This is a genomic window from Kitasatospora sp. NPDC041917 (genome assembly GCF_055589745.1).
The window spans coordinates 114,331-170,269 of record NZ_JBVJBI010000002.1; the positions used below are offsets into that span (position 1 = coordinate 114,331).

At 72.5% G+C, this 55,939-nt stretch carries 53 protein-coding genes and 2 pseudogenes (2 of these 55 running past the window's edge); 25 read left to right on the forward strand and 30 right to left on the reverse strand.

The annotated features are described in order from the left end of the window. Nucleotides 1-740, forward strand: partial view of a maleylpyruvate isomerase family mycothiol-dependent enzyme gene (locus tag ACZ6EM_RS02625; protein WP_465771440.1) — the 3' portion only. Its footprint begins 22 nt before the window's first position; 740 of the gene's 762 nt are visible here — the last part of the coding sequence; the start codon falls outside the window, past its left edge; its stop codon occupies nt 738-740. A 440-nt stretch (nt 741-1,180) separates the two neighbouring features. On the opposite strand, the gene ACZ6EM_RS02630 is transcribed toward ACZ6EM_RS02625, so the two are convergent. The 10 genes from ACZ6EM_RS02630 to ACZ6EM_RS02675 form a co-directional block, all read right to left on the reverse strand. Continuing rightward, nucleotides 1,181-1,876, reverse strand: a complete 696-nt coding sequence (locus ACZ6EM_RS02630) for a FadR/GntR family transcriptional regulator (protein WP_401047244.1) — start codon at nt 1,874-1,876, stop codon at nt 1,181-1,183. 147 nt (nt 1,877-2,023) lie between these two features. Then, nucleotides 2,024-2,923: an amidohydrolase family protein gene (locus tag ACZ6EM_RS02635; protein WP_401047246.1), complete on the reverse strand. Its 900-nt coding sequence runs from the start codon at nt 2,921-2,923 to the stop codon at nt 2,024-2,026. Further along, entirely contained in the window at nt 2,920-3,225 is a 306-nt protein-coding gene (locus ACZ6EM_RS02640; RefSeq protein ID WP_401047248.1) for an L-rhamnose mutarotase, read from the reverse strand. The genes ACZ6EM_RS02635 and ACZ6EM_RS02640 overlap by 4 nt, the downstream gene beginning before the upstream one ends. Further along, nucleotides 3,222-3,872 carry a LutC/YkgG family protein gene (locus ACZ6EM_RS02645; RefSeq protein ID WP_401047250.1) on the reverse strand — a complete coding sequence of 217 codons (651 nt, stop codon included), beginning with the start codon at nt 3,870-3,872 and terminating at the stop codon, nt 3,222-3,224. Before ACZ6EM_RS02645 ends, ACZ6EM_RS02640 begins: the two co-directional genes overlap by 4 nt. After that, nucleotides 3,869-5,320 (reverse strand): LutB/LldF family L-lactate oxidation iron-sulfur protein, encoded by a 1,452-nt coding sequence (locus tag ACZ6EM_RS02650; protein WP_401047252.1) that lies wholly within the window; start codon nt 5,318-5,320, stop codon nt 3,869-3,871. The genes ACZ6EM_RS02645 and ACZ6EM_RS02650 overlap by 4 nt, the downstream gene beginning before the upstream one ends. Further along, nucleotides 5,317-6,057, reverse strand: coding sequence for a (Fe-S)-binding protein (locus ACZ6EM_RS02655; protein ID WP_401047255.1), 741 nt, complete (start codon nt 6,055-6,057; stop codon nt 5,317-5,319). The genes ACZ6EM_RS02650 and ACZ6EM_RS02655 overlap by 4 nt, the downstream gene beginning before the upstream one ends. Beyond that, complete coding sequence (locus ACZ6EM_RS02660) at nt 6,057-7,055, reverse strand: aldo/keto reductase (RefSeq protein ID WP_465771441.1); 999 nt, start codon at nt 7,053-7,055, stop codon at nt 6,057-6,059. Before ACZ6EM_RS02660 ends, ACZ6EM_RS02655 begins: the two co-directional genes overlap by 1 nt. Continuing rightward, nucleotides 7,052-7,816, reverse strand: a complete 765-nt coding sequence (locus tag ACZ6EM_RS02665; protein WP_465771442.1) for an SDR family NAD(P)-dependent oxidoreductase — start codon at nt 7,814-7,816, stop codon at nt 7,052-7,054. Before ACZ6EM_RS02665 ends, ACZ6EM_RS02660 begins: the two co-directional genes overlap by 4 nt. Further along, on the reverse strand, nt 7,813-9,156 hold the full coding sequence (locus ACZ6EM_RS02670; RefSeq protein WP_465771443.1) for an L-fuconate dehydratase: 1,344 nt from the start codon (nt 9,154-9,156) through the stop codon (nt 7,813-7,815). The genes ACZ6EM_RS02665 and ACZ6EM_RS02670 overlap by 4 nt, the downstream gene beginning before the upstream one ends. A gap of 11 nt (nt 9,157-9,167) precedes the next feature. After that, complete coding sequence (locus ACZ6EM_RS02675) at nt 9,168-10,019, reverse strand: fumarylacetoacetate hydrolase family protein (RefSeq protein ID WP_465771444.1); 852 nt, start codon at nt 10,017-10,019, stop codon at nt 9,168-9,170. A gap of 504 nt (nt 10,020-10,523) precedes the next feature. On the opposite strand from ACZ6EM_RS02675, the gene ACZ6EM_RS02680 reads away from it, so the two are divergent. The 6 genes from ACZ6EM_RS02680 (at nt 10,524) to ACZ6EM_RS02705 (ending at nt 19,093) form a co-directional block, all read left to right on the forward strand. After that, the gene (locus ACZ6EM_RS02680) at nt 10,524-11,570 is read left to right on the forward strand and encodes a sugar ABC transporter substrate-binding protein (protein WP_465771445.1); all 1,047 of its coding nucleotides are present in this window, start codon (nt 10,524-10,526) and stop codon (nt 11,568-11,570) included. A gap of 84 nt (nt 11,571-11,654) precedes the next feature. Further along, entirely contained in the window at nt 11,655-13,211 is a 1,557-nt protein-coding gene (locus ACZ6EM_RS02685; protein WP_401051542.1) for a sugar ABC transporter ATP-binding protein, read from the forward strand. Next, on the forward strand, nt 13,195-14,226 hold the full coding sequence (locus tag ACZ6EM_RS02690; protein ID WP_452177510.1) for an ABC transporter permease: 1,032 nt from the start codon (nt 13,195-13,197) through the stop codon (nt 14,224-14,226). Before ACZ6EM_RS02685 ends, ACZ6EM_RS02690 begins: the two co-directional genes overlap by 17 nt. A gap of 135 nt (nt 14,227-14,361) precedes the next feature. Continuing rightward, nucleotides 14,362-15,057, forward strand: a complete 696-nt coding sequence (locus ACZ6EM_RS02695; RefSeq protein WP_401051537.1) for a FadR/GntR family transcriptional regulator — start codon at nt 14,362-14,364, stop codon at nt 15,055-15,057. A gap of 74 nt (nt 15,058-15,131) precedes the next feature. Next, nucleotides 15,132-16,169, forward strand: coding sequence for a sugar ABC transporter substrate-binding protein (locus ACZ6EM_RS02700; RefSeq protein ID WP_465771446.1), 1,038 nt, complete (start codon nt 15,132-15,134; stop codon nt 16,167-16,169). Nucleotides 16,170-16,279: 110 nt separating this feature from the next. Next, nucleotides 16,280-19,093, forward strand: a complete 2,814-nt coding sequence (locus ACZ6EM_RS02705) for a ricin-type beta-trefoil lectin domain protein (RefSeq protein WP_465771447.1) — start codon at nt 16,280-16,282, stop codon at nt 19,091-19,093. 113 nt (nt 19,094-19,206) lie between these two features. Here the strand turns inward: ACZ6EM_RS02705 and ACZ6EM_RS02710 are convergent, their stop codons facing one another. Both ACZ6EM_RS02710 and ACZ6EM_RS02715 read right to left on the reverse strand, forming a co-directional pair. Continuing rightward, a complete protein-coding gene (locus tag ACZ6EM_RS02710; RefSeq protein ID WP_465771448.1) occupies nt 19,207-19,617 on the reverse strand; it encodes a hypothetical protein in 411 nt (136 codons plus the stop codon). 247 nt (nt 19,618-19,864) lie between these two features. After that, nucleotides 19,865-20,353 carry a SitI3 family protein gene (locus tag ACZ6EM_RS02715; protein WP_401055313.1) on the reverse strand — a complete coding sequence of 163 codons (489 nt, stop codon included), beginning with the start codon at nt 20,351-20,353 and terminating at the stop codon, nt 19,865-19,867. A 103-nt stretch (nt 20,354-20,456) separates the two neighbouring features. On the opposite strand from ACZ6EM_RS02715, the gene ACZ6EM_RS02720 reads away from it, so the two are divergent. Continuing rightward, nucleotides 20,457-20,864, forward strand: a complete 408-nt coding sequence (locus ACZ6EM_RS02720; RefSeq protein ID WP_465771449.1) for a hypothetical protein — start codon at nt 20,457-20,459, stop codon at nt 20,862-20,864. A 97-nt stretch (nt 20,865-20,961) separates the two neighbouring features. Here the strand turns inward: ACZ6EM_RS02720 and lspA are convergent, their stop codons facing one another. The 7 genes from lspA to ACZ6EM_RS02755 all read right to left on the reverse strand — a co-directional run bounded on the left by lspA (nt 20,962) and on the right by ACZ6EM_RS02755 (nt 28,209). Continuing rightward, complete coding sequence (gene lspA / locus ACZ6EM_RS02725; RefSeq protein ID WP_465771450.1) at nt 20,962-21,477, reverse strand: signal peptidase II; 516 nt, start codon at nt 21,475-21,477, stop codon at nt 20,962-20,964. 243 nt (nt 21,478-21,720) lie between these two features. Beyond that, the gene (locus ACZ6EM_RS02730) at nt 21,721-23,409 is read right to left on the reverse strand and encodes an ABC transporter ATP-binding protein (protein ID WP_452177552.1); all 1,689 of its coding nucleotides are present in this window, start codon (nt 23,407-23,409) and stop codon (nt 21,721-21,723) included. Nucleotides 23,410-23,495: 86 nt separating this feature from the next. Continuing rightward, on the reverse strand, nt 23,496-24,485 hold the full coding sequence (locus ACZ6EM_RS02735; RefSeq protein ID WP_401050579.1) for an ABC transporter permease: 990 nt from the start codon (nt 24,483-24,485) through the stop codon (nt 23,496-23,498). Beyond that, entirely contained in the window at nt 24,482-25,534 is a 1,053-nt protein-coding gene (locus ACZ6EM_RS02740; protein ID WP_401050581.1) for an ABC transporter permease, read from the reverse strand. Before ACZ6EM_RS02740 ends, ACZ6EM_RS02735 begins: the two co-directional genes overlap by 4 nt. Before the next feature lie 32 nt (nt 25,535-25,566). Then, nucleotides 25,567-27,285 carry an ABC transporter substrate-binding protein gene (locus ACZ6EM_RS02745; protein ID WP_465771451.1) on the reverse strand — a complete coding sequence of 573 codons (1,719 nt, stop codon included), beginning with the start codon at nt 27,283-27,285 and terminating at the stop codon, nt 25,567-25,569. Nucleotides 27,286-27,431: 146 nt separating this feature from the next. Beyond that, nucleotides 27,432-27,524, reverse strand: a complete 93-nt coding sequence (locus tag ACZ6EM_RS02750; RefSeq protein WP_317620150.1) for an Ms4533A family Cys-rich leader peptide — start codon at nt 27,522-27,524, stop codon at nt 27,432-27,434. Nucleotides 27,525-27,663: 139 nt separating this feature from the next. Further along, a complete protein-coding gene (locus ACZ6EM_RS02755) occupies nt 27,664-28,209 on the reverse strand; it encodes a GNAT family N-acetyltransferase (RefSeq protein WP_401050584.1) in 546 nt (181 codons plus the stop codon). A 194-nt stretch (nt 28,210-28,403) separates the two neighbouring features. Here ACZ6EM_RS02755 and ACZ6EM_RS02760 point away from each other — a divergent pair, with 194 nt between their 5' ends. Next, nucleotides 28,404-29,081 (forward strand): SMI1/KNR4 family protein, encoded by a 678-nt coding sequence (locus ACZ6EM_RS02760; RefSeq protein ID WP_465771452.1) that lies wholly within the window; start codon nt 28,404-28,406, stop codon nt 29,079-29,081. Nucleotides 29,082-29,217: 136 nt separating this feature from the next. On the opposite strand, the gene ACZ6EM_RS02765 is transcribed toward ACZ6EM_RS02760, so the two are convergent. After that, nucleotides 29,218-32,046 carry a hypothetical protein gene (locus tag ACZ6EM_RS02765; protein WP_401054167.1) on the reverse strand — a complete coding sequence of 943 codons (2,829 nt, stop codon included), beginning with the start codon at nt 32,044-32,046 and terminating at the stop codon, nt 29,218-29,220. Nucleotides 32,047-32,230: 184 nt separating this feature from the next. Next, the gene (locus tag ACZ6EM_RS02770) at nt 32,231-33,580 is read right to left on the reverse strand and encodes a hypothetical protein (protein ID WP_401050567.1); all 1,350 of its coding nucleotides are present in this window, start codon (nt 33,578-33,580) and stop codon (nt 32,231-32,233) included. 818 nt (nt 33,581-34,398) lie between these two features. On the opposite strand from ACZ6EM_RS02770, the gene ACZ6EM_RS02775 reads away from it, so the two are divergent. Together ACZ6EM_RS02775 and ACZ6EM_RS02780 are read left to right on the forward strand one after the other, a co-directional pair. Next, nucleotides 34,399-34,587 (forward strand): thiazolylpeptide-type bacteriocin, encoded by a 189-nt coding sequence (locus tag ACZ6EM_RS02775; protein ID WP_401050565.1) that lies wholly within the window; start codon nt 34,399-34,401, stop codon nt 34,585-34,587. A gap of 276 nt (nt 34,588-34,863) precedes the next feature. Next, nucleotides 34,864-36,063, forward strand: a complete 1,200-nt coding sequence (locus tag ACZ6EM_RS02780; RefSeq protein WP_465771453.1) for a lantibiotic dehydratase C-terminal domain-containing protein — start codon at nt 34,864-34,866, stop codon at nt 36,061-36,063. 71 nt (nt 36,064-36,134) lie between these two features. On the opposite strand, the gene ACZ6EM_RS02785 is transcribed toward ACZ6EM_RS02780, so the two are convergent. Together ACZ6EM_RS02785 and ACZ6EM_RS02790 are read right to left on the reverse strand one after the other, a co-directional pair. Next, nucleotides 36,135-36,380 carry a hypothetical protein gene (locus ACZ6EM_RS02785; RefSeq protein WP_380542447.1) on the reverse strand — a complete coding sequence of 82 codons (246 nt, stop codon included), beginning with the start codon at nt 36,378-36,380 and terminating at the stop codon, nt 36,135-36,137. Next, complete coding sequence (locus ACZ6EM_RS02790; RefSeq protein ID WP_452177519.1) at nt 36,377-37,543, reverse strand: inorganic phosphate transporter; 1,167 nt, start codon at nt 37,541-37,543, stop codon at nt 36,377-36,379. The genes ACZ6EM_RS02785 and ACZ6EM_RS02790 overlap by 4 nt, the downstream gene beginning before the upstream one ends. 190 nt (nt 37,544-37,733) lie before the next feature. Between ACZ6EM_RS02790 and ACZ6EM_RS02795 the strand changes: the two genes are divergently transcribed. Then, the gene (locus ACZ6EM_RS02795; RefSeq protein ID WP_401050556.1) at nt 37,734-38,465 is read left to right on the forward strand and encodes a DUF7873 family protein; all 732 of its coding nucleotides are present in this window, start codon (nt 37,734-37,736) and stop codon (nt 38,463-38,465) included. 468 nt (nt 38,466-38,933) lie between these two features. On the opposite strand, the gene ACZ6EM_RS02800 is transcribed toward ACZ6EM_RS02795, so the two are convergent. Next, on the reverse strand, nt 38,934-39,161 hold the full coding sequence (locus ACZ6EM_RS02800; RefSeq protein ID WP_465771454.1) for a hypothetical protein: 228 nt from the start codon (nt 39,159-39,161) through the stop codon (nt 38,934-38,936). A 117-nt stretch (nt 39,162-39,278) separates the two neighbouring features. Here ACZ6EM_RS02800 and ACZ6EM_RS02805 point away from each other — a divergent pair, with 117 nt between their 5' ends. Beyond that, on the forward strand, nt 39,279-40,370 hold the full coding sequence (locus tag ACZ6EM_RS02805; protein WP_452177521.1) for a DUF5937 family protein: 1,092 nt from the start codon (nt 39,279-39,281) through the stop codon (nt 40,368-40,370). Between the two features lie 85 nt (nt 40,371-40,455). On the opposite strand, the gene ACZ6EM_RS02810 is transcribed toward ACZ6EM_RS02805, so the two are convergent. Further along, nucleotides 40,456-41,127, reverse strand: a complete 672-nt coding sequence (locus ACZ6EM_RS02810; RefSeq protein WP_401055094.1) for a hypothetical protein — start codon at nt 41,125-41,127, stop codon at nt 40,456-40,458. A 399-nt stretch (nt 41,128-41,526) separates the two neighbouring features. Here ACZ6EM_RS02810 and ACZ6EM_RS02815 point away from each other — a divergent pair, with 399 nt between their 5' ends. From ACZ6EM_RS02815 to ACZ6EM_RS02830, 4 genes are all read left to right on the forward strand, one after another. Continuing rightward, nucleotides 41,527-41,817 carry a hypothetical protein gene (locus tag ACZ6EM_RS02815; protein ID WP_465771567.1) on the forward strand — a complete coding sequence of 97 codons (291 nt, stop codon included), beginning with the start codon at nt 41,527-41,529 and terminating at the stop codon, nt 41,815-41,817. A gap of 161 nt (nt 41,818-41,978) precedes the next feature. Then, nucleotides 41,979-42,485, forward strand: a complete 507-nt coding sequence (locus ACZ6EM_RS02820) for a universal stress protein (protein ID WP_465771455.1) — start codon at nt 41,979-41,981, stop codon at nt 42,483-42,485. Next, nucleotides 42,482-43,708, forward strand: coding sequence for a PP2C family protein-serine/threonine phosphatase (locus ACZ6EM_RS02825; RefSeq protein ID WP_465771456.1), 1,227 nt, complete (start codon nt 42,482-42,484; stop codon nt 43,706-43,708). The genes ACZ6EM_RS02820 and ACZ6EM_RS02825 overlap by 4 nt, the downstream gene beginning before the upstream one ends. Then, nucleotides 43,665-44,318, forward strand: a complete 654-nt coding sequence (locus ACZ6EM_RS02830) for a universal stress protein (RefSeq protein ID WP_452177524.1) — start codon at nt 43,665-43,667, stop codon at nt 44,316-44,318. Before ACZ6EM_RS02825 ends, ACZ6EM_RS02830 begins: the two co-directional genes overlap by 44 nt. Here ACZ6EM_RS02830 and ACZ6EM_RS02835 read toward each other — a convergent pair. After that, nucleotides 44,252-44,548, reverse strand: coding sequence for a DUF4193 domain-containing protein (locus ACZ6EM_RS02835; RefSeq protein ID WP_401050125.1), 297 nt, complete (start codon nt 44,546-44,548; stop codon nt 44,252-44,254). The two genes, ACZ6EM_RS02830 and ACZ6EM_RS02835, sit on opposite strands and share 67 nt — an antisense overlap. A 543-nt stretch (nt 44,549-45,091) precedes the next feature. Here ACZ6EM_RS02835 and ACZ6EM_RS02840 point away from each other — a divergent pair. Next, nucleotides 45,092-45,250: a hypothetical protein gene (locus ACZ6EM_RS02840; protein ID WP_401050122.1), complete on the forward strand. Its 159-nt coding sequence runs from the start codon at nt 45,092-45,094 to the stop codon at nt 45,248-45,250. Between the two features lie 366 nt (nt 45,251-45,616). On the opposite strand, the gene ACZ6EM_RS02845 is transcribed toward ACZ6EM_RS02840, so the two are convergent. From ACZ6EM_RS02845 to ACZ6EM_RS02855, 3 genes are all read right to left on the reverse strand, one after another. Beyond that, nucleotides 45,617-46,354 carry a hypothetical protein gene (locus ACZ6EM_RS02845; RefSeq protein ID WP_465771458.1) on the reverse strand — a complete coding sequence of 246 codons (738 nt, stop codon included), beginning with the start codon at nt 46,352-46,354 and terminating at the stop codon, nt 45,617-45,619. A 599-nt stretch (nt 46,355-46,953) separates the two neighbouring features. After that, nucleotides 46,954-47,607, reverse strand: coding sequence for a pyridoxamine 5'-phosphate oxidase family protein (locus tag ACZ6EM_RS02850; RefSeq protein WP_465771459.1), 654 nt, complete (start codon nt 47,605-47,607; stop codon nt 46,954-46,956). A gap of 26 nt (nt 47,608-47,633) precedes the next feature. Further along, nucleotides 47,634-48,677: a zinc-dependent alcohol dehydrogenase family protein gene (locus tag ACZ6EM_RS02855; protein WP_465771460.1), complete on the reverse strand. Its 1,044-nt coding sequence runs from the start codon at nt 48,675-48,677 to the stop codon at nt 47,634-47,636. A gap of 197 nt (nt 48,678-48,874) precedes the next feature. Between ACZ6EM_RS02855 and ACZ6EM_RS02860 the strand changes: the two are divergent. The 7 genes and pseudogenes from ACZ6EM_RS02860 to ACZ6EM_RS02890 form a co-directional block, all read left to right on the forward strand. Beyond that, nucleotides 48,875-49,118, forward strand: a pseudogene (locus tag ACZ6EM_RS02860) (histidine kinase); the annotation flags it as partial. A gap of 439 nt (nt 49,119-49,557) precedes the next feature. After that, on the forward strand, nt 49,558-51,921 hold the full coding sequence (locus ACZ6EM_RS02865) for a glycoside hydrolase family 65 protein (protein WP_465771461.1): 2,364 nt from the start codon (nt 49,558-49,560) through the stop codon (nt 51,919-51,921). Between the two features lie 207 nt (nt 51,922-52,128). Beyond that, on the forward strand, nt 52,129-52,371 hold the full coding sequence (locus tag ACZ6EM_RS02870; RefSeq protein WP_465771462.1) for a DUF1918 domain-containing protein: 243 nt from the start codon (nt 52,129-52,131) through the stop codon (nt 52,369-52,371). Between the two features lie 12 nt (nt 52,372-52,383). Then, nucleotides 52,384-52,548: pseudogene (locus ACZ6EM_RS02875) on the forward strand (cation-transporting P-type ATPase); the annotation flags it as partial. Between the two features lie 385 nt (nt 52,549-52,933). Further along, nucleotides 52,934-53,812: a universal stress protein gene (locus tag ACZ6EM_RS02880; protein WP_465771463.1), complete on the forward strand. Its 879-nt coding sequence runs from the start codon at nt 52,934-52,936 to the stop codon at nt 53,810-53,812. Nucleotides 53,813-53,933: 121 nt separating this feature from the next. Further along, a complete protein-coding gene (locus ACZ6EM_RS02885; protein ID WP_465771464.1) occupies nt 53,934-54,467 on the forward strand; it encodes a flavodoxin family protein in 534 nt (177 codons plus the stop codon). 154 nt (nt 54,468-54,621) lie between these two features. Then, complete coding sequence (locus ACZ6EM_RS02890) at nt 54,622-55,224, forward strand: hypothetical protein (RefSeq protein WP_465771465.1); 603 nt, start codon at nt 54,622-54,624, stop codon at nt 55,222-55,224. 28 nt (nt 55,225-55,252) lie between these two features. Here the strand turns inward: ACZ6EM_RS02890 and ACZ6EM_RS02895 are convergent, their stop codons facing one another. After that, on the reverse strand, nt 55,253-55,939 hold the 3' portion of the coding sequence (locus tag ACZ6EM_RS02895) for a Rossmann-fold NAD(P)-binding domain-containing protein (RefSeq protein ID WP_465771466.1). 468 nt of this gene lie beyond the right edge of the window; 687 of the gene's 1,155 nt are visible here — the last part of the coding sequence; its start codon lies off the right edge, out of view — the gene reads right to left on this strand; it ends in the stop codon at nt 55,253-55,255.

Sequence of the window (55,939 nt, forward strand, 5' to 3'; positions counted from 1 at the left end):
ACGCCGTGGCCGCCGAGACCCACAGGTTCGCCACCGCCGTACGCTCCGCCGACCCGGCCACTCCCGTCCCCACCTGCCCCGACTGGACCCTCGCCGACCTCCTCCGCCACGCCGGCAGCGTCCAGCGCTGGTTCACCGTCCTGCTGCGGCAACGCATCCAGGCACCGCCCACCAGCCGGGACGTCGACCTCAAGCTCCCCGAACGGGCCGAGGACTACCCGGCGTGGCTCACCGAGGCCGGCGCGGAAGCGGCCGCGACGTTCGCGGCGACCGACCTCGACGCCCCCATGTGGGCCTGGGGCGCCGACCAGCACGCCCGCTTCTGGGTGCGCCGGATGCTCTTCGAGACCCTCGTCCACCGCGTCGACGCCGAACTCGCCCTGGGGCTCAAGCCCGAGATCGACCCGGACCTCGCCGCGGACGGCGTGGCCGAATTCCTCACCAACCTGCCGCACGCCACCCTCTTCGCCCCGCACACGGCCAAGCTCCGCGCCGCCGATCGCACCCTCCGCTTCACCCGCACCGACGGCGACGGCGACTGGCTGATCCACCTGCGCCCCGACGGCTTCGGCCCGGCCCCCGCCGACGCGACCGCCACCGACGCCGACGCCACGGTCTCCGCCACCGCCGCCGACCTCCTGCTCCTCCTCTACGGCCGCACCGACCGCTCGGCACCCGGGATCACGGCCTCCGGGGACGAAGAACTGCTGGACCTCTGGTTCACCAACTCCGCCTTCTAGGCCGGCGCCCGAACCCACCGCACGACGGCCCGCGCCGGAACTCGGCGCGGGCCGGCCGGGGCTGTCGTCGGGGGACGTGGAGGACGTCGAACTCCAGAGCCATGCTGCCGACCCACCGCCGGCGGAAGTGCCTGAGTGTTTGCGCCAACATCGCGGACACGACACGACAGGCGCCGGTCCCGGTCCGCCGTCGGACTCACCACGCGCGGCACGTCCTCCGGTCTCCGGTGGAACCAGCGGCTCCGGATCGGCCACTTCGCCCGCACGGTGGAGCTCCGCGAGCAGCCGGACCTCGGCCCGACCGAGGAGTAGCCGGAGCGCCGAGGACGAGGCCGGGTGGCCCGTGGAACACCCCGGGCCACCCGGCCTCTCGGCGTGCGCCCGAGCCCGGCACCCCCGCCTGTGCGGAGGTCGCGCCGCGCCGGGCACCCGCCCCGGGGTCAGCCGAGTGAGGATCCGGCTGCGCCGAGGGTGTCCCGCAGCCACTGCTCGACGCCTGCCACGTGCACCGTCGCCCAGGCCTGCGCGAGGTCGGGGCGGCGGTGGGCGATCGCGTCGAGGATGGCGCGGTGCTGCTGGCGGGTCCGGTCGGCCGCGCCTTCCTCGGTCAGCCCGCGCCAGATCCGCGCCCGGGCGGTCGGGCCGGACAGGCCCTCGACGAGCGAGCACAGGACGGTGTTGCCCGAACCGGCTGCGATCCTGCGGTGGAACTCCAGGTCGTTGTCGATCAGTTCTTGCAGGGAGGCGTCGTCGCTCAGGCTCTCCAGGATCTCCCCGAGGGCGGCGATGTCCTCGTCCGGCATCACTCGGGCCGCCATGGCCGCGGCAGCGGGCTCCAGAATGCGGCGGACCTCCAGGAACTCCAGCACCGAGTCGTCCTGGTGGAAGTCGACGACGAAGCCCAGGGCGTCCAGCAGCAGGTTGGGCTCCAGGCTCGTCACGTACGTGCCGTCCCCCTGGCGTACGTCGAGCACCCGGATGAGCGAGAGGGCCTTCACGGCCTCACGCAGGGAGTTGCGCGACAGACCGAGCCGCTCGGCCAGGTCGGCCTCCTTGGGGAGTCGCGAACCAGGGCGCAGCTCACCACTGACGATCATGGCTTTGATCTTCTCGATCGCCGAGTCGGTGACTGGCACGCTCCTGCCTCCCTGGTCCTGATCGTTGCAGCATAGCTTCCATGGCACCCGCCCGGAGATCGCCTTGACCGCGAAAGGTCAAGACCATCCGGCAAGATCCCTGAGGAGGCCGTCCGTCCCGGGTGGGCCGCACTCCGCCCGCGGCGGCTACGGTCCCGGCGGACCGGCACGTCCCTCCGCGGGCCGACCCGGGGCGCCGAGCCCGTACACGCGGATCGCGTTGTGCCGGAACACCGCGTCCCTCTCCCCCGCGCCGAGCCGGTCCGTGAGGCGCCGGGTGATCCGGACGACCTCGGCGTAGTCGGCCCGAAGGGTGCATACCGGCCAGTCGGAGCCGAAGAGGAGGCGTTGCGGGCCGAAGGCGTCCAGGGCGGTGTCGGCGTACGGCGCGAGGTCCTCCGTGCGCCACCGACCGGGGGCGGCCTCGGTGACCAGGCCGGAGAGCTTGCACACGGTGTTGGGCAGCGCGGCCAGGCGGCGCAGGTCCGCTGCCCAGGGGTCGAGCGTGCCCTCGGAGATCGGGGGCTTGCCGAGGTGGTCGAGGACGAACGTCAGGTCGGTGAGCCGGGCGGCCGCGAGGGCTGCGGCGGGCAGTTGGTGCGGTTTGACGACGAGGTCGTAGGCGAGGCCGGAGCCGGCGACGGCGATCAGGCCGCGCTGGACGTCGGGGCGCAGCAGCCAAGCGGGGTCGGGTTCCTCCTGGACCTGGTGCCTGATGCCCACCAGTCTTTCTCCGCCGGGGAGTTCACGCAGGGCGGCGATCGCTTCGGCAACGTCGGGGGCGGTGAGGTCGGTCCACCCGACGACGCCGGCGATCAGGTCGCTGCCGTCGGCCAGGGCCAGCAGTTCGGGGGTTTCCTCGGGGACGCAGACGGTCTGCACGACGACCGTGGCGACCGCTCCGGCCTCCGTGGCTTCGGGGGCGAGGTCGGCGGCGGTGAAGGAGCGGGCCAGTGGAGCGAGGGCCTCTCCGGTGATCCAGGGCTGCGGCCGCGTGTCGAGGTCCCAGACGTGGTGGTGCGCGTCGATGATCTGAGGTCCGGTCACAGTTCCCACACCACCGGGAGGCCGGCCCCGGCGTCGGAGTAGTCGTGGCTGATGTCGAGCAGTTCGCCCATCTTCTCCTGCCAGGCGGTGTTGACCGGGAGGTGCTCCAGTGCGGCGAGGAGACGGGTGTAGCTCTCGCACTCCAGCTGGTGGAACAGTTCGCAGCCGCTGCGCCAGATCGTCCACGAGGTGACGCCGGCGGCCCGGATGGCGGCGGTGAGTTCGGCGGGCACCGTGCGGTGGGCCGCCTCGTACTCGGCGATCCGATCGGCGCGGACGCGGGTGTGCAGGGCGACTCTCATGGCTGCTCCGGGCGGGTGGGGTCGACGATGACGACGTGCAGGGTGCGGGGGCCGTGCACGCCTTCCACGCGGTCGAGTTCGATGTCGCTGGTGGCGGAGGGGCCCGAGATGAAGGTCAGCGGCAGCGAGGGGTCGAGGCGGGCGAGGGCGTCGGGGACGTCGGCGGTGATCTGTCCGGCGTGGATGACGCACAGATGGTAGTCGGGGACGAGGGTGAGGACGCGGCGGCCCTGGCCGGGGCCGGTGTCGAGGACGATGGTGCCGGTGACGGCGATGCCGGCGGCGGCGAGGGTGACGGCGCCGTCCAAGGCGTTCAAGGTTGGGACGTCCAGCGGTTCCGGGTGCCACTGCCAGTCTCCGGACGGCAGCAGCTCGACGGGAAAGCCACCGGGCAGCGCCAGGTTTCGCGCCCCGCACGCGGTGAGCGCGGCGGCGATGGCGGCCGGCAGGCCCGCCTGATCGGTGCGGGTGACGTGCGCCCGGTAGTCGGCGACGCGTTCGGCGAACAGGGCGACGGTGTCCTCGCCCGGCTCGGTGTGGCTGCGCCGGTAGGTCCGGGGTACGGGGACGTCGGTGGGCAGTTCGTCGGCGGGGACGTCGGTGAGCGCGGCGCGGATACGGCCGAGGATGGCCTGACGGCTGTTCATGCTTCTTGGTCCCTGTTCTTGCGCCACCAGGTGCGGAAGGACTCGGCGGGGGGTGCGGGGGTGTCGCGGGTGTCGGACCAGCCGTGCAGCGGGCCCGGCAGCCGGCCGATGCGCCCGTTCCGGGCGAGGGCCCGGCCGCCGAGGGCGGCGGCCTTCTGGGCGGCGGAGAGCAGGCGCGGGGAGTCGAGGACGGCGGCGGCGGCCTTCATGGCCAGTGCCTCCGCCCGCTTCGGCTTGCTCTCGACGGCCTTGGCCCTCAGGTGGGCCAGCACCTCGGGGATGTCGATCTTGACGGGGCAGGCGTCGTAGCAGGCCCCGCACAGCGTGGAGGCGAACGGCAGCGAAGCGGCGTTCTCCACGCCGACGAGCTGCGGGGTGAGGACGGCGCCGATCGGTCCGGGGTAGACGGAGCCGTAGGCGTGGCCGCCGGTGCGCTCGAAGACGGGGCAGACGTTGAGGCAGGCCGAGCAGCGGATGCAGCCGAGGACCTGGCGTCCGACCTCGTCGGCGAGGGTGTCGGTGCGGCCGTTGTCGAGCAGCACCAGGTGGAACTGCGACGGGCCGTCGCCGTCGGTGGTGCCGGTCCAGGTGGAGGTGTACGGGTTCATCCGCTCGCCGGTGGAGGAACGCGGCAGCAGCTGGAGGAAGACCTCCAGGTCGCGCCAGGTGGGGACCACCTTCTCGATGCCCATGACGGTGATGAGGGTTTCGGGCAGGGTGAGGCACATGCGGCCGTTGCCCTCGGACTCCACGACGACCACGGTGCCGGTGTCGGCGGTGGCGAAGTTGGCGCCGGAGACGGCCACCTTGGCGGTGAGGAACTTGCTCCGCAGGTGCAGCCGGGCGGCTTCGGCGAGTTCGCGCGGGTCGTCGCCGAGGCCGTCGGGTGCGGGCTGCCCCCAGCGGGCCATTTCGGCGGTGAAGAGGTCGCGGATCTCGCTGCGGTTCTTGTGGATCGCGGGGACGAGGATGTGGGAGGGCCGGTCGTCGCCGAGTTGGACGATGAGTTCGGCGAGGTCGGTCTCGTAGGCGGTGATCCCGGCCTCGGCGAGGGCCTCGTTGAGGCCGATCTCCTGCGTGGCCATCGACTTGACCTTCACCACCTCGCGCTCGCCGGTGGCCCGCACGAGTTCGGTGACAATGCGGTTGGCCTCGGCGGCGTCGCCCGCCCAGTGCACGGTGCCGCCCGCCGCGGTGACAGCGGCCTCCAACTGGACGAGATAGCGGTTGAGGTGACGTGAGGTGCGCTTCTTGATCGCGGCGGCAGCATCACGCAGCTGCTCCCAGTCGTCCAGTTCGGAGGCGACCGCGAGCCGCTTGTCGCGGATGGTGGTGGTGGCGCGCTTCAGGTTGGCGCGCAGCTGCTGGTCGGCAAGCGCGGTGCGGGCCGCCTCGGGGAAGGACGGCGAGCCGAGCCAGACGACGCCACGGCTGCCGGGATTGCTCATCGTGCGGTTCCTTCGGTGGCGGCGAGGATCTCGGCCAGGTGCAGGGTCCGCACGGGCGCGCCCTGGCGGGACAGTCCGCCGCCGATGTGCATCAGGCAGGAGTTGTCGGCGGCGCACAGGACCTCGGCACCGCTCGCCAGGACGGCGGTGTTCTTGTCGGCGAGCATCGCGGCGGAGGTGTCGGCGTTCTTGACGGCGAACGTGCCGCCGAAGCCGCAGCAGGAGTCGGCCGCGGGCAGGTCGACCAGCTCAAGGTCCTCGACGGCGCGCAGTAGCCGGTCGGGGCGGTCGCCGAGGCGAAGGCCGCGCAGGGAGTGGCAGGTGGGGTGGTAGGCGACGCGGTGCGGGAAGCGGGCGCCGACGTCCGTGACGCCGAGCACGTCGGTCAGGAACTCGGTGAACTCGTACACCCGGGGCACCAGTTCGGTGACCTGCTGCTGGAGGTCGGTGTTCCCGTGGTCGCGGGCGAGCAGGGGGTGGTTGTCGCGGACCATCCCGGCGCAGGAGGCGGAGGGGGTGATCACGGCGTCGTAGTCGGCGAAGGTCCGGGCGAAGCGGGCCACCAGCGGGAGGGCGTCGGGGCGGTAGCCGGTGTTGAAGTGCATCTGGCCGCAGCAGGTCTGTTCCCGCGGGAACTCGACGCGGTGGCCGAGTCGCTCCAGCACGGTCACCACCGCGCGGCCGGTGTCGGGGAAGAGCGTGTCGTTGAAGCAGGTGATGAACAGGGCGACGCGCATCAGCTCACCACCTCGGGCGTGGGGACGTCCGCGGGCAGCAGTCCGCGGTCCTTGAGGTCCGCCCAGAGTACCGCCGGGACGGGGTGGTGGAGCATGGTGGCGGCGTCCCGGACCTCACCGGCGCTACGGGTGCCGACCAGGACGCTCGCCACCGCCGGGTGCCCGAACGGGAACCGCAGGGCGGCGGCGCGCAGCGGTACGCCGTGCCGCTCGCAGACGGCCTTGAGATCGAGCGCGCGGTTCAGCAGGTGGTCGGGCGCGGCCGTGTAGTCGAAGGTGGCGCCGGGGCGGGGGTCGGCGAGCAGGCCGGAGTTGAAGACGCCGCCGATGACGACGCCGACGCCCCGCTGCTGGGCCAAGGGCAGCAGCTCGGTCAGCCCCTGCTGGTCGAGGAGGGTGTAGCGGCCGGCCAGCAGGACCGCGTCGATGTCGGTCTCGCGGATGAAGCGGGCGGGCAGCTCGGCCTGGTTCATGCCGATGCCGATCGCCCCCAGGACACCTTCGGCGCGCAGGCGTTCCAGTTCCGGGTAGGCCTCGGTGAGCGCCTGTTCGGCGTGGTCGTCGGGGTCGTGCAGGTAGGCGATGTCGATCCGGTCGAGGCCGAGCCGGTTCAGGCTGTCCTCGATGGAGTGGCGTACGCCCCGGGCGCTGAAGTCCCAGACGCGGCGGTGGGTGGCGGGGACGGCGAAGCCGTTGGCCAGGTCGTCGCCGTCGCCGGAGGGAGCCGGCTCCAGCAGCCGGCCGACCTTCGTGGAGAGCGTGTACTGGTCCCGGGGGAACTCGCGCAGGGCGTCGCCGAGCCGGCGCTCCGACAGGCCCAGGCCGTAGTGCGGGGCGGTGTCGAAGTACCGTACGCCGGACTCCCAGGCTGCGGTGACGGCCTGTTCGGCCTGCGCCTCGGTGACCGGGGTGAACAGGTTTCCGATGCCGGCGGCGCCGAACGCGAGTGCGGTCACGTGCGCCGTGCTGCGGCCGAGCGGGTTGTGGCGCGGCTTCACCGGCGTGGCTCCGGTCGCAGGCGCAGGCCGGCCATGCCGCCGTCCACGGCGAGCGCGGTGCCGGTGACGCTGGCGGCGGCCGGGGAGGCGAGGTAGGCGATGGCGGCGGCGACCTCTTCGGCGCTGACCAGCCGGCCGGTGGGCTGGCGGGCATTCAGGGCGGCGCGTTCGGCGGCCGGGTCGTCGGCCGCGTCGAGCAGCCGGGCGACCCACGGGGTGTCGACGGTGCCGGGGTTGACGCAGTTGACCCGGATGCCGTCGCGGACGTGGTCGGCGGCCATGGCCAGGGTGAGCGAGAGGACGGCGCCCTTGCTCGCCGAGTACAGCGCGCGCTGGGGCAGTCCGGCGGTGGCGGCGATGGAGCAGGTGTTGACCACCGAGGCGTGGGCCGAGCGGCGCAGGTACGGCAGGGCGGCGCGGGTGGTGCGGACGATGCCGAGCACATTGACGTCCAGGACGCGGTGCCACTGCTCGTCGGGGTTGTCCTCGACGGTACCGGCGGCGCCGATGCCGGCGTTGTTGACCAGGATGTCGATCCCGCCGAGCGCTTCGGCCGCCGCCTGAACGGCCTCGCGGACCGAGCGGTCGTCGGCGACGTCGGCGGTGAAGCCGCGCAGCGGGACGGGGACGCTGCTCGGGTCGAGGTCGAGGACGGCGACGTCCGCTCCGCGTTCGCCGAGCAGGCGGGCGGTGGCGAGTCCGATGCCGGAGGCTCCGCCGGTGACCAGGGCGGTGAGTCCCTGGAGGTCGCGGGTGGTCATGAGCGCTCCTCCTTGTCGTGGCCCGCCAGGTCGGCTGCCCAGAACGCGCCGTCGGGGTAGGTGTAGGTGTCGATGGTGGCCTGGTGCATGGTGGCGGAGAAGCCGGGCAGGGCAGGGGCTCGGTAGTGGCCGGCGTCGATGACGACGGGGTCGAGGAAGTGCTGGTGGAGGTGGTCGACGTACTCGATGACCCGGTCCTCGGTGGTGCCGGAGAGCGCGACGTAGTCGAACATCGACAGGTGCTGGACCAGTTCGCACAGGCCCACGCCGCCGGCGTGCGGGCAGACCGGGACGCCGAACCTGGCGGCGAGCAGCAGGATGGCGAGGTTCTCGTTGACGCCGGCCACCCGGGCCGAGTCCAGCTGGAGGACGTCGAGGGCGCCGGCCTGGAGCAGTTGCTTGAAGACGATGCGGTTCTGCACGTGCTCGCCGGTGGCGACCCTGATCGGGTGGACACCCTTGCGGATGGCGGCGTGGCCGAGGACGTCGTCCGGGCTGGTGGGCTCCTCGATCCAGTACGGGTCGAACTCGGCGAGGGCGTTCGTCCACTCGATCGCCTCGGCGATGTTCCAGCGCTGGTTGGCGTCGATCGCCATCCGGATGTCCGGGCCGACGGCGGCGCGGGCGGCGCGGCAACGGCGGACGTCGTCCTGAAGGTCGGCGCCGACCTTCAGCTTGATCTGGGCGAAGCCGTCCGCGACGGCCTGCTTGGCGAGGCGGGTGAGCTTCTCGTCGCTGTAGCCGAGCCAGCCGGGCGAGGTGGTGTAGGCGGGATAGCCGCGGCGCACGAGTTCGGCGGCCCGGGCGGGTGCGCCCTGTCTGCCCTTGCGCAGCAGTTCGAGAGCCTCGTCGGGCGTCAGCGCGTCGGCGATGTAACGGAAGTCGACCTGGGAGACCAACCACTCGGGGTCGGCGTCGACGAGCAGCTGCCACAGCGGCTTGCCCTCGCGCTTGGCGGCGAGGTCCCAGACCGCGTTGACGACGGCCCCGATGGCCATGTGCATCACGCCCTTCTCGGGGCCGAGCCAGCGCAGCTGGCTGTCACCGATCAGGTCGCGGTACAGGGAACCGGGGTCGGCGCACAGCTCGGCGACGGAACGCCCGACGATGTGCGGGCGCAGCGCGTCGATGGCGGCGACCTGGACGTCGTTGCCACGGCCGATGGTGAAGGTGAACCCGTGGCCCTCCGGCTCGCCGTCGGAGGTGCGCAGCACCAGGTAGGCGGCGGAGTAGTCGGGGTCCGGGTTCATGGCGTCGGACCCGTCCAGCTCCCGCGAGGTGGGGAAGCGGATGTCGTAGGTGTCGACGGCGGTGATCCGCGCCGCTGTGGTTGCGGACAAGGTGGTGCCTTTCACGCGTTGGAGAAGGTCTGGCGCTGGGTGCCGAGGCCGTCGATGGCCAGTTCGACGGTGTCGCCCGCGCGCAGGTAGGGGTTGCCGGGCAGGCCCAGGGCCACGCCGGCCGGGGTGCCGGTGTTGATGACGTCTCCGGGGCGCAGCACCATGTACTGGCTGAGGTACCAGACGGTGTGGGCGACGTCGAAGATCATGTTCTTGGTGCTGCCGTCCTGGCGGGTCTCGCCGTTGACGGCCAGCCGGAGGCCCAGGGCCTGCGGGTCGCCGGCCTCGTCCGGGGTGACCAGCCAGGGGCCGAGCGGGTTGAAGGTCTCGCAGGACTTGCCGAGGTCCCACTGCCCGGAGTACTCCAGCTGGAACTCGCGTTCGGACACGTCGTTGCTGATCGCGTAGCCCGCGACGTGGGCGAGGGCCTGTTGGGGCGAGTCCAGGTAGCGGGCCTCGCGGCCGATCACGACCGCGAGTTCGACCTCCCAGTCGGTCTTGGCCGAGCCGCGCGGGATCAGCACCCGGTCGTAGGGGCCGACCACGGTGGAAGGGTCCTTCATGAAGACCACCGGCCGGGTGGGGACGGCAGCGCCGGTCTCCTCGGCGTGGTCGCGGTAGTTGAGGCCGATGCAGACGACCTTGCCCGGCCGGGCGACGGGTGCGCCGATCCGCAGGCCGGCCGCGTCGATCGGAGGGAGCTCACCGGCGGCCAGGGCGGCGCGAACGCGGTCGATCCCGTCCGAGGCGAGGAACGCTCCGTCGATGTCACCGGTCAGGCCCGTGAGCGCGAAGACCCGGCCGTCGTCACCGAGGGCTGCCGGAACCTCTTCTCCCGCCGGTCCGATCCGCAGTAGCTTCATGCCCTGACTCCCGTCATAGGTCTGCGGGCCGGGCCTCTTCACCGGCCAACACATCGGATGAATCCGTGACGCCCTGACCATACGAGCCTCAGTCACATCCTCGCAAGAAGTCCTCCGATGTTTGCCGGACGCGTCAGCTGTACGCTCTCTAACCATCCGTCAAATATGCAGCTCAGAGTGGAAATACCGCTTCATCCACGACACGGTGCGGAAACCCGGACGTCACGGTTGAGAATCATCCGAGGTTTCCTCTTGTCAGTCAGATGTCAGGCTCGTATGGTCCTCGTGACCCGCAAGCCATCCGATGACTGTGGGAAGCGCGATCCGGAGCCGTCTGCCACGGGCCGCCGCAACAGGAACCGGCCTCCCTCCTGGTGAGGGCTGGAAGGGAGGCCGACTCCCCCCGCCCGCTTCGCCCACCGGAACGGGCGACTCGGCCTCCCACCACGCCGGCTCCACGCCCCACGGGGGAGCCCGGACATCCCAGCCAAGGAGATCAGCACCATGAAGCCTCGCTCCTCCAGAATCGCGGCCACGGCCGCCGCCGTAGTCGTCCTGGCGGGGGCCGCCACGGCCTGCAACCGCGGCAGCGCGACGGACTCCGCCGCCGGCGGCAAGCCGGCGCTCGGCATCGACCTGCCGCGTGCGGACTCCGACTTCTGGAACTCCTATGCGCAGTACGTCAAGCAGGACGCCACCGCCCAGGGCCTGAACACCCTGCCGGTGAGCAACTCGCAGAACGACGTCACCAAGCTGGTCGCCAACGTCCAGGTCTTCCAGAACACCGGCGCCAAGGCCGTCGTCATGGCCCCGCAGGACACCGGCGCGATCGCGTCCACCCTCGACCAGCTGTCCGCCAAGAAGATCCCCGTGGTCAGCGTCGACACCCGTCCCGACAAGGGGAACGTCTACATGGTGGTGCGCGCCGACAACAAGGCGTACGGCACCAAGGCCTGTGAGTTCCTCGGCAAGCAGCTCGGCGGCAAGGGCAAGGTCGCCGAACTCCAGGGCGCGCTCAGCTCCGTCAACGGCCGCGACCGCTCCGAGGCCTTCGCCGCCTGCATGAAGGAGAACTTCCCCGACATCCAGGTGATCGAGCTGGCCACCGACTGGAAGGGCGACGTCGCCTCCGCGAAGCTCCAGTCCACCCTGGCCGCCAACCCGGACCTGGGCGGCGTCTACCTGCAGGCCGGCGGCGTCTTCCTGCAGCCCACCCTCGCCCTGCTCCAGCAGAAGGGCCTGCTCAAGCCCGCCGGCCAGCCCGGCCACATCGCCATCGTCTCCAACGACGGCATCCCGCAGGAGTTCGACGCGATCCGCAAGGGCGACATCGACGCGACCGTCTCCCAGCCCGCCGACCTCTACGCCAAGTACGCGCTGTTCTACGCGCAGGCCGCGGCCGAGGGCAAGACCTTCCAACCCGGTGCCACCGACCACCAGTCGACCATCGTCTCCCTGCCCAACGGTTTGGAGGACCAGCTCCCCGCTCCCCTGGTCACCAAGGAGAACGTCGACGACAAGTCCCTCTGGGGCAACGGCGTAGGCAAGTAGCCCCACCGACCCCACGTGAGCGGCGGCCCGGGCTCCCCTCTCGGCGCCGCCGTTCTCGGATCCTGCGGAAAGGACACCCCCGCCATGGCGGACCCCAGCCCCGTCCGGGGCCCCGTCGTCGAGGCCGACGGGATCAGCAAGCGCTTCGGCGCCACCGTCGCCCTCAGCGACGCCCGCATCTCGGTCGCGCCCGGCGAGTCGCACGCCCTGGTCGGCCGCAACGGCGCGGGCAAGTCCACGCTCGTGTCGATCCTCACCGGCCTGCAGAACCCCGACACGGGCACCCTGCGCTTCAACGGCGAGCCGGCTCCCGCCCCCGGCGACGCCGACGCCTGGCGCTCCCGGGTCGCCTGCGTCTACCAGCGCTCCACCATCATCCCCGCGCTGACCGTCGCCGAGAACCTCTTCGTGGACAGGCAGAGCACCGGCGCCCTGCGCCCGATCAGCTGGAAGCGGCTGCGCGGCCGCGCCACCGAGCTGCTCGCCGAGTACGGCGTGGACGTCGACCCGACCGCGCGCGCCGAGGACCTGAGCGTCGAACAGCGCCAGTTCGTCGAGATCGCCCGGGCGCTGTCCTTCGGGGCCCGCTTCATCATCCTGGACGAGCCCACCGCGAAGCTCGACGCACGCGGCATCGAGCGGCTCTTCGACAAGCTGCGCTCGCTACAGGAACAGGGCGTCGCCTTCCTGTTCATCTCCCACCACCTGCAGGAGGTCTACGACCTCTGCACCACCGTCACGGTCTACCGCGACGCCCGGCACATCATCACCGCGCCGGTCGCCGAACTCGACCAGCAGGCCCTGGTGGAGGCCATGACCGGCGAGAGCGCCCGGGGCAGCGAGCCCGCCTGGTCGGTGACGAGCCGCACGCGCACCGACGGCGCCCCACTGCTGGAGGTCTCCGGCCTCAGCCTGGCCGGCGCCTACCAGGCCTTCTCCCTGACCGCGCGGGCCGGCGAGGTCGTGGGCCTGGCCGGGGCGGCCGCCAGCGGCAACGTCCGGCTCGGCGAGACCATCGCCGGCCTGCACCGCCCGCAGGCCGGCACGATCACCGTCGCGGGCCGCCCGGTGCGCACCGGGCGCGTTCCCGCCGCTCTCGCGGCCGGCATCGGATTCGTGCCCGAGGACCGGCACATCCAGGGCCTCATCCCGCAGCGCAGCGTCGCCGAGAACGCCACCCTGACCGTCACCGACCAGCTCGGGCCGTTCGGCACGGTGCTGCCCTCGCGCACCCGGGCCTTCGCCGAGCGGATGATCGGCGACCTCGACATCAAGACGCCCGGCCCCTCGGCCCCGGTGTCCGCCCTGTCGGGTGGAAACCAGCAGAAGGTGGTCATCGCCCGGGCGCTGGCCACCGAGCCGCACGTCCTGGTGGCCATCCGGCCCACCAACGGCGTCGACGTCAAGTCGAAGGAGTCCCTGCTCGGCACCCTTCGCGAGGTCGCCGACGCCGGGAAGAGCGCTCTGATCGTGTCCGACGAACTCGACGACCTGCGGGTCTGCGACCGCGTCGTGGCCATGTTCCACGGCCGCGTCGTCGCCGAGTTCGAGCACGGCTGGAGCGATGAACAGCTGGTCGCAGCCATGGAGGGCATGCCCGGCCGGACCGACACGAAGGAACGCGATGTCTCCCACCACTGAGGTACGCCCGCTCGCGGCCACCGCCCCCGCCACGCCGGTCGGCCGGCGCTTCGACCTCGCGCGCTACCGCGACCTGTCGCTCGTACCGGTCCTGCTCGTCCTGGGCGTCATCGGTTTCGCCGTCTCGCCCGCCTTCCTCACCTCCGACAACCTCCTGGGCGTCGGTCAGCAGGCCACCGAACTGAGCCTGCTGGTCCTGGCCGAGGCGCTGATCCTGATCGTCGGCCGGATGGACCTGTCCCTGGAATCCACCATCGGCGTGGCCCCCGTCATCGCCGTCTGGCTGGTCCTGCCCGACCACGGCGCCCGTTTCAACGGCCTCGGGCTCTTCCCCTCCTGGACGGCCATCCCGCTGTGCCTGGCCGTCGGCGCGCTCATCGGGGCGATCAACGGCTTCCTGATCCTCAAGCTGCGCCTCAACGGCTTCATCGTCACCCTCGGCGCGCTCACCCTGCTCCGCGGCCTCCAGGTCGCGATCTCCCAGGGCCAGTCGATCGTCAACCTGCCCGGTTCCTTCACCTACCTCGGCAGCACCAGCTGGCTCGGCGTCCCGGCGGCGATCTGGATCTGCGCCCTGCTCTTCCTGGCCGGCGGCGGCGCCCTCGCCTGGCTGCGCCACGGCCGCGCCCTGTACGCCATCGGCGGCAACCCCGAGGCCGCCCGCGCCGCGGGCATCCGGGTCGACCGGATCACCTGGATCGTGCTGATCCTCGGCGGCCTGCTGGCGGCCTTCGCCGGTGTCCTCTACACCGGCCACTACGGCTCCATCTCCGCCGACCAGGGCAACGGGTGGATCTTCCAGGTCTTCGCCGCCACCGTCATCGGCGGCGTCAGCCTCAACGGCGGCCGCGGCACCCTCTTCGGCGCCCTGACCGGTGTGCTGACCCTCCAGCTCGTGGTCAACGTCATGACCCTCGCGGGCGTGCCACCGCTGTGGAACCAGTTCCTCAACGGCGCGATCATCATCGTCGCGCTGATCATCTCCCGCTTCGCCTCGGGCGAGAAGCAGGAGTGACGGGTCCCACCGCCTGAGAGCCGCCGAAGCGGCGCGACCAGCCCGGCGGGTAACCGGTCGCGCCGCTTCGGGCTCCCCTTCCCCGCCTCTCGACCGACCACCACTCCCATGCCCGCACGCAGGAGGCGAACACCCATGGCGGTGACCGACCAGGCCATCGAGAGGATCAAGGAGATGATCGTCTCCGGTGCCCTGCCTCCCGGCGCGAGACTCCCCAACGAAGCCGATCTCGCCGACCAGCTCGGGCTGTCGCGCAACTCGCTGCGCGAGGCCGTCCGGGCGCTCACCGCGATGCGGATCCTCGTCCCCAGGCAGGGCGACGGCACGTACGTATCCGGCCTGGAACCCCACCTCCTGCTGGAAGCCATGGCCTTCGCCGCCGACGTCTCCCACGGGCACACGGCCCGGCAACTCCTCCAGGTACGGCGCCTGCTGGAGCCACAGGCCACCGCCCTCGCCGCCGGCCTGCTCACCGACGGACACCTGCGAACGCTGCGGGCCGTCCTCGACCGGAGCGCCGCGGCCGCCGGCATCGAGGAGTTCATCGAGCTGGACATCGACTTCCACCGCACCATCGCCGATGCCGTCGGCAACCCGGTGCTGTCCACCCTGCTCGGCATCCTCTCCACCCACACCCAGCGGCTGCGCATCGTGCGCGGTACCCGCACCACCGCCCGCGAGCAGGCCCACCGCGAACACGAGGCCATCTGGCAGGCGCTGGTCGACCGCGACGCCGTCCTGGCCGCCAGTGCCAGCACCGTGCACGTCGCCGCCGTCGAGGACTGGCTGGCCGCCGGCACCGGCTCCCTGGGCCTCGGCACCGTCGCCTGACGGACGTGCCGGGTCCCGCACATCCTTTCCCCCGCCAATGCGCACGACACCCACCGCCCAGGACGGTCTCACACATGAAGAGCGTAACCATCCGGACCACCCGCACCGGCTCCGTCGCCGTGTTGCTCGCCGGCTGCCTCACCGCCTGCGGGGTCACCGACGACGCCGGCGACTCCCGCCCGCGGATCGGCATCGACATCCCCCGCGCCGACTCCGACTTCTGGAAGGCGTACGCGAAGTACCTCCAGCAGGAGATCGACGACCAGCATCTGCGTGTGCTGCCCCCGACCCATTCGGACGGCGACGAGGCGACGTTCACCGCCAACATCCACAAGCTGGCCGCCCGGCATCCCAAGTCCATCGTCATGGCGCCGCAGAACACCATGGCCACCGACTTGACACTCTCCGACCTGTTCCGTGCGAACGTCCACGCGATCAGCGTGGACACCGAACCGGAGCACGGCAGCGTCTACATGGTGGTACGCGCCGACAACCGCTCGTACGGCGCCAAGGCCTGCGAGTTCCTCGGCAAGCAACTCGGCGGCAAGGGCAAGGTGGCCGAGCTCCAGGGCGCACTGAGTTCCATCAACGGATACGAACGCTCCGAGGGATTCGCCGCCTGCATGAAACGCAACTTCCCCGGCATCCAGGTGATCGCGCTGGCCACCGAGTGGAAGGGCGACATCGCCTCCGCCAAGCTCCAGTCCACCCTTGCCGCCAACCCGGACCTGAACGGCATCTACCTGCAGGCCGGCGGTGTCTTCCTCCAACCCACCCTCGCCCTGCTCCAGCAGAAGGGCCTGCTCAAGCCCGCCGGCCAGAGCGGCCACATCGCCATCGTCTCCAACGACGGCATCCCCGCCGAGCTCGATGCGATCCGCAAGGGCGACATCGACGCGACCGTCTCCCAGCCCGCCGACCTCTACGCCAAGTACGCCCTGTACTACGCCAAGTCCGCCGCCGAGGGCAAGACCTTCCGACCCGGGCCCACCGACCACGGGTCGACCATCGTCTCCCTGCCCAACGGCCTGGAGGACAAGCTCCCGTCATCCCTGGTCACCAAGGAGAACGTCGACGACCCGTCGCTCTGGGCCAACCACGCCGCGGGCTGACCGAGACGGCCCCAGAACCGGACCGGCAGCCACCGCGACAACGGGACGACGGGACTCCGGTCCGTGCACCACCACTGATGGCTCCCCCACCCCCACTGAAGGGCCGCAACATGCGAAGTGCACCGGTGGTCAGGGCGATAGTCGCCCTGACCCTTGGTACCACCGCCGCCGCCTGGTCACCCGCCACGGCGACCGCCGCCTCCTCGACCACGACCACCGCCTGGTCCAACGGCGCGTTCTCCGTCGACACCGCGAGCCTCGTCCGCGAGGCGAACATCGTCCTGGGCAGCCCGAACACCGCGGCGACCCAGTCGATTCCGCTGGGCAACGGCACCCTCGGCGCCGCGGTCTGGGCCGCCAACGGCTTCACCGCCCAGCTCAACCGCGCCGACACCCTGCCCGGCCGCAAGTCCCCCGGCTGGCTCCAGATCCCCGGCCTGTCACGGATCACGAGCGCAGCCGACTTCACCGCCACCGTCGACCCGTACGACGGCGTGCTGCGCGAGTCCGGCGGCGGGATGAGCGCGGCGATCCACGTCCGCGCCGACAAGGACGAGCTGGTCGTCGACGTGACCGGCGCCGATCCGAACACCGCCCAGTCCGCCACGGTCAACCTGTGGTCCGGGCGCACCCCGGCCGCAGCGGCCTCCGGCAGCATCGCGACACTCGCCGAGACCTGGGTCGACAACAACGCCACCACCGGATCCGGCCGGACCTTCGGCTCGTTGGCCGCACTCACCGCCGACGGGCGCGACGTCACCGCCACGGTCGCCGACGCACAGACCGTGCAGGTGAACCTCACCCCCAACGCCGACGGCAGCTTCCGCATCCTGGTCGGCAGCCCGAACTGGACCGGCGGCAACGCCGCCACCACCGCCGCCTCGCTGCTGGGTTCGGACGCGACCGCGAGCGCCGACGCCCTGCGGGCACCACACCTGGCCTGGTGGCACGACTACTGGGGCAAGCTCGGCCTGGTGAAGCTCTCCTCGGCGGACGGGACCGCCGCCTACCTGGAGAAACTGCGCACCCTGTACTACTTCTACACCGCCGAGGAGTCCCGCGGGCCGCTGCCCGGCTCCCAGGCCGGAGTCGCCGACCTCTTCAACTTCTCCCAGGATACCCAGAACTGGTACCCGGCCGGCTACTGGTTCTGGAACATCCGCGGACAGGTGGCCGCCAACATCGGCGCCGGCGCCTTCGACCTCAACACCGGCCTCTACAACCTCTACACCTCCAACCTGGCCGACATCCAGGCCTGGACCAGGACCCACATGGGCAACCGGCCCGGGATCTGCGTGCCGGAGACCATGCGCTTCAACGGCAACGGCTTCCAGAACGACGGCGACCCGTTCGGCGACGCCTCCTGCGACCAGGCACTGACCACCTGGAACGGTGCCACGGTCTCCACCGGCGCCGAAATCGGGCTCTGGGTCTGGCAGCAGTACCTGACCACCGGTGACAAGGCCTTCCTGGCGGCGAACTACCCGCTCATGCAGCAGTCCGCCCAGTTCCTGCTGGCCTTCACCACGGTCGGCGCCGACGGGAAGCGGCACGCGGTGGCCAACGTCCACGAGAACCAGTGGAACGTGCAGGACCCGGTCAACATGATCGACGCGATGAAGGGCCTCTTCCCCGCCACGATCTCCGCCGCCAGGATCCTGAACGCCGACGCCTCACTGATCTCCCGACTGCACGCCGCGATCCCGCAGATCCCCGACTACCCGCGCACCGACGCCGCGACCCACCGGCAGAACCTCACTGCCTCCGCCGACGCCTCCGGCACCGACGTGCTCGGCCAGTCCTCGCAGCCCACCGCGACGGTCTACAACACCGAGAACGACGACCTGGAAGCCGTCTGGCCCTACGGCCTGATCGGCGACGACTCACCTCTGCTGCCCGTGGCCCGGCGCACCTACAGCAGCCGGGTCAACGTCCAGCAGAACGACTGGAGCTTCGACGCCGTCCACGCCGCCCGCCTCGGCCTGCCCGACCGGGTCGCCGCCGACCTGACCGCCCTGACCCGGAAGTACCAGACCTATCCCACTGGCCTGGCCAACCTGTGGGGCCAGTCCGGCGGCACCGAGCCCTACATCGAGCAGGCCGCCAACGTCGCACTCGCGATCAACGAGGCCCTGGTCCAGGACTACGACGGCCTGCTGCGGATCGCCCCGGCCCTGCCACAGGGCTGGGACGCCGACGGCACCCAGTACATCCACGGCGGCAGCACCGTCTCCGTCCAGGTCCACGGCGGCGTCATCGGCACCGTCGGCATCCACGCCGGCTCCACCGGCACCATCAACATCCGCAACCCCTGGCCCGGCCAGAGCGTGTCGGTCGTCGACGGCACCGACAAGTCGACCCTCATCGTCCGCCCCACCAGGGCCGGACGGTTCACCATCCCGACCACGGCCGGCAAGTCCTACCTGGTCCAGCAGGTGTCGGTCCCGGTCTCCGGCATGACGTTCAGCCGGCTCTCCGGCACACCGGCGACAGCGGCCAGCCACCTGGGCACCGTCCAGATCGGCCTGGACAGGACCACCGGCACCGGCCACATCACCGGCATCAACGGCCTGTGCGTCGACGACTCCGGAGCCGGCACCGCCGACGGCAACCCGATCGTCGTCTGGGCCTGCAGCGGCACCGCCGCCAACCAGCAGTGGACCGTCGGCACCGACGGCACCCTGCGCACCCTCGGCAAATGCATGACCGCCCCCGGCACCAACCCCGGCAACAACACCCCCGTCCAGCTGTACGGCTGCGTGAGCGGCGCCGGAAACCAGGTCTGGCAGCCCCAGGCCGACGGCACCCTCAAGAACCCGCAGAGCAACAAGTGCCTGGACGACTCGGGCGCCGGCCCCGCCGGCACCGGGCTGATCCTGTGGGACTGCTCCGCCGCCGCCAACCAGATCTGGCGCCTGCCCTGATCCCGACCTGACGCACCGAGGCCCGGGTGCCGACCCATGGTGGTGGTCGGCACCGTCTTCGGCGAGGCGACGCCGGGTCGGCCCGGCCGGCAGTGGATCGGACCCGTCGTTGTTCAGGGGAGGGTGGCGAGGGTGTGCAGGGTGGCGAGGACCTCGGCCTCGACGACGGCCGTGGGGGTGTAGAGGGTCTCGTCGTGCCACAGGGGCGGATGCGCGGGGGCGTCGGGCAGGTGGTGGCCGAGGGAGGTGCGGGCGCGGGCGAGGGGCTCGGTGGGGGTGGTCGGGGCGGCGAGCAGGATCTGGACGCCGTAGGCGGTCTCCTCGGGGGTGGGGCCCCAGATGCCCCAGGAGCCGTCGGGGTGCTGGGTCAGCGTCGCCCATTCGGCGGCGCGGCGCAGCGCGGGGCGGGCGGCGGAGCCGCCGAATCGGGCCAGGGCGGTGTCGTCGGCGTCCGGCGCGAGTCCGGGCGCGCCGCGCACGCTGCCGTGCTCGGTGAGGGGTTCGAGCTCAAGCAGCCCGCACAAAGGCCGAGTTGACGCGATGGACGGCTGTGGAGATTCGGCGGGCGCCGATCCCTCCGCAGACGATCGCGCGGGGGCCGGACACCCGTGGGGCGCCGCGATCGCGCCTCGCGGACGCGCCGGGCCCTGGGTTCGTGCGCTACCCGGCCCTTCGGTGATGACTGGTGACCGACCGGCCCGCCCGCTGCCGCACCGTGTTCCGGCGCGCCGGGGCGAGTCGTCCCGGCGAACGGCGATCGCCCCGGTCCGGTCATCCCTCGTCGACGAACTCGTGCGTCTGACGGCGGTAGCGCCGCGAGACGGCGGCCAGGCGCTCCGGCGGCCAGATGTCGGACCTCTCGCCGAGGGTCAGCTCGCCGTCCTGACGCACCAGCCAGACGTCCTCCTGGTCGAGGTGCAGAACCGCGTCACCGGGCACCTGCACGAGGAGGGCGTCGGCCAGCCGGATCATGTCGTCCTGCTGGCCGGAGATGCCGGTCTCCTTGCCCAGCCGGAAGGCGACCGAGACGGTCGGGGTGAAGGCGCGGCCGCCGATCCGGGGATCTCCCCAGGGGATGGGCTTGCACGGGGTCACCCGGATCCAGGTGCCGCACGCCGTGAGCGCGCCGTCTGCGAGCAGCGTGTCGACGGTCGCGGGGACGGCGAAGAGCCGCATCGGCCGGGCGACGCCGACGAGCTTCCGGGCGACCTGGACCGGGGCCCACGGGGTCACCAGTTCAAGGCTGTAGGAAAGGGCCATGTGATCCGTCCTTCTCGTCCTCCACGGGTGGCGGAGGACCATGGTGCCAGGCGCGTCGATCTTGGTGCCTCCTTCATTCCGTCCGACAAACAAAGGGGCCCTCATGAACGGCAGGATCGCGACCTGGCTCGGCGTCCCCGCACTGGCCGTGGGGATGCTGCTCGGCGCAGCTCCGGCGCACGCCGGCACCGGGGTGCGGATCGACGGCGCGACCGTCTCCGGCAGTGCTTCGACGACGGTGAACATCACCATCGCGTACTCCTGCGACCCCGGCGGCTTCGTCAGGTCCGCGACCGTGACCGCCGAGGACCGGCGCTCCGGTGCCCTCGGCGCCACCCGGTTCGCCCCCAGCTGCACGGGCGCGACCGTGAAGGCGGTCGTCCCGGTCACGACCCTGAACCGGAACAGCTTCGCCGCGGGCAACCCGGCGGCCGCCCACCTCTCACTGCTCGACCTCGACGACACCGAGGAGCTCGGGACCATCGCCCAACTCACCATCGGCAACGGTTAGGAGGGCCCGGCGCCCCGGCCTGCCGGGCTCGGCCCGTCGCGGCGCCGGGCCCGCGCCCGTACGGCAGCGTTACTGCCCGGCCGTAAGGCCCATCGCCCTACTGGCCCCTCCTCTCGGCAGTCCGCTCCGACGCGCCCGCCTCGGCCGGCGCGTCGGACGCGAGCGTGCCGTTCAGGCGGATGCCTCGTGCCGAGGCCCACATCACCAGGGCGCTGCCGCACACCACGCCACAGTCGGCGAGGTTGAAGACCGGCCAGTGCGGCAGTTGGATCCAGTCCACGACGCGTCCCTGCCACGGGGAGGGGGCCCGGAACAACCGGTCGACGAGATTTCCGGCTGCCCCGGCGATGACCAGCCCGAAGGAGACCGCCCAGACGGGGGTGCGGATTCGGGGCGACACCACCAGCATGGCGACGACGACCATGATCTTCACCGTGGTGAAGAACCATGCCTCCCCCTCGCCGATGGAGAATGCTCCACCCGAGTTGAAGACCAGCGTGAATTTCAGAAGCCCACCGAGGGCCTCTGTCGGATCGCTCCCCGAGAAATGTGTCAGCGCTATCTGTTTGGTGACGAAATCCGCCGCCAGCAGCACGAGTGCTACGGCTGCCATGATTCCCGACCGTCGAGGCATGTCACCGGGCGAGGAAGCTCCTCGCGCAACCCATAGGCGTAGTAAGCCAGTCATGGCCGCAGTGTAGGTGACGGCGGCCGGCGCCCCGGCGGGCCTGAGTTCCGCCGGAGCGTCCGTCCCGCCGGACCCGCACGGACGGTGTCGTGGTGTGCGCCGAGTGCTCCGGCAACGCGGCCGGCCCGCACCCCGTGGGGTGCGGGCCGGTCCGGTGCCGGGGGTCGGTCAGACGCCGGCGGTCGCCAGTCGGGCGTGACGTCGGGCGGTCGCCTCGACCGGGTCGAGCACGGGTACGGCGGCCAGCAGGCCCTTGGTGTAGGCGTGCTGGGGCGAGTCGTACACGGCGTCGGCTTCGCCCTGCTCCACGATCCGTCCGGCCCGCATCACGGCGACCCGGTCGCTGACCTGCCGGACCACGGCGAGGTCGTGGGCGATGAAGACCAGCGCGAGGCCGAGGTCGCGCTGCAACTCGCCCAGCAGCTCAACCACTTGGGCCTGCGTGGTGACGTCCAGCGCGGAGACCGGTTCGTCGCAGACGATCAGTCGCGGCTGGGGCGCGAGCGCCCGGGCGATGCCGACCCGCTGCCGCTGCCCGCCGGAGAACTCGTGCGGATAGCGGTGGTACCAGTCGGGGTCGAGCCCCACGCGTTCGAGGAGTTCGCCGACCCGGACGCGGATGCGGCGCTCGTCGCTCTCGCCGGCGATGCGCAGCGGGTCGGCGACGGACTCCCCGATGGAGCGGCGCGGGTTGAGCGAGGACACCGGGTCCTGGAAGACCATCTGCAGTTCCCGCCGGAGCGGGCGCAGTTCCTTCTCCCCGAGCGCGCCGATGTCGCGGCCGCGGTAGTGGAGCCGGCCGCCGGTCGGTTCCAGCAGCCGGACGAGCATCCGCCCGAGCGTGGTCTTTCCGGAGCCGGACTCGCCGACGATGCCCAGGGTCTCGCCGGCCCGTACGGTGAGCGAGACGCCGTCCACGGCGGTGACGGGGGCGGCGCGCCGGATGAGGCCGCCCCGGGTGGCGAACTCCCGGCGCAGGTCGGTGGCTTCGAGCAGGACCTCTCCCCCGGCCGGCTCGGCCGGTCGGGTCGGCCCAGTCGGAACGGTCAACGCGGTCGGGACGTCCGGAGCGCCGGGTGCGTCGACCCGGGGCACCGCCGACAGCAGCGCGCGGGTGTACGGCTCACGCGGAGCGCCCAGCACCTCGGTGACCGGGCCGTGTTCCACCGCCCGGCCGTCCTTCATCACCAGCACCCGGTCGACGCTCCCGGCGACCACGCCCAGGTCGTGGGTGACCAGGACCAGCCCGGCCCCGGTCTCCGCGCGCAACTCGTGGAGCAGGTCGAGGATCTGGGCCTGGACGGTGACGTCCAGCGCGGTCGTCGGCTCGTCGGCGACCAGCAGCCGCGGCTCGCAGGCCAGGGCCATCGCGATCAGCACCCGCTGGCGCATGCCGCCGCTGAACTCGTGCGGACGCGAGCGCGAGCGGCGGGCCGCGTCGGCGATGCCGACGCGGTCGAGCACCTCGACGGCCCGGGCCCTGGCGTCCCGGCGGGAGACGTCCCGGTGGACCCGGACGACCTCGGCGATCTGGTCGCCCACCGCGTAGTACGGGTCGAGCGCGGAGAGCGGGTCCTGGAACACCATGGCGGCCAGTCCGCCGCGCAGGCGCCGGAGTTCCGCGCCCTCGGCGGTGACGGCGTCCACGCCGGCGACCCGGACGGTGCCGCCGATCCGGGCTCCGGTCCCGCGGTGCAGGCCGAGCAGTCCGTAGGCGACGGTGCTCTTGCCGGAGCCGGACTCGCCGACGATGCCGAGTGCCTGTCCGGCCTCCAGGGTGAAGCCCACGCCGTCGACGGCGCGCACGTGGCCGCCGCCGACCGGGAAGTCGACGACCAGGTCCCGGACGTCGACCAGGGGTTCGGCACCCCGTGACTCGACACCCCGTGACTCGGCCCCCGGAGACTTTGCGACCAGGCGCTCGGCGCCCAGCGGTTCGACGCTCACGTCAGGACCACCCTTCGGTCGGACACCGCGTAGAGCACGTCCGCGATGACGTTGGCGAGGACCACGCAGAACCCGGTGACGAGGGTGAGGCCGACGACGGTCGGCAGGTCGATCAGGCCGACCGAGGTGACCAGCAGTTTGCCGAGCCCCGGGAGGCCGAAGAGCGACTCGGTCAGCACGGCGGACCCGAACATCGTCCCGAGGTCGATGGCGGTGAGCGCGATCACCGGGGTGAGCGCGCCGCGCAGCGCGTGCCGGGTCACCAGGCGCCGCTCGCTGACGCCGTACGCCCGGAAGGTCCGGATGTGGTCGTCGGCGAGGGCCTCCAGCATGGACGAGCGGGTCAGCCGGGCGTACTTGGCGGACTCGATCAGGGCGAGCGAGACCCAGGGCAGCAGCAGGCCCCAGAACCACTGCTGGGGGTCGTCGGTGAGCGGTACGTAGCTCGGGAACGGCAGCCACTGGAGCTGGGCGCACAGGACGATGAGCAGCACCAGGCCGATGATGAACACCGGGATCGAGCTGCCGGCCAGGGTCAGGCCGGTCAGCAGGCGCTCGCTGAGCCGGCCCCGGCGCAGCGCGGAGACCAGCCCGGTGCCGACCCCGAGGATGAGCCAGAGCACCATCGCGCCGAGCGCGAGCGAGGCCGTGACCGGCAGCCGGGCGGTGATCATGTCGGTGACCTGCTCGCCGCTGCGGTAGGAGACGCCCAGGCAGGGCGCCGGGCAGTGCAGCAGGCCCGTGCCGGCGCTGAAGTCGCGGCCGGCGACGATGCCCTGGAGGAAGTGGGCGTACTGCAGGTGGACGGGGGCGTCGAGGCCGAGCCGTTCGCGCACCTGGGCGACCTGGGCGGGGCTGCACTTCTCGCCGCAGGCCAGCTGGGCGGGGTCGCCGGGGGCGATGTAGAAGACCGCGTAGACGATCAGGGAGAGGGCGAGCAGGACGCCGAGCATGCCGACGGCCTTGCGGAGCAGGAAGCGGGTCATGCGGTGGCCTCCTCGGCGCCGCTCGAAGAACCGGCAGTCGACAGACCGCCACTCGAAGAGCCGCCGCTCGCCGCACCGGCGCCGCCCCGCGCCGTGCCGACCCGCAGCCGGGAGGCCGCGCGGGGGTCGAGCTCGGTGCGGACGGCGTCGCCGAGCACGGTGAAGGCGAGCACGGTGACGAACAGCAGCGCCGACGGCAGCAGTACGTACGTCGGGTCCGCGCGGAACCAGGTGGTCGCGCCGGAGAGCATCTGGCCCCAGGAGGAGGTCGGCGGCTTGACGCCCACGCCGAGGAAGGAGAGCCCGGCCTCGGCGATCACATTGGACGGGAGCAGCACCGCCGCGTAGGTGATGACCGGCGCCGCCAGGGAGGGCAGCAGTTCCCGGCGGGCGATGCGCCACCGGGTGGCGCCGGCGAGCCGGGCCGCGGCGACGTAGTCGAGCTGCCGGAGGCTGAGTGTCTGCGCCCGGACGATCCGCGAGGTGCCGGCCCAGCCCAGCAGCCCGATGACCAGGGTCAGCAGGAGCGGGCGGGGGAATCCGGAGGGCACGACCGCCATCAGCGAGATGGCGAAGACCAGCGAGGGCAGCGCGAGCATCACCTCGGTGGTGTTGCCGATCAGCTGGTCGAGCAGCCGGTTGCCGAGGCCGGCGGTGAGGCCGAGCAGGACGCCGATCGCGACCTGGACGAGGGTGGCGCCGACGGCGACGAGCAGCGAGATCCGGGCGCCGTGGACGAGCCGGGCGAACACGTCGCGCCCGGTGCCCGGTTCGACGCCCAGCCAGTGCTCGGCGCTGACGCCGCCGAAGGAGCCGGTGGGCACCCCGCCGGCCGCCGAGTCGAGCAGGTCGTTGTGGTAGCTGGTGGGGTCCTGGCCTTCGAGCGCGCTGAGCAGCGGTGCCGCCGCCGCGACGAGGGCGAGCAGGACGATGACGAGGCCGGCGGCGAGGGCGGCGCGCCGCGCGAGCAGCCGCCGCCACACTTGCCGGCCCCCGGCGGCCGGGGAGGCCGCGCGGGCCTCCCCGGCGCTGGGTTCCTGTGGAGCCATGGTTGTCTGACCGATCCGTCCGTTCCCGACCGCTACTTGACCGCGACCTGGGAGATGTCGAGCACGCCGGTCCAGTTGCTGATGACGATGGTGCGGACGTCCTTGCCGGACAGCCGCTTGTAGACGGGGTGGAACAGCGGGACGGTGAGGGCCTGGTCGCCGATGCGCTGGTCCAGGGCGCCCCAGCGCTTGGCGGCCTCGGCGTGGTCGGTGATCTTGTTGATCTGGTCGATCTCGTCGTTCACCGACGGGTCGTCCAGCTGCGCGGAGTTGAAGTTGTAGCCGTCGGTGACGATCTGCCGGCCGTCGAAGATGGGCGCGAGGAACGGGCCGCCGGACGGCCAGTCGGCGCCCCATCCGGAGAGGAAGAGGCCGGGCTCGGTGCTGACGGTGTGGATCGTCTTGGAGTACCTGGTGGAGTCCAGGGCCTCCAGCTGGACGGTGATCCCGGCGGCCTTCAGGCCGTCCTGGACGGCGGTGGCCAGGTCCGGGCCGTAGCCCTTGCCCACGGCGCTGGAGTGGGTGAGCGTGATGGTCAGGCCGTCCGGGTAACCGGCCTCCTTCAGCAGCTCCTTGGCCTTCTCCGGGTTTCCGGTGGCACCGGCCGGGAACGGGTCGTAGGGGGTGTACCCGAAGGTCTCCTGGGTGGGCAGGTAGGTGGTGGCGGCCTCGGCGAGCGAGGAGCCTCCGGCGGCGTTGACGACCGAGGTGCGGTTGACCGCGTAGGCGACGGCCTGCCGGACCTTGGGGTTGTCGAAGGGCTTGACCTTGGGGTTGAACGCCAGGTAGTTGACGTAGCCGAAGTGGCCGGTGCCGACGCGTGCGGCGAGGGCCTTGTCGTCCTTCACCTGGGCGAGTTCGGAGGGGCCGAGGTTGGTGTCGGTGGTGACGGCGGCCGCGTCGGCGCCGGTGCCGGCGGAGAGCCGCTGGTTGATCACCGCCGGGTCGAGACCGGACTGCACGTCGACGGTGTCGGGGTACGCCTTGCGCTGGTCGTCCGTCGCTGCCGACCAGTTGGGGTTGCGCTTGAGGACGAGGTGCGCGCCGTCGTTCTCGTTCTTGACCACCTGGTAGGGGCCGGAGGAGACGGGGTGGTCCTGGTACTTCGTCCCGGTGTCCTTGGCCTTCGGGACGGGTGCGAACTGCGTCTGGGTGGCCAGGTACGGGAAGTCGCCCTCGGGCTTGTTGAGGCGGAAGACGATGGTCTTCTCGTCCGGCGTCTCGATGGCGTCCAGGGTGCGGCCGTCCTTGTACGGGCCCTGGTAGTCGGCGGCGCCGACCAGCCAGTCCCTCAGGAACGGTGCGCCACCGGAGAGTTCGGGGGCGAATGACCTTTCGATGCCGTACTTGATATCGGCGGTGGTGATCGGCGAGCCGTCCTCGAACTTCAGGCCGTCCTTGAGGTGGTACGTCCAGACGGTGGCGCCCTCGGAGGGGGTGCCGGTGTCGGTGGCGAGGTCCGGGACCACCTTGGTGCCGGCCGCGCCGTCGGCCCGGTTGCGGGTGGTGAGGGTGCGGAAGACGAGCGAGGGGACGTTGCCGCCGCCGGAGGTGTAGAGCCGTGCGGGGTCGAACTGGTCCTGCGGGTTCTGGTTGAGGACGGTGAGGGTGCCGCCCTGCTGCGGCGCGGCGTCCTTACCGGTGCCACCACCGCCGTCGGCCTTCGGTCCGCACGCCGCCAGTCCGACGACGAGCGCGACGGTGACGGTCGCCGTGGCGAGGCGGCGAGGGGTGAAGGTGGTTCGAGACATCGGAAAGGGAGCCTTTCGCTACCGATGGTGTACGGAGGAAGGCGGGCGACAGTGAGGCTTCGAGAAGAGTGAGCGGCACCGCGCCCGCAGGGAGGGGCGACGCCCCGATGCGGCGATCACCGCACAACGCGTCGGGGCAGGCGGATTCAGCGACAGAGATTGTCGGAAACGCAGTGCGCGGCCACGCCGATCAGCGCCAGCTCGATGGCGGCGCACTCGATCGGGTGACGGTCAGACATGCCGAGAAGACTGTAGGAAGTTAAGCGGAATGTCAAAACTCCACTTATGACCTGCCCACCAGGAGAACGCCGGAACCGATTTCCACCGGGCCCGGGGACGCCGGAACGGGCAACGGGAACCGCCCGGACGCCCCGGCGATCACAGCGGCGCAAGGATCATCAGGACCTCGTCGCGGGTGTCGTGGGGAGCGAGCCGGAGGGCTTCGGGCCAGCGTCCGATCTCGCGCCAGCCGAGCCGCCCGTAGAAGTCCTCCAGGCCCTCGCCGCCGCGCGCCGCCAGGCGCAGCTGTTCCAGGCCGAGCTCGTCGCGGGCGATCCTCCGGAGCTCGCGGACGAGGGCGGATCCGATTCCGCGGCCGCGGAAGGCCGGGTGGGTCTGGAGGTGGTGGACGGTGCCCCAGTGCCCGACGAGCCGGTAGGGGTCGCGGTTGAGGACGACCCATCCGGCCAGGACGCCGTCGACCCGGGCGGTGAGGAGCCGACTCCGCTGCGGGTCGAGGCGGGCGAGGAGCCCGTCCGCGGCGGGCGTGACGTCGTCGCGCCCCACCGGAGGGAAGGGGAATCCCGCGGCGCCGCCGCTGTTGGTGACCGCGATCCAGCAGTCGATCAGCTGCTGCCGGAGTTCGGCGGTGACGTCGTGCGGGTCGGTCGTCTGGACGAGCTGGAGGGCGGCGTCGTACGGCATGGGGCGAAGGATGCCAGAGGGCTCCGACACCCCTCCCGAAGCCGGGGAGCCTCCACCGCCCCCGCACGGGGCCGGACCGGTCCCCTCTCGAACAGCCGGTCGTCACCGGCCGCCGCCGCGACTACTACCCTGAACGACGAACATCCGTCAGGCCCGTCTCCGCCACCGGCAGAACCAGGAGAACCAGGAAAGCCATGAACACCCAGGTGGACTGGTCGTCAGTCCGGGAACGCGTCATGGCGGTGGAGGAGGCCGAGCGTCGGGCCCGTGGCCTCGGGCCGTCCCGGTACCCGGTGTTCGAACCCGCCCTGACCCCCGCCGAGATCGCCGAGGCCGAGACCCAGTTCGGCGTCGCACTCCCCGGTGAGTACCGCGCATTCCTGGCGGAGGTCGGGGCCGGCGGTCCCGGACCGGCGCTCCACCTCACCTCGCTGCGCCGGATCGACGGGACGTGGGGATGGGTCTGGGACGACGACGAGGACCAACCCTGGCTGCTGGACCCCAGCGGCCCGTTCGTCGAGACGGAGGGCTGGGCCGACCGGCAGACCGCGACGCTTCGCGCCGCCGGGTACGAACCCGCCGCCCGGGACGGGGACACCAACCGCCTGGACGACTACCGCGAGGTATTCGGCGACGCCGGCGACGAGATCTGGCGCGTGGAACGCGGCCGGGGCGCGATCCACATCAGCGACAACGGGTGCGGGATGACCAACTGGCTCGTCGTCGTCGGCCCTCATCGCGGAGAGCTCCGCGACCGGGACTGTGCGGTCGACCCGCCCTTCGAGCCGTGCGTCGACGCGCAGGGGAACCGCCACACCTTCGCCACCTGGTACCTCGACTGGCTGGAGCGACGCGAAGCGGCATCCCGGTGAACGGGCGCGGCGAGGCGGACCCGGGCGCGGTGCCCCTCCGCCGCCCGCCCCGGGTCGCCCGCCGCCGGGGTGTCCGGATCGAGCTGCGGGTGCCGGCGCCGGGGCCGGCCGCCCTTTCAGCCGCCGCGCGCCGCGCTCACAGCTGCTGCCCGGTGCGCGGGTCGTAGCGGACCGCGACAGCCGCCACCTGGTCGGTGGGCATGACCTCGATCCACTGGTCGAAGATCTGGTACGGGTCGTCCGGCCGGCGGAACCCGCCCTCCAGCGGGTCGAATCCCGTCTCGAAGACCTTCTCCGAGGCCAGCGTGTTGTCCACCGCCGTGTTGGCGGCCTGGAGCTTGGCCGCGAGGAGCTGCAGGACGTCGCCGTACGTCTTGTTCTGGTACTCCGGCGGGTCTCCGGGCTGGACGGGGTAGGGCAGGCCGAGCCCCGCCACGCCTTCGACGCCCAGGAGCCAGGCGAGCGCGGCGACCTCCTGTCCGGGCCTGACGGGCATGACGGCCTTGGCCCAGGCGGCGTTGAGGAACTCGTTGCGGCGCTCGTCGCCGTCGATCTGGATCAGCCAGCCCAGCGAGCTGCCGAGCGGCGCCGGCTGGGTCTCCTCGGTGATGAGGTAGTCGACCCGCCATTCGGGGGCGGGCGCGCCCGCCGCGCCCGAGGTGCGGTACTCGTCCGCGCGGGAGTACCAGCCGGCCACCGTCTGCCCGGCGAGCGGCAGTTCGACGGTGCCGTCGGGGAGGGGCGGCTGCTTCTCGGGCGGCAGCGGGTAGCGGCCGGCGCTGTTCCGGTCGGGGGCGGGCGGGGCCACCGGGCCGGGCCGCCAGAAGTCCGGGGCGACGAAGTAGAGCATCTCCTCGACGTCGAAGAGCTGGTTGATCTGCTCCGATTCCGCGAACGGGGGGTGGTCCGGGTCCTGGGGGTAGTGACCGTTGTTCTCCAGGCGCCGCAGGATGTCGCGGAACACCACGCGCCGTTCCTCGCTGCGCAGCACCTCCGGCCGGCGCGGGGTCAGCGCGCTGACCAGGCGCAGCCGTTCGCGCACCGCCTTGCCGTAGGCCTCGTGCTCCAGCCGGTCGACCGCCGCCTGGTAGTCGGCCTGCGCGGCGTCCCGCCGCTTCTGGAGGTCGGTCTTGGCGGCGTCGGTGGGCGTGTAGGTCAGTACGGCGTCGAACGGCATGGACTTGCGGCCCTGCCAGTTGGCGTAGGTGAGGCGGATCTTGAGCGTGTTCTTGTCCGGGTCGGGGTCGGGTACCAGGTCGGTCGAGTCGAGCGGGGCGAAGTTGGCCTGCGCTCCGTGGCGGTCGATCGAGGCGACCCCGGTCAGGCGGTAGCCCGGTGGGGCCGGCGGGAGCGGGAAGTCGAAGCAGAACTGGACGATGTCGTCGTGTCCGCCGGGGGTGCTGGTGGGGTTGATGCCGCGGCAGGCGTTGCCGCTCTCCGGCAGGTAGGTCAGCTTGGCGTCCTCGTCCGGGCCCTGGTCGTGCAGGAACGGCACCTCGAAGTGGAAGGGCACCTGCTTGTCTTCGAGGTCGGGGATGTCCGCGGGCTTGGGGATCGCCGTGAGGTCGGGCGCGTCGACGACGTGGACCATGTCGCCGAGCCCCAGGTCCCGGCCCGGGTCGGGGAGGTAGACCTGCCAGCACAGTCGGGTGCCGATGTGCTGCAGTTGCACGCCGACCTTGCGCATCTTGCGCCGGAACTCGTAGTTGACCAGGTCGGTGGTGCTGGCGTTCTGCAGCACGTAGCGGCGGCTGGAGGTGTCGGTGGTCTCGGTCACCGTCTTGAAGGTCGTCTTGAAGTTGCGCCTGATCTCCGTGTTGACCTTGGAGGTCTGCGTACGGGTGTGCTTGTGGGTCTCCTCCGCCCCCCGCTTGACCGTGTTCTGGGTGGCGAAGCTGGCGCTGACGTCGGCGTGGTAGATCGTGGCGTTCACTCCGCCGGTGGCGCTCACGCCGAGCTTGGTATCGGTGGAGTTGTCCTCCTTGACCGCGTCGGCCACGTCGTCCTGGTCGGTCTGGCTGTCCTCGGTCTTGCGGGTGGTCTCCTCCGCGACCGTGGTCGTCTTCTCGACCAGGGTGCGCAGGGTGCTGGTCTCGACGACCTCGACGGTTCCGCCGGGGCTCACCCAGATGTGCCCGGACGGCGCGCCGAGGAAGGTGTCGAACTCGAAGAAGTACTGGCGGAAGAGGTTCACCAGCCCGACGGGCGTGAGCGGGGCCGTGCCGGAGGCCGTCGCGGCGGCGAGGCCGGTGACGTAGTCGGGCGGGGAGCCGGCCGCGGCTTCCAGATCGGGGGCGGCGAAGGTGCGGTAGTACTCGGCCAGCGCGGCCAGGGCCGGGTCGCGCAGCACCCGGGCGTTGTCGCCGCGGAAGCTTTCGGAGGCGAGTGCCGCGAACCGGGATCCGGGGTGCACGGCGGCGGCCGCGGTGCCGGCCTGCGAGCCGAGCCATCCGAGCAGGGGCTGGTAGACGCCGAAGACCTCGGTGGCGTACGGGAGGGCCCCTTCGAAGTCGGTGACCGGGCGCCCGGTGAACGTCGGCACGCCGGGGGCGGGCAGGACCATGGTCTGCCCGTCGGCGGCCGCGCCGCTGCCGGCGACGGTGAACACGACCGCGCTCCACGGCGCGCCGCTCGGGGACTTGAACAGGCGCACCGACGCGGTGGCGGTGCGGGCCGGTGCGACGAAGGTGATCGTCACCGTGGTCGGCGAGGTCGCGGTGCGCCCGGCGAAGTTGAGCCCGGTGACCGGGTCGCGCCACAGGAACGTGCCGTCCAGCGCGGTGACGTCCGGGTAGGCGCTGGGGTCCTGCACACTGACGCCGTCCGGCAGGGCGAGGGCCATCCGCAGGCCGGCGGGGATGTCGGCGCCCGTGCCGTCGACGCGGTACGACCAGAGCTTGAAGGCGGTTCCGGAGCCCGCCGTGGGGATGGGGGCCGTGCCGAGGAAGGTGACGGCGAATGCCATGTCGGACTCCTGGAGGCGGGGAGGGTCCCCTTGGTGTCCCCACCGCAGTCCGGCTCCCTCACCCCGGCCGCAGGCGTACCGCCCGAAGGATGCACACGTTCGTTCGGACGATGCACGTCCTGTGGCGCCTGCCGCCGCCGCGGGGCACGCCACCGCATCGGCAGACCCGCCCGTACCGGCGGGCTCAGTTCCGTGCGGGCCTGGGCTGGACCACCGGCCCCGCCGCCTTGAAGCCGCGCTGCTCGCCGAACCACTCGGGCGTGGCGTTGGACAGGGCGTGGGACAGCAGGGTGCGCAGGAACCAGCCGTGGCCGTGGCCGTTGCCCCGGGCGTCCTGGTCCCAGCCCGCCGGGTTGTCCAGCGGGTGCTCCAGCCAGTGCCGGAAGAAGGAGGGCGGCAGGTGGACCAGCCCCACGCTGCGGTCGTGGTTGTAGGCCTCGACCCCGGTGCCCCTGGGGTGCGCGCCCTGCTTCTTGCGCAGGGCGGCCTTCGCGGGCTTGCCGCCCTCCCACTCCACGGTGTCCAGGTTGACGGTGGTGGGGCTCTGCAGCCCCAGGCCGCTGCCGAGCATCGCCCGCTGGTGGTCGTCGTAGGAGGTGTAGACGAAGACGCGGGCGTCGCGGTTGACCCGGCGCTTCCAGAACGACGCCCTCTCCAGCAGTGCCTGGAAGCGCTCCAGGCGGGCCTTCGCATCCCCCACCTGGAGGTTCGGGTCGAAGAGGTTGATCTGTGACAGGTGGCGGCGGAAGAACGGTGTGTCGGCAGCGCCCTTCATCAGCTTCTCGACGCGGTCACCGCTGTGGCTGTAGCCGGAGAGCATCACCTGCCCGAACTCGGGGAAGCCGTCCTGGACGGGGCGGCCCGTGATCTTCCCGGAGGCGAAGAGGAGCACCTCCTGGACCGCCCGCGTCAGGCCCTGCTCCGTCAGCAGGTCGTTGAAATTGCCTCCCGCGACGGACGCCACGGGGACGACGTAGAGGACGTTCGGCTCGAACCGGTCCGAGGCCAGCAGGTGCTGGGCGACCGCCCGGAAGTCCGTGCACAGGTAGCGCTCGCCGAGCTTGACATAGGGCTGCGTCCCCTTGAATTTGTCGGTGACGCAGCCGCGGTCCTTCCCGTCGATGCGGCACGTGCCGGTCCAGTAGTCGGTGGCGGCGTAGCAGTCCCGGTCGGTCGGCGGGTGGAAGAGGAAGTGGACGTTGACGTTCTGGGTGGCCCCGGCCTTCAGGTGCAGCGCCGCCGTCCTGGACACCCACATCAGGAACAGCTGCGTGGCCTGGTCCCGCTCCGCGACGAGGACGGTCCCGTGCTCGTCCGCCAGGCCGCCGACGACATCCTTGTACTGGACCATCCGGACGTTGAGGCCGTCCGGTTGGGCGGCGTCCAGGACCCGGCGCCCCGGCACGTCGATCCCGCGGTCGCGGTTCCGCAGCAGCGGGAGCAGCAGATCGGTGTCGGCGCTGCCGTCGCTCTGGAGGAGTTTGAGGCCGGGGTCCTGGAGCGACTGGAACCGGCTGAAAACGTCGGTCATCATGGGTCGGCACCTCGTTCGCCGCACGGCCTGGGACTCTCCGGGACTTTCCGGTGCTCCCCGGCACTCCTCGGAGCGGCCATCCTCGTGCACCGCGCCGCCACCTCCCGCCGCGACGGGCCGGACGCGGGCGCCCTCGGCCGGCCCACCACCCGAACGGAGCGCCCGGAAGCCCTGCCCTGGCCGGATCCCGATGGTCGCGCTCCGGCTTCTCCCCCGCCGGGGCGCGGGCACGACGAGTGGAGCCGCGGGACAGGAGGCGTGAAGGCCGGGTGAAGGACCCGTCGGCAGTCGCAGGGGGCGTGGAGCTGCCCTCTTCACAGGGGCGGGGAGAACCGTTCCCCCGCCGCACCGCACCGCGGACGGCGCGCCCGCCGGGCCCGGCGAGGTTTCAGGGATGTACGCATGGGGCGAACCGGGCACCGCGGTGCCTCGGCGGGGTGCGGCCGGCGCCGCGGGCCGCAGCGGATTACCGGCCAATGTGACCGGAGCGCCCTCTTGGCGGAGCGAGCCTCGACCTAGACTCGGTAAAACGGTGGCGCCCGGCCGGTATCGATCCGGTCCGAGCCGCGCGCCCACGGGGGACCAGGCGCATCCGCACCATCCCGCTTGAGCACGCGTGTGTGCTCAGGCACGCATGTGGCACCTCTGCGCGACACCGTCGCACTGCGCGCGGCACCGTCGCGCTGCCGGAGGACGGCGGCTCCCGGGGATCGTGTTCCTGCCAGGAGTCGTCGTCGGGCTTCCGGCCCACGTTCCGGCACGGACCCGGTCCGGCGATCTACCGGGCCGACCCCTTCGACACTCCTCGGGAGACCTCCATGTCCGACCACCTGCAGGACGTCCTCGCGCTCGACGACCTCGACCTCGACCTCGACCTGGGCGAACTGACCGTCACCGCGCTGCGCGACAGCATCGCGCTGCCGGAGGGCGGCGCGTCCACCAACTCCACGTCCTGCAACTCCTCCTCCAACTCCAGCATCGTGCACCCGACGACGACGTGGTTCTGACGCTCCGCGCTGCCGGGCGTCCTGAGCGGTGCCGAGCCCTGCCGAACCCTGCTGAGCTGTAGCAAGCCCTACTGAGCGGCGCCGAAGCACCAGCCCGGGCCGGTGGCTCGCCCGCCACCCGCACGGCGCCCTGCTGGAGGAGGCCCTGCCCCTCGTCGGCGGGCAGTCGGAACCGGCGCGGACGGTCGAACTCGTCCTGGAGACCTACCGCCCGCCCGGCCCAACCCACTGCCCGCCCCCGTCCGCCCCGCCGGTGCCGCACCGAGGAGTCGCCCGATGAGCGAGCCGACGACTGAGTTGACGAGTGAGCCGATGAGCGGTCCGGCCGGCCGCCCCGCGCCCGGGACCGCCCTCGACGTGATCCTCTACCACTACCGGCCCGTCAAGGCGCGCGCCCTGCGCGAGGCCGTCCTGCCGCTCGCGCGCAGGGCGACGGAGCAGGGGCTGCTCGCCCACGTCGAACGGCACTGGCGGTTCGGGCCGCACCTGCGGCTGCGACTGGAGGGGCCGGCCGAGCGGGTGGCCGCCGCGGCGGAGGAGTCCGCCCGGGCGCTGCGGACGTGGGCGGCCGCGCACCCGTCCGTCGCCGACCGCACGCGGGAACAGCTGCTCGCCGAGGCCGCCGTCGCCGGGCGGGCCGAGCTGATCGCCCCGCCGTACGGCCCGCTGGTGCCGGACAACACCGTCCGGGTGGCGCCCGTCGACCCGGCCGCGACGACCGACCTGCACGCGCTGCTCGGGGCCGAACCCGCTGCGCTGCGCGACGAGTTGATGCGCGCCGGGCTGCCCGCGATCACCTCGGCCTGCGCGTTCCTCGGGGAGCACGGCGACACCGCGCAGGCCCGGGTGCGGCTGGTGCTCACGGCGCTGGCGGCGCACGCGAGCACCCATCCGGACGGGCTGATCGGCGGGCACTACTCCTTCCTCTCCCACCTGGAGGACTTCCTCGTCCACGAGGACCCGGACGGCCGGGTCCGAGCGGCCTTCGATCAGCGCTGGGAGCGCAGTGGCCCCGCCGCCACGGAGCTGGTCCGCCGCGTGGCGGCCGGGGACACCCGGGGCTGGGAGCAGGACTGGGCGCGCTGGTCGGCCACGGCCTGGGACCGGGCCGAGCGGCTGCTGGCGGCCGGGGCCGACCTCTCCGGCCGCGGCGAGGAGTACCGGGCCCGCGCGACCGCCCTCGGCGACCCGGCCACCGCCGAACGCTGGGACTTCGAACTGCGCACCCGCTACAGCGAGTTCCACCGGATGCTGACCCGCAGCGACCCCGACGGCACGCTGTTCGACCGCACCCACTACCTGATCTACCGGACCGGCACCAACGCCCTGTACCGGCTCTTCGCGATCTGCGACGTCCGGCCGGTGGAGCGCTACCTGGCCGCCCACCTCCTCGTACGCAGCGTCCCCGAACTCACCGAACACCGGTGGCGGGACTACATCGCCCAGGTGATCGCCATGGTCGAGGGGCCGGCATGACGGCCCTTCCACCTCGCAGTCGCCGCCCGCGCCCCGCCGGCGCGCCACCGCGGCGACCACCGCCTCCGCACTCAGCTGTGGTTGACGATGATGAAGATGCCCCAGCCGATCGCGGCGAGGACCACCGCGAAGCACACCACGGCAACGGTCCAGCCGAGCGCCCCGGCGGCGCGGCGGGAGACCCCGGCCCCGTCGATCCCGACCGGTGGGTAGAGGGCGCGCACACCGATGGCGAACAGTGCGGGCAGACCGGCGCCGGCGAGGAATCCGACCACGACGATCTTCCAGAGCGCGTCCAGATCGACCCAGGAGTTCACGGGGCCACCTCGTCGGTGGCGGGAACGGGCTCCGGGTCCGGGATGACCGACCCGGTCCACGCGGCGTTGACGTTCTCCGGGGTGACCGCCGGGTGGCGGGACGCGACGAAGAAGGCGATCGAGGCCAGCACCAGGACGGCGAAGATGGTCACGACGCCCCCGGTGCCGCCGATCCCGTCGGCGACCCAGTAGGCCAGCGCCCCGACCAGTGCCGCCGCCGGGAGGGTGAGCACCCAGGCCACCACCATGCGGCGGGCGATGTTCCACCGTACGACCGCGCCCTTCTTGCCGACCCCCGATCCGAGGATCGACCCGGTGGCGACGTGGGTGGTGGAGAGCGAGTAGCCGAAGTCCGTGGAGGAGAGGATGACCGCGGCCGAGGCCGACTCACTGGCCATCCCCTGCGGCGGTTCGATCTCCACCAGTCCCTTGCCCAGCGCCCTGATGACCCGCCAGCCGCCGATGTAGGTGCCCAGCGCGATGGCCGTGGCGCAGGAGCCGATCACCCAGTCCGGCGCCTTCGCCCCGGCGCTCAGGGTGCCGCTGGCGATCAGGGCCAGCGTGATGACGCCCATGGTCTTCTGGGCGTCGTTGGTGCCGTGGGCGAGCGAGACCATGCAGGCCGACCCGACCTGACCGCTCCGGAAGCCCTGGGTGCGCGGGCCCTCGGAGACCTCGCGGGTGACGCGGTAGACGAGGTAGGTGCCGAGCGCGGCGACCGAGCCCGCGATGAACGGCGACAGGGCGGCCGGCACGATCACCTTGGCGACGAGGCCCTGCCACTTGACGGCGGAGGCCCCGGCCGCCGCCATGGTCGCCCCGACCACGCCGCCGATCAGCGCGTGCGAGGAACTCGACGGGATCCCGACGTACCAGGTCGTCAGGTTCCACAGGATGCTGCCCGTCAGGCCCGCCATGACCACGGTCAGCGTCACGTCCTGGCTCTGCACCAGACCGCTGGCGATCGTCGCGGCGACCGCGGTCGACAGGAAGGCGCCCACCAGGTTCAGCACCGCCGAGACGCCGACCGCGACACGCGGCGGGAGGGCGCCGGTGACGATCGAGGTCGCCATGGCGTTGCCGGTGTCGTGAAACCCGTTGGTGAAGTCGAAACCGAGCGCGGTGACCACCACCAGCGCCAGAACCACGTCATTGCCGGTCACGCGTCCGAACCTAACCCGCCGACCGCCGCCGCCCCGGTCCCCCGCCACCCGTACGGGGCCGGGCGGTGGAGGACACCATCCGATCGGACCAGCACGGCCGTGGAGCCCGAGCGGAGCGCACAGGACAGAACCACTACTCGGTCAATAATTGGGTGTCGCCGACCACTTTGGGACTGATAGCGTCCCGGACGTGGCAAAGCTGAACCAGATCATCGCCGTTGAAAAGGGCGTCAAGTCCAAGTCCTTCCAGGAGCTGACGCAGGCCCACCAGGACCTTCAGAAGCCCGCGCTGCTGGCCGGGATCTCCCGCACCTACCAGCCCAAGGACGAGGAGGGCGAGCAGCTGCCGCCGGAGTCGACCCGTGTGCAGCTGAAGGCCGAGGACATCCTGCGGTCCACCGCGCAGACCCTCACCCGGCTCTTCGACGTGACGGCCACCAAGGACTGGGCCAACATCGGTGCCAGCGCCGATGTGGTGGTCGACGGCCAGGTGCTCCTCGCCCGGGTGCCGGTGCCGTACCTGCTCTTCCTGGAGAAGCAGCTCACCGACCTGTTCACCTTCGTGAAGAAGCTCCCGGTGCTGGACGCCTCCGAGTCCTGGAACCTCGACCCGTCCGCCGACGCCTGGAAGACCGAGCCGGTGCGCACCATCCGGACCAAGAAGGTGCCGCGCAACCACGTCAAGGCCGAGGCCACCGAGAAGCACCCGGCCCAGGTCGAGGTCTACTACGAGGACATCGCGGTCGGCTACTGGACCACGGTCAAGTTCTCCGGCGCGCTGCCGGCCCGCCGGGTGAACGAGCTCGCCGAGCGGGTGGAGAAGCTCCAGCAGGCGGTCAAGTTCGCCCGCGAGGAGGCCAACGCGGTCGAGGTCACCGACCAGCGGGTCGGCGACGCCGTCTTCGGCTACCTCTTCCGGTAGCCCCATGATCGCCCGCCCGGGGAGCCGGGCGGGTGCACCGAGCGCGTCGAACACCCTGTCCGGGAGACCGGGCGGGTGCGCTGCACGGTGCGAAAAGCTGACACTGACGTTGAAGCTGACCAGGGGTCCCAGTGGAGGTTCGAGTCCTCCCCCCGGCACCACCGGCCGGGGTAGCCCAAGCAGGCAGAGGCAGACCCCTTGAATCTCAGACTCTCGCTCCAGTCTCAGCATTCGCCGCCGAACACCGGATCGACCGGGTGCGGACGAATATCGACGAATGCAGGTTCAAGTCCTGTCTGTGCCGCTCCGTGGCACGGTAGTTCAAAGGTAGAACGCGTCGATTTCAACCTGATCCGCGACCCTTAAACGTGCCGGTGTGCGCAATTGGGCGGCAAACAGGGGCCCGGGAGCTGGCTACGCTCCCGGGTCCTCTCGCGTTCCCGGGGCGCCGCCCCGGCAGGACCACCACTACGGCCGGCACACCCCGGCCGGCCGCCGGCGGCGGAGGAGGGCCGCGCGGAGGGCCAGGCGGAGGCGGCCGGTGGTCGGGCGGCCGGCGAGGACGGCCTCGAAGCGGCGGTGATCGCGGACCGCACGGAGCACCGCGACATCGTGGGTACCGGGGGCCGGCGGGGCCGGCTCGGCGTGCTGGGCGGCCCGGTAGCTGTCGAAGAGGTGCTGCTGCAGTGCGTTCATGCGCCCACCGTGCACCCCGGCGGCCCCACAAGTCCCGTCGATTGACGGCCCCCGTCAAATGACGGGACGGCTCCCCCCGCCCGACCCGGCGTCGCGGCGGCCAGGCACCATGGAGGGGTGAGCGTGACCATTGACATCACCGGGCTGCCGCACGAGCGGATCACCTTCTGCCCCTCGCCCCTGGCCGAACTGAGCAACGCGCTGCACGCGCTGGCCGAGCCCGCTCACCACTCCCGGCTGCACGCGTGGACGACGACGACCTCCGCCGCGCTCAAGCCGGAACTGGCCGACCGGCTGCTCGAAGCCGACTTCATGTGGCGGTCGACGCGCTCCGACTTCCTGATGCCGGCCCGGCCCCGGGAGACCCTCACCGAGGAACTGGACGACCTCGACCGCATGGAAGACGAGAAGTTCGTCGGTGCGGCCCTGGAGATCTCGTGCAGCATCAGCCACTACCCCAAGGGCCTGCCGTCGCCCCTGGTCGACGCGTGGTCGCGGCGCCGCGCGCTCGACCTGGCGGCGGCGCGCGGCCCGCGCCAGGCGGCCTTCGTCGAGCGGATGCTCGCCGAACCCACCGCCACGCGCGCGTGGATCCGGCGCCTCCTGGAGGACTGCGACCAGGCGTTCTTCGCCGACACCTGGCGCCGGGTCCGCGTCCAGCTCGCCGCCGACGCCCAGCACAAGAGCGAGCTGCTGCGCCGCAAGGGCCTGGCGGAGGCGCTCACGGCCGCGTCACCGGCACTGAGCCTGGAGGAGGACGAGCACGGCAGCCGCATCGTCGTCGACAAGCTCGTCCACGGCCGCACCGAGGCCCGCGGCGCCTCCCTCACCCTGATACCGACCGTCTTCGGCTGGCCGCACCTCTTCACCCTGTACGGGCCGGGCTGGCAGCCCGTGATCCAGTACCCGGCGGCCGCCCACGAGGTCGGCGGCGCCGAGCCGGTGGAGACGGTCAAGCTGCGCCTGGACGCGCTGACCCACCCCATGCGGATGAGCCTGTGCCGCAACCTCGCGCGCGGCGCGTACTCGACCAGCGAGCTGGCCGACGCCTACGGCATCACCGCCCCGGAGGTCTCCCGCCACCTCACCGTGCTGAAGAAGGCCGGGCTGGTCATCACCCGGCGCAGGGGCCGCTACGTCCTCCACCAGCTCGACATCTCGGTCGTGGCCCGGATCGGCAGCGACTTCCTGGAGTCCGTGCTGCGGTGAGGACGGCCGGGCGGCAGGCGGGGGACGCCGCGGCGGGCGGATCGGCCCGGCACGCCCGTACCGCCACCACCCGCCCGCCCGCGCGTCAGGACCAGGGCTCCCCAGGGCGGGGTCCACCGCCGAGGACGAGCAGCGCCTCTCCCGCGGGCAGGTCGCCCGGCCGCCGTGCCGACCTGCCGTAGGCACTCGCCGCGTTGCCGAGCGCCAGGAGGGCCTCCGCACTCGGCAGCGCGGCCCGGTCGGGACGGAGGCGGTCGGCCGCCAGCCGGGAGAGCCGGGCGATCGTCTCGCACGCGCGGACCGACACGTTGCGAAGGAACTCCGCGACGCGCCGGTCGTCGAGGAGACGGCCCGCGGACTCGCCGGCCCGTTCGGCGAGCGTGTCCCAGACGCGGGAGACGGCGTCACGAACGGTGTGAAGCTGTTGCCACTCGGGGACGGCGCGAAGGGCGAGGGCGTGCCGGTCGACGGCGCGGAGTGCGGCGTTCACCGCCGTCGCTCCGCTCCTCGTACCCACGTGCCCCGTCCCGTCGGCGGCCGGCGCTTCCGATGCGTCGGGGAGTGCGGCGACGTGCTGCCAGTGGACCTGGAGCGCCTCCACATCGGCCTCAAGAACCGCTCGCAGATCCCCGGCGGTACTCCGCCCCTCGGGCACGGCTTCCTTCCAGGCCTCCGCCACCTCGTACAGCTGCGCTCTGAGGTCCGGCAGGTCGGCGCCTTCCGCGGCCTGCTGCTCCTCCGTCCGCGCCAGGGGCAACTCCGTTCCCCACAGGGGGAATTCATCCCCAGCCGGCGTTTCGTCGACGGCTTCGGCCGAGCCCTGGCCCGCACGGGCGACCGACTCGCCGAGCCCCGCCCCAGGACCGACGGCAACGGTGTTCTCCGGTGAATTCACTGAGCGCATTCTCCAACTTCCGGACGACGAAGGGTCATGGCTGCCTCTCTGCCCTCGCGCAGGAAGGAGTGTTCGACACGAGCAGCACTCCCGAGGCGCTGAACTCACCTGGTGTAACAGCTCTGTTGAGGGTTGTCGACCGATGCGACCGACGTGTCTCCGACTCCCGGTCCAAACCGCCCGCGGGGGTGTGATTCCGGCTTTTCCAGCCAGGCGGTTGCCGCCGTGACGCTTTCCCGACCATATGCCCGGGTGGATCCCGTGACCGTGGGCGATGACCGGTACGCCTACGAGCGGATCGAGATGGCCCTGCACGATCGGGCCGTCCGGCGCACCATGGCCTGCGGCATCGCCGGGCTCGCGGTGGCCGCCGACACCGACCTCGTGCTGCTCGACATCAAGTCCTGGGACCGCGCCCTCTACCGGCACCTGACCGGACAGCGGCTCGACCCCACGCTCGACTTCCCCCTCGCCGACACCCCGGTGCCCACACCGGACCAGATCGCCCGAGCGCGGGCGGTCTTCGCCGCACAGGGCCTGCACACGGTCTGACCCGGGACGGGTTCCCCGTCAGGTCCGCGGCTGCGGTACACCCTGCACGGCCCCCCTCCAGACACAGTCGCCTCCCGGCACGGCTCCCCTCCCGGCTGGCATGGTGGCCGCGGATCGCCGATGGTGGCGGTGGAGGACGGCACAACTCTCGGAGGCGTGTGATGGGCGAGGAACCCCGCCGCTCAGCCCGGATCGTCGTGGGAGTGGACGGCTCCACGACATCCAGGTCCGCACCGGCGTGGGCGGCCCGGCAGACCGGGCTGACCGGGCTGACCGGGCTGACCGGGCTGACCGGGCTGACCGGGCTGACCGGGCTGACCGGCGGAAGCGTGGACGCCGTGATCGCCTGGCAGTACCCGGTCGGCTACGGGGCGCCCTCGGCAGCCGTGCCGGACTTCGACGTCGCGGGCAACGCGCGCCAGGCCCCGGCCGGGGCCGTCACGGAGTCCCCGCAGGTCGAGATCCGGCAGCACGTCGTCCAGGGCCACCCCGCCGCCGTGCTCCTCAAGGCCGCCGACAGCGCAGATCTGCTCGTCGTGGGTAATCGCGGGCACGGCGGATTCACCGAGGCCCTGCCGGGCTCGGTCGGCCAGCACTGCGTCCACCACGCGCCCTGCCCGGTCGTCGTCGTACGCGCCGCACGACCCCGACCGCAGGCGGAACCGTGACCGGCGAGGCGATCGACTACCGGGCGGTGTTCCGCGCCCTGCCCGGCATGGTCGCGCTGCTCACCCCGGACCTGCTGTACGCCGACGCCAACGAGGATTTCCTCGGCCTGTCCGGGCGCACCCGCGAGCAGCTCGTCGGCCGGTACCTCTTCGACATCTTCCCCGACAACCCGAACGACCCCGCCGCCACCGGGGCCCACAACCTGAAGGCGTCCCTGCGCAGGGTCCTGGCGTCCGGCGAGCGCGACACCATGGCCCTGCAGCGCTACGACGTGGAGTCGACCGCCCGACCCGGCGAGTGGGAGGAGCGGTACTGGAGTCCGGTCAACGCCCCCGTGCTCGACGGCGAGGGCCGTACGGTGCTGCTCATCCACCGCGTCGAGGAGATCACCCAGCTCATCCGCGCCCACGGCCTGCCCGAGGGCGATCGCGCCCGCGTCCTGGAAGCCGAGCTCTACACCCGTGCCCGCGAACTCCAGGAGGTCAACGAGCGTCTGCGCGAGTCCCACGCCCGCGAACGCGAGGTCGCACTCGTGCTCCAGGCGGCCATGCTGCCGGAGCCCAGACCACTCGAACGCCACCGTGCCGCGGTCCGCTACCGACCCGCCGTGGGCGCCCTCAACGTCTGCGGCGACTGGTACGACCTCGTCGAACTGCCGGACGACCGCGTCGCGGTCGCCGTCGGCGACGTGGTCGGCCACGGCCTGGTCGCCGCCGGTGTCATGGGCCAGCTCCGCAGTGCCCTCAGCGCCGCCTCCCGGGTTGCCGGCGGCCCCGCCCAGGCCCTGGAGGTGCTCGGTCTGTACGCCCGTTCCGTCGAGGGCGCCGAATCCACCACCGCCGCGACCGCCTTCATCGACTCCGGCGCCCACACCATCACCTACAGCAGCGCCGGCCATCCCCCACCCGCCCTGCTGCACGGCGACGGCACCGTCGAATTCCTCGACCGGGCCACCGACCCTCCGCTCGGCGCCCGTCCCGAGCACCGGACACGGCCCGAGGCCGTCACCCGATTCGCCGAGGGGGACACGCTCGCCCTCTACACCGACGGCCTGGTCGAACGCCGCCACGAGGACATCGACACCGGCCTGGACCGCCTCGCGCACGTCCTCACCACGCATCGCTCCGCCGACCCCGACGCCATCGCCGACACCGTCCTCACCGAACTGATCCCCCCCGATGGCGCCACCGACGACACCGCGCTCGTCGTCATCCGGCTCTGACGGCAGCACCCGGCCTGCGACGGGTCCCGGGGGCGCCGGCCGGGAGCGCGGGGACCGAGAGCGGACCCACCGTCCGAAGCCCCTTGGAGACGCCGTGAACGGCCGGATCACCGTCGGGTACGACGGATCACCCGAAAGCGTCGCAGCCACGCAGTGGGCCGCGTGCGAGGCCGAACTCCACGGTATGCGTCTGGAGCTGCTCATGGCCTGGCCGTGGACCGCCGATCACTCGCTCGGCTCCCCGGACGCCGTGGCCGAGAGCCGAAGGTGGCTCGGCCGGCAGGCGAACCGGCAGGCGGCGCCGCCCACTTCCGTCGCGCGTCGGGTCCGACCGGCCCGCTGCTACGGGACGGTGATCCGTCCACCTGTGGCGACCGGGCTCCGCAGCCGTCGTCATCGCCCCGCTCCACCCGGCCGGACTCGTACCTCGGCCGGCCATCGACGCTCGGCACTGGCGGGCCGTACGTCCAGTCTCGTTCGCCGTCCTGGCCGCGGCACTCGTGACAACCGGCGCTGTCCGCGCAGTGGGCGCGGCGACTGCTGTCAGGGGGCGCAATCGCGGCAGATCATCCCGCCCTGGTCGGCGTGGACGAGCTGGCTGCGATGGTGAACCATGGAGCAGGTCGCGCAGACGAACTCGTCCGGCTGTTCCGGCAGGACCCTGATGGTCAGCTCCTCGCCGGAGAGGTCGGCGCCGGGGAGTTCCATGGTCTCGGCCTCTTCGGTCTCGTCCAGGCCTGTCACGCCGGGCCGCCGCTCGTCACGGCGGGACTTCAGTTCTTCGAGGCTCTCCTCGTTGTCGTCCTCGGTGCGCCGCGGGGCGTCGTAATCCGTGGCCACAATGGTTGCTCCTTGCGTGGGTCGAAGAAGTCGCCTGACAGGACGGGGCGGCAGGGGCTCACTCGGACGGGGCTCCGGCGGCCCCGTCATCCCTCGTGCCGGCGGTTGTCGATGCGGTGCCCAGGTCGGGGGTGCCGGCATGAGGGCTGCCCCCGACGAGGCCGGTGACGGCGGTGTCACAGACCGGGCAGGCGTGTCGGTGCCAGCGCGGCGGCCACCAGGGGTCGCCTGGTGCGGCGGGGTGCTGTGAATCGGGTTGCATGCCGCGGGTCGACAGCCCGCAGAGGGTGGACTCCGCCGGGGTGGGCGTGCGGGCGGCGGCGTGGACCCGGACCACAGGTGCACGCGGTGTGGCGGGCAGTCCCTCGGCCGTGAGGAGCCGTAGGTTCGCCGGTCCGTCCAGCTCCAGCAGTGCGATGAGATCCATACCCCCACGGTGGACCGGCCCGGCGCTCCGTGCATCCGGTCGTCGGCACGCGAATGCGCTCGGCAGGCGTGAGCCCCGCCGACTCGACCGCACGGAAGCCTCCGAGCGCGCAGCCCGTGCCGGCCCGCAGCACCGCCAACACCCACCCGCCGGCGACGAGCGCGTACAACTGGGTGAGACGGCCCGCCGACCGGGCGAGCGCGGTACGGCCGGCGCTGCCGCTCACCGAGAACCAGCTCGCCGTCGTCCCGAACGCCACCCACCTGTTCGAGTGAACCCCGGGCCCTCGACGAGGTCGCGGACCTGGCCGCACGGTGGTTCACCGCCCACCTCACCCCGGTGTCGGCCCCGAAACCCTGAGCCCCGAAGCCCTGAGCCCCGGAGCCCTGAGCCCCGGAGCCGACCGGGCCGAGGGGCAGTGTCCGCCGGAGAGCAACACCAGCAGGAACCCGCCGACGGACCGCGCGAGGGCGGCCCCGGCCGGGGCGAAGCCGTCGACGGCCGGCCGGGCCAGAGCCGGCAGGACCAGGGCCAAGCCGCAGGCGAGCAGAGTGGCTGGCTCGCGCCCACCGCGTCCCGTGGCGGCGAGTTCTGGGGCTACCTGGCCCGGCTCCGCCCGACACACCCGCTGTCGGCCGGCTTCATCGGGGCCCGCGGCCGATGTCGCGGGCGAGTTCGAGCGCGAGGACCTGATCCAGGCGGACACAGGTCTCGAAGCGGGTGCCGTCCGGCAGATCGGACCGGTCCTCCAAGGCGTACAGGACGCGTACCGCGACCCGGGCGTCCAGATCTTCGTTCAGGCCGTCGAGGGACGCCTGGACCATGTCCGCGTCCAGGGGTCCGGACGGTGCGCGGGCGAGGTCGGCCACGAGCGCGCGCCAACGGGAAAGCCTCGCGGCGGCGTCCGTCAGCGATGCGGCGGTGAGGCGGACCGGATCGGTGACGGCGTGTTCAAGGAAGTCCAGGCGCAACGCGAGTGGATCGTGCTCAGGTCCCGGGAAAATGGCTGACAGGTCTGCGGGCACCTCCGGGCCGCCGTTCGAAGGTTCCCCGGTCACCGGTCCGGTGACGAGGAGCAGCGGGGCCACGAACACGGAGTCGAGGTGCGGGCTGCTGATGACGACCAGGTCGGCCGCCGGCCGGGCGGCGGCGTCCACTTCTCGGTGGGCGCACACCCGGGCGGGTGGGTGGATGCCGAGCTGATCGGCGGCTTTCAGCAGGGCCCCGACCTGCTCGCCGGAGCTGTCCGGGACGGCGAGCTCGATGAGCACCTGCATGCCCTGGGACTCGCAGGTGCGGGCCAGCACGTCGCCGGCCAGCAGGGCCCGCAGATCCCCGATGGCGAACCGGCGGTCCTGCGCGCCGACTGCGACGGTCACGCGCAGGAGTCGGGCGCGGCGGGAACCGATCTCGGTGTGTTCTCCCGTTCGGGCGTCGGCGATTCGCAACAGCGCTTCCCTTCGTCTCGGGCTGAGGGCGGTGTCAGGCGGATGCGCACGTCGGGCCGTCGGTATCAGGCGGGTGGAACCCGACCGCTATGCCGGTCGCGTGGCACTCGGCGCCGACCTTGTGGCGACAGTCGAACATCTCGCACGCGCCGACCCGGCCCGGTCACCGTGGCTCTCCACCGTGAGGACGGGTGCCGACCGGCGCGAGCACCTGAGCCTTTCATTCGAGCATGCGCAGTGGCGTGGTGGGCCGCCACCGGCGTTGGCCCGGCGGAAGCCGCGCTGCGACCCGCCGCCCCACCGTCGCATGACTCTGCAGGCCCGAAGGCGGCGGGTAGGTGTCCGGCGCTCCTGTGGCGGGGCGCGCCCGGGGGCGGAGCCTGGAGGGGGGCGAAGGAAGCGGTCCCGCCGCGGGACGGAGAAGGCGGGCCGCGGGGGCGTGGAGCCCGGTTCGAGAAGATGGCGGCGACGGCACCGAGGTGGGCGACCCGCTCAAGCACCCGATCCATGTACCAGCTGTTCAACGGACGTCACCCCGTGTCGATGCGGCGCCCGGTGACCGCGGCCGGACGGACGCGCACCCAGAGCGGGCGGGCGCCGCCGGCCCAGGGGGTGGCGCCGGGGAGTGCCGCGAGGTGCTGCTCCTCGTCCGAGGTGTCGACCAGATGAGCCTGGCCGAGGATCAGGACGCTCCAGCCCGCGCTCCGGTGCTCGTCGATCCGGTCCACCTCGAACGAGACGGGCGAGCCGTCGGCCGGGGCGGCGGCTCCCCTGGGAGCCGTGCGGTAGGCGATCGTCCGGTCGTCCACCACGTAGTTGACCGGGAGCACGACGGGCGCCGAGGAGCCGGGCAGGCCGACCCGGCCGACGCCGCGGGTGCCGAGCAGTTCCCAGCACTGCGGCTCGGTGAGACGCAGGAGCTGACCGCGGCGGCCGGTGTCGGTCTGCCCCGGCGGGGCGTCCGGGCGATTCCCCGACAGCAGCTCCGGCCAGGCCATCCCCAGCACGGCAGCGATCCGGACGAACCCGGGCGGATCGAACTCCGGCCCCGAGCAGAGGAGTTGTCGCAAGTAGGCAGGGGACATGGCGGCCCGGTGGGCCAGCATTCCTTCGCTCAGGCCGAGCTGATCGCGCCGCTGGAGGATCCGGCGGGCGATGTCGCCGCAGTCGGGACGGACGCTCATGATGGCGGTTCCTCCCTTTATGGCGCTCACGTCCGGAACAGCGCGACCTTGAGCGCGCCGGTGTCGGCCGCGTCGGCGAAGACGTCGTAGGCCTCCTGCATCTCCTCCAGGCCGAAGCGGTGGGTCACCAGCCCGCCGGTGTCGAGCCGACCGACGGCCAGCATGTCCAGCAGCATCGGGGTGCTGCTCGTGTCGACCAGCCCGGTGGTGATGGTGACGTTGCGGATCCAGAGGTCCTCCAGGTGCAACACCGCCGGTCTGCCGGGCACGCCCACATTGGCCACCCGGCCGCCGGGGCGCACCAGGCGAGTGCACAGTTCGAAGGTCTCGGGCACGCCGACCGCCTCGATGGCGACGTCCACACCGAGGCCGTCGCGGCTCAGCTGCCGGACGGCCTCGGGGGTGGCCCCGGCAGAGGTGAGCACGGTGTCGGCGCCGAACCGCTTCGCGGCGTCGAGGCGGCTCTGCGCGAGGTCGGTCACGATGATGCGGGCGGGGCTGTAGAGACGGGCGGTGAGGACGGCGGCGAGCCCGATCGGTCCGGCACCGATGATCGCGACGGTGTCGCCCGGGCCGATCCGGCCGTTGCGGACGCCGACCTCGTAGGAGGTGGGCAGGATGTCGGCGAGCAGCAGCGCGTCCTCGTCCCGGACGCCTTCGGGCAGCCGGTACAGGGAGGTGTCCGCGAAGGGGGTGCGGACGTATTCGGCCTGGCAGCCGTCGATCAGGTGGCCGAGGATCCAGCCGCCACCGCCGGTGCACTGTCCGTAGGCCGCTGCACGGCAGTAGGAGCAGCGGCCGCAGGCGGAGACGCAGGAGACCAGCACCCGGTCGCCGACCGTGATCGTGCGCACGCCCGGCCCGGTCTCGGTGACGGTACCGAGGGCCTCGTGGCCCAGGACACGGCCCTCCTCGACCTCGGGGACGTCGCCCTTGAGGATGTGCAGGTCGGTGCCACAGATGGTCACCGCGTCCACCCGGACGACGGCGTCCTCCGGGTCCCGGACAGCCGGGTCGGGGACGTCGCCCCAGGTGCGGCGGCCGGGTCCGTGGTAGGTGAGCGCCTTCATGCCGCGATCACTCCTCTCGGAGGGCGGAGCCGGGGCGGTTCCGCTCGCCCTTCCAGCGTTCCCCCCGGCCGCGCCCGTCGCCAGGGGGCCGCCGGGGTGCTCCCGATGGGCCGATGGACCCCCTCGCACCCGCCGGGGCGCCGCGAGCACGCCTACGCTGGTCATGGGCATCGGGGGGCGAGCCACGGAGGATTTCCTTGGGCAACGCGTCGGAGGGCCCCGCCGCCGTACCGAAGCTGCGGCTGGACGAGCTCCTGGAGGAGCTCCAGGCCCGCTCGGACGCCGCCCGCGGCACCCGGGACCGGGTGCACAGCCTGCTGGAGGCGGTGCTGGCGGTCGGACGCGACCTGGAGCTCACCCAGGCTCTCCAGCACATCGTGGAGGCCGCCGTCACCCTTGGTGGACGCCGAGTACGGGGCGCTCGGCGTGATCGGCGAGGATGCCGATGCCTCCGGCGTTGGAGACCACGGCGACCGCGCCGCACGGGGCGGGCAGCGCCTGGGCGCACAGCAGCGCGGCGGCCTGCCGGGGCGCGTTGCGGCTGACGCCGAAGAACCGCATCCGACGGCTCTCCTCGGCCATCCCGGCGGCGTGCAGGTCGAGCACCGCGCGGTGGTCGTCCGGCCCGAGCGGCCGGAGCTCCACGGTGGTGCCGTCGGCCAGCAGGGCCTCGGCGGTGGCGAGCGGCGGACGGACGGTCGACATGGCTCACCTCCGGTCTCCGTCTCCCAGACTCGGCGCCCGGCCCTGCTCCGGGGAAGGGCCGACCGGCCCCGGCCGGACCGCCGAGCGGCGCGGTGCCGTCGTCCGCAGACTGGAGACAGACCGGTCGCACGGAGGTCACGTCGTGGCAGCAGACCCGCCCGCGGGGAATCCCGACATGCCGGACCCGTGGACCCTCCGCTACCAGGGCTTCGACCCGGCCGAGGAGGGCCTGCGGGAGGCGCTGTGCGCGGTCGGCAACGGCTACCTGGTCAGCCGCGGCGCCGCGCCGGAATCGGTCGCCGACGGGGTGCACTACCCGGGGACGTACCTGGCCGGCTGCTACGACCGTGCGGAGTCCACGGTCGGCGAGCACGTGGTGGCCAATGAGGACCTGATCAACTGCCCGAACTGGCTGCCGCTGACCTTCCGCCCGGCCGACGGCAGGTGGTTCACCGGCCCGCCCACCGAGCAGACCCTGGAACTGGACCTGCGCCGGGGACTGCTGACCCGCACCGCCCTGGTGGTCGATGAGCGGGGCCGGCGCACCACGCTCGTGCAACGCCGCCTCGCCAGCCAGGCCCGGCCGCACCTGCTCGTCCTGGAGAGCACCTTCACCCCGCAGAACTGGTCCGGCCCGTGGGAGGTCCGCTCCGGGCTGGACGGCCGCATCACCAACACCGGTGTCGCCCGCTACCGGGGCCTGGCCGGGCGCCACCTCGTCCCGGCCGGCCAGGGGGTGGACGAGGACGGTCTGCTCCGACTCGAAGCCGATGCGATCGACTCGCCCCTGCGAATCGCCCTCTGCGCCCGCATCCGCGCCGACCGGGAGCACACCGCGACGACCGAGTACCGCGAGGGCCGGGTGGCCCACCTCCTCGCTCTGGAGGGCTCGGCGGGCCGGCCCGTCACCGTGACGAAGACCGTCGCCGTGCACACCTCCCACGACCGGGCGATCGAGACCCCGCTGCTCGCCTCCCGCCTGCTCACCGCCGAGGCCGGCGACTTCGACCAACTGCTCGTCGAACACACCGTGCGCTGGGCGGAGTTGTGGCGCCGCTGCCGGATCGAGGCCGACTTCGACGGGGCCGGCCCACTGCACCTGAACCTGTTCCACCTGCTCCAGACCTACTCCGAGCACTCCGTCGACCTGGACGTCGGCGTCCCCGCCCGCGGACTGCACGGGGAGGCGTACCGGGGGCACGTCTTCTGGGACGAGCTGTTCGTGCTGCGGCTGCTCAACCTCCGCTTCCCGGAGCTCGCCCGGGCCGTGCTCCGCTACCGCCACCGCCGCCTCGACGCCGCCCGCCGGCAGGCCCGGGAGCTCGGGCTGCGCGGCGCGGTCTACCCGTGGCAGAGCGCCCGGGACGGCCGCGAGGAGTCCCAGCAGCTGCACCTCAACCCGCTGTCCGGACGCTGGCTGCCCGACCACAGCCACCTCCAGCGGCATGTCGGCTCGGCCGTCGCCTACAACATCTGGCAGTACTACCAGTCCACCGGGGACCGGGACTTCCTCGCCACCGCCGGTGCCGAGATGCTACTGGAGATCGCCCGGTTCTGGTCCTCCGTCGCCGTGCACGACCCGGCCCGCGGCCACTGGTCCGTCCGCGGGGTGCTCGGCCCCGACGAGTACCACGACGGCTACCCCTGGAAGACCCGGCCGGGCCTGGACGACAACGCGTACACCAACGTGCTGGCCTCCTGGGTGCTGGCCCGTGCCCAGGACGCCCTGGACGTCCTGCCCGGGTACCGCCGCGACGAGCTGCGCGAGCGCCTCGCACTCGACGATCCGGAGCTGGAGCGCTGGCAGGAGGTCGGACGCCACCTCCACGTCCCGTTCCACGACGGCGTCCTGAGCCAGTTCGACGGCTACGAGCGCCTCGCCGAACTCGACTGGCCGGAGTACCGGCGCCGCTACCCGGACCTGCGCCGGCTCGACCGGATCCTGGAGGCCGAGGGCGACACCGTCAACCGCTACAAGGCCTCCAAGCAGGCCGACGCCCTGATGCTCTGGTACCTGTTCTCCGCCCGCGAGGTCCGCGACCTGCTACGACGTCTCGGCCACCCGGCGCACCACGAGCTGCTCCGCCGGACCACCGACTACTACCTGCGGCGCACCGTCCACGGCTCGACGCTCAGCTCGGTGGTGCACGCCTGGGTGCTCACCCGCTGCGACCGCCGCGCGTCCTGGCACCACTTCCGCGACGCCCTGGTGGCCGACCTGCGGGACAACCAGCACGGCACCACGGCCGAGGGCGTCCACCTGGGCGCCATGGCGGGCGCGGTGGACCTGCTGCAACGCTGCTACACCGGCCTGGAGGTCCGCGAGGACGCCCTCTGGCTGGACCCGCACCTGCCCTCCGCCCTCGGCCGCCTGGAACTGGACCTGCGCTACCGCGGCCACTGGGGCCTCACCCTCGCCGTCGACCGCCGCACCGTCACGGTGAGCCTGCGCCCGGACCGCCAGGAGCCGGTCCGCATCCGGCTGCGCGGCACCGAGACGACGGTCCTGCCCGGCGAGACCCAGTGCTTCCGGCTGTGAGCGGCCCGGGCCTCACCGGCGGCACGGACCACCTCGTCCGGGATCCCGGCGTCCAGCAGCTCCCGACGGATGCGTGCGGGTACCCGGGGCGAACGGCCGCGCGACCAGGGCCCGCCGGCCCCTGCCGGAGCCCTCGATCGGTGGTGCCATGGAAGTACGGACGGCCGGGCCATGTCCCCGGCCCCGCACCGAGCCAGGGAGGCCGGCATGAAAGCCGCCGTGGGAGACCGCATCATCGTCCAGGGCACCCGGCCGGGCGCGGCCCGCCGGGACGGCGAGATCGTCGGGCTGCACCACCCGGACGGCAGCCCGCCGTACGACGTCCGCTGGTCCGACGAGGACCGGGTCACCGAGTACCTTCCCGGGCCGGACGCCCGGATCCACCACTTCGACCACGAGCCGTCGCCCACTCGAACCGTCCCGCCACAACCGCACCTCTTCGCCGACTGACGGGCCTCCGCCGTGACCGTCTCCGCCGACCCGCGGGCCCGCGGGCCGACCGGCGCCGAGGCCGCACGACTGCTCGCCGAACACGGCCGCAACGAGGTCGTCGCCGACCGCCGGGTGCCGTTGTGGGCCCGGGTGGCAGCCCAGCTGCGCGACCCCCTGATCACCGTGCTGCTCGCGGCCGTCGCGCTGACGGTGGCGATCGGCGACCATCCGGACGCGGTGGTGATCGCCCTGGTGGTCGTGGTGAACACCACCGTGGGCGTGGTCCAGGAGGTCCGGGCGGAAAGCGCCGTGGCGGCGCTGCCAGATCCTCTGGATCAACCTGCTCACCCACGGCCTCACGGGCGTGCTCGACACCGTGCCGCTCGGCCGGTCCGACCTGGCCGCGCCCGTCCTCGCCGGAGCCGTCGGCTTCACGACCGCCCGGCTGCTCAAGCACGGGATCTGACGACCGGGCCGGGCGGCCCTCGCGGCGCAAAGCGGAGCTGCCTGGCGTGGGAACAGGGTCCGCGTCATCGACCTCACCGAAGTCACCGGGACCACCGGACCGAGGAGGACCATCATGACGTCCGCAAGCCCCGACGGCCCCGGCCGTCCCGTCGTCCTCGGCGTCGACGCTCACGACACCGGCTCGATGCCCGCCGCCTGGGCGGCCGACGAGGCCGCCCGCAGGGGCCTGCCACTGCGGCTGGTGCACGCCGTGCCGTCGCTGTACCGCGAGTTCCGGCCCTTCGACGAGGGCCGCTACCACACGGCCCTTCGCGAGCGGGCCGACCGGGCACTCGACCGGGCCGCCACCCTGGCCCGGGAGCGCCGCCCCGAACTGGACGTGACCACCGTGGTGGCCGAGGACGTCCCGGCGCCCGCACTGTGCCGGGAGTCCCGCAACGCCGCGCTCGTCGTCCTCGGCTCCCGCCGGCTGAGCCGGGTCGAGGAGGCGCTGAGTACCTACTCGGTGGCCGTCCCGGTCAGCGCCCAGGCGCACTGTCCGGTGGTCGTGGTCCGTGACCCCGAGCACACCACCCAGGACCCGCCGTACGTCGTGCTCGGCGTGGACGGCAGCCCGTCCTCGGAGCCCGCCGTCGACTTCGCCTTCGCGTACGCGGACGAGCGCCGGGCCGCGCTGCGCGTCCTGTGGGTCTGGCAGCGCCCGCCGGTGGGCAACCTGGACGAACCCGCCACCGAGCGGATGCTGCGCCGGATGATCTTCGAGTCCACCGCGGGTCACCACGAACACCACCCCGACGTGACCGTGTCCCACGAAGTCGTGCACGGCCACCCGGTCGAGGAGCTCGCCCTGGCCTCCGAACACGCCCTCGCGGTGGTCGTCGGCCGCCGCGGCAACGGCGGCTTCACCGGCATGCGCCTCGGCTCCGTACCCCACGGCCTGCTCCGCCGAGCCCACTGCCCTGTCGTGACGGTGCCATCCGCCCTGCCCTGAACCGGGAACCGACGCCCGCTCTCGTGCGGACATGCCCGCCGGGCGGTCCGATCCGGGCCGAACGGCCCAGGTCCTGACCGCCCGCGCGGCGCGAGCCTGGACGTGACGAAAGGTGGAGACCATGCACACCGTGATCGTGTACGAGAGCGTGTACGGCAGCACCCGGGAGGTCGCCGAGGCGATCGCCGAAGGTGTCCGCCGGACCGACCCCGGGGCGGCCGTCGACTGCCTCCCGGTGTCCGAGGCGAACGCGGACACCGCCCGGTCCGCGGACCTGCTGGTGGTCGGCGGACCGACGCACATGCACGGCATGTCCTCCGGGATCAGCCGCCGGATGGCCGCCGCGGCCGAGGGGCACAAGGAGGGTCGCGAGGAGGCCGCCGCCGAAGCACGGGAGACCGCCGAGGGCCCGGGCCTACGAGCCTGGTTCCACGACCTTCCGACCACCGGGTCCGGCACCTACGCCGCCGCGTTCGACACCCGGGTCGACATGCCCAGGGCCGGCGGCGCGGCCAACGGCATCGCCCACCGGCTCTCCCACCACCACGACGACGTGGTCGCCGAACCCGAGGGCTTCATCGTGGAGGACAACGACGGACCACTGCGCGCCGGCGAACTCGACCGCGCCCGCGCATGGGGCGCCGGCCTGGTCTGAGCACGGGTGGCCGGGAACGAGGGCCCGGCGCAGGGCCGGGCCCTTGGAACACCGATCCGATGGCCAGGTCGCCCCGCCCTCGCCCCGGGCACCGAGGCACGTCCACTGCGGCGGGGCGAGACTGTCGGGGGGACCGGGAACAGGAGTGAACGGGATGTCTGACGGTGGAGACGGCGGGTACCCCGCCCTCATCGGCGAGTCGGCCGCCTTGGTGCGACTGGCGCACACCGCTCTGCGCGGCGCGACGGCCGTACTGACCGACAGCGGGGCTGGGGTCCCGGTGGCCGAGAAGGCCCTCGCGGAACTGCTGACACGGATCGAGGAGGACGCCGCCGCGGCTCCCGGCGGACGGGCCGGGGTCGTCCTGGGCGTCCACGTAGGGTGCCAGGTCGAGGCCCTGGCGGACCTGGCGCAACGGCTGCTGGAGGCCGCCTGGGCGCGCCAGGAGAGGCCACCGTTCATCGAACGGCTACGGGCTCCGCTGCACGGGATCGCCGACGCGGCGCTGGACTCACTCGAACGGTCCGCCCACGCCCTGGAATCCGGCGCCCCCGAGGACGTCGCGGACGTCCTCGCGGAGCTGCACGAAGTCGGCCAACGGCAACGGCTCCTGTACGAGCTGCTGCTCCGTACCGAGCGGATGGATCCGGTGGACGCCACCGACCTTGTGCTGCTCTCGTGCTGCTACCAGCAGTGCGCCGACCGTGCGGGAGCGATCGCCCGCCACGCGGCGCTGTTCCCCCGCCCTGGGCCCTGAAACCGCGCGCGGGCCGGGGTCCGGGATCTCACGGCAGGCCCGCGACGGCGGTCGCCTCCATGAGCAGCCTGCTGGTCGGCTCGTGCCGCACCGCGCCCCGGTCGGTCACCAGCATCGGGGCGAGCACCGGGTCCTCCGTGCCGGGGCCGCCCCGCAGCAGGCGTTCCAGCAGCGCCAGCACGTTGTGGGAGTACGCACGCGAGGCGGTCCCGGGCACCTGCGCGGCGAGCTCGCCGGCACCGATCACCGTGATGCCGTCACCGACCAGCGTCGTGGTGTCCGGCAGGACGCCCTCGACATTGCCGCCCTCCGGGCCCGCCGCCAGGTCCACCAGCACCGAGCCGGGCCGGAGCCGGGCCACCGTCGCCGTGCGGAGCAGGACCGGGGGCGTCCCGTCCGGCCCGGTCAGGGCCGTCACCACGAGGTCGTACCGCACCGACGCCTCGGCCAGCCCCGCCACCCACGCCGCACGGTCCCGGTCGAGGGACTGCCACAGCTCCCGGTCGTCCACCGCCTGGTGCACACCGGACAGGCACAGCAGGTCGGCTCCCAGCGCGGCGGCAGCCGCACGCTCGCGATGCCGCGGTTCGACCGCGCCGACCGGAGCGCCCAGCCGGCAGGCGGTGTCGATCGCCTGCAGACCGGCATGCCCGGCGCCGACCACGAGTACCCGAAGCGGGTCGAAGAGCCCGTCCGTGGTGCCCCAGGGCGGCAG

Coding starts and splice junctions, on each gene's coding strand:
- ACZ6EM_RS02640 (WP_401047248.1), bottom strand. CDS start 3,225: ATGAGAGTCGCCCTGCACACCCGCGTCCGCGCCGATCGGATCGCCGAG.
- ACZ6EM_RS02645 (WP_401047250.1), bottom strand. CDS start 3,872: ATGAACAGCCGTCAGGCCATCCTCGGCCGTATCCGCGCCGCGCTCACC.
- ACZ6EM_RS02650 (WP_401047252.1), bottom strand. CDS start 5,320: ATGAGCAATCCCGGCAGCCGTGGCGTCGTCTGGCTCGGCTCGCCGTCC.
- ACZ6EM_RS02655 (WP_401047255.1), bottom strand. CDS start 6,057: ATGCGCGTCGCCCTGTTCATCACCTGCTTCAACGACACGCTCTTCCCC.
- ACZ6EM_RS02665 (WP_465771442.1), bottom strand. CDS start 7,816: ATGACCACCCGCGACCTCCAGGGACTCACCGCCCTGGTCACCGGCGGA.
- ACZ6EM_RS02675 (WP_465771444.1), bottom strand. CDS start 10,019: ATGAAGCTACTGCGGATCGGACCGGCGGGAGAAGAGGTTCCGGCAGCC.
- ACZ6EM_RS02680 (WP_465771445.1), top strand. CDS start 10,524: ATGAAGCCTCGCTCCTCCAGAATCGCGGCCACGGCCGCCGCCGTAGTC.
- ACZ6EM_RS02685 (WP_401051542.1), top strand. CDS start 11,655: ATGGCGGACCCCAGCCCCGTCCGGGGCCCCGTCGTCGAGGCCGACGGG.
- ACZ6EM_RS02690 (WP_452177510.1), top strand. CDS start 13,195: ATGTCTCCCACCACTGAGGTACGCCCGCTCGCGGCCACCGCCCCCGCC.
- ACZ6EM_RS02695 (WP_401051537.1), top strand. CDS start 14,362: ATGGCGGTGACCGACCAGGCCATCGAGAGGATCAAGGAGATGATCGTC.
- ACZ6EM_RS02700 (WP_465771446.1), top strand. CDS start 15,132: ATGAAGAGCGTAACCATCCGGACCACCCGCACCGGCTCCGTCGCCGTG.
- ACZ6EM_RS02705 (WP_465771447.1), top strand. CDS start 16,280: ATGCGAAGTGCACCGGTGGTCAGGGCGATAGTCGCCCTGACCCTTGGT.
- ACZ6EM_RS02715 (WP_401055313.1), bottom strand. CDS start 20,353: ATGGCCCTTTCCTACAGCCTTGAACTGGTGACCCCGTGGGCCCCGGTC.
- ACZ6EM_RS02720 (WP_465771449.1), top strand. CDS start 20,457: ATGAACGGCAGGATCGCGACCTGGCTCGGCGTCCCCGCACTGGCCGTG.
- lspA (WP_465771450.1), bottom strand. CDS start 21,477: ATGGCAGCCGTAGCACTCGTGCTGCTGGCGGCGGATTTCGTCACCAAA.
- ACZ6EM_RS02735 (WP_401050579.1), bottom strand. CDS start 24,485: ATGACCCGCTTCCTGCTCCGCAAGGCCGTCGGCATGCTCGGCGTCCTG.
- ACZ6EM_RS02740 (WP_401050581.1), bottom strand. CDS start 25,534: ATGGCTCCACAGGAACCCAGCGCCGGGGAGGCCCGCGCGGCCTCCCCG.
- ACZ6EM_RS02745 (WP_465771451.1), bottom strand. CDS start 27,285: ATGTCTCGAACCACCTTCACCCCTCGCCGCCTCGCCACGGCGACCGTC.
- ACZ6EM_RS02750 (WP_317620150.1), bottom strand. CDS start 27,524: ATGTCTGACCGTCACCCGATCGAGTGCGCCGCCATCGAGCTGGCGCTG.
- ACZ6EM_RS02755 (WP_401050584.1), bottom strand. CDS start 28,209: ATGCCGTACGACGCCGCCCTCCAGCTCGTCCAGACGACCGACCCGCAC.
- ACZ6EM_RS02760 (WP_465771452.1), top strand. CDS start 28,404: ATGAACACCCAGGTGGACTGGTCGTCAGTCCGGGAACGCGTCATGGCG.
- ACZ6EM_RS02765 (WP_401054167.1), bottom strand. CDS start 32,046: ATGGCATTCGCCGTCACCTTCCTCGGCACGGCCCCCATCCCCACGGCG.
- ACZ6EM_RS02770 (WP_401050567.1), bottom strand. CDS start 33,580: ATGATGACCGACGTTTTCAGCCGGTTCCAGTCGCTCCAGGACCCCGGC.
- ACZ6EM_RS02775 (WP_401050565.1), top strand. CDS start 34,399: ATGTCCGACCACCTGCAGGACGTCCTCGCGCTCGACGACCTCGACCTC.
- ACZ6EM_RS02780 (WP_465771453.1), top strand. CDS start 34,864: ATGAGCGAGCCGACGACTGAGTTGACGAGTGAGCCGATGAGCGGTCCG.
- ACZ6EM_RS02800 (WP_465771454.1), bottom strand. CDS start 39,161: ATGAACGCACTGCAGCAGCACCTCTTCGACAGCTACCGGGCCGCCCAG.
- ACZ6EM_RS02820 (WP_465771455.1), top strand. CDS start 41,979: ATGGGCGAGGAACCCCGCCGCTCAGCCCGGATCGTCGTGGGAGTGGAC.
- ACZ6EM_RS02830 (WP_452177524.1), top strand. CDS start 43,665: ATGGCGCCACCGACGACACCGCGCTCGTCGTCATCCGGCTCTGACGGC.
- ACZ6EM_RS02850 (WP_465771459.1), bottom strand. CDS start 47,607: ATGAGCGTCCGTCCCGACTGCGGCGACATCGCCCGCCGGATCCTCCAG.
- ACZ6EM_RS02855 (WP_465771460.1), bottom strand. CDS start 48,677: ATGAAGGCGCTCACCTACCACGGACCCGGCCGCCGCACCTGGGGCGAC.
- ACZ6EM_RS02865 (WP_465771461.1), top strand. CDS start 49,558: ATGCCGGACCCGTGGACCCTCCGCTACCAGGGCTTCGACCCGGCCGAG.
- ACZ6EM_RS02870 (WP_465771462.1), top strand. CDS start 52,129: ATGAAAGCCGCCGTGGGAGACCGCATCATCGTCCAGGGCACCCGGCCG.
- ACZ6EM_RS02880 (WP_465771463.1), top strand. CDS start 52,934: ATGACGTCCGCAAGCCCCGACGGCCCCGGCCGTCCCGTCGTCCTCGGC.
- ACZ6EM_RS02885 (WP_465771464.1), top strand. CDS start 53,934: ATGCACACCGTGATCGTGTACGAGAGCGTGTACGGCAGCACCCGGGAG.
- ACZ6EM_RS02890 (WP_465771465.1), top strand. CDS start 54,622: ATGTCTGACGGTGGAGACGGCGGGTACCCCGCCCTCATCGGCGAGTCG.